The sequence below is a fragment of the Methanoregula sp. genome, assembly GCA_026625165.1.
Taxonomy (GTDB): domain Archaea; phylum Halobacteriota; class Methanomicrobia; order Methanomicrobiales; family Methanospirillaceae; genus MVRE01.
On sequence record CP112999.1, the window covers coordinates 113,669 to 171,162 of the forward strand.

At 50.6% G+C, this 57,494-nt stretch carries 57 protein-coding genes and 1 tRNA gene (1 of these 58 cut by a window edge); 32 read left to right on the forward strand and 26 right to left on the reverse strand.

Annotation, left to right across the window (positions count from 1 at the left end; all coding sequences use genetic code 11):
- Positions 1 to 70: 70 nt before the first annotated feature.
- The 4 genes from OS112_00630 to OS112_00645 form a co-directional block, all read right to left on the reverse strand.
- A complete protein-coding gene (locus OS112_00630; protein ID WAC05163.1) occupies positions 71 to 457 on the reverse strand; it encodes a hypothetical protein in 387 nt (128 codons plus the stop codon).
- Positions 458 to 648: 191 nt separating this feature from the next.
- Entirely contained in the window at positions 649 to 2,769 is a 2,121-nt protein-coding gene (locus OS112_00635; protein WAC05164.1) for a beta-propeller domain-containing protein, read from the reverse strand.
- 195 nt (positions 2,770 to 2,964) lie between these two features.
- Complete coding sequence (locus OS112_00640; GenBank protein ID WAC05165.1) at positions 2,965 to 3,540, reverse strand: DUF308 domain-containing protein; 576 nt, start codon at positions 3,538 to 3,540, stop codon at positions 2,965 to 2,967.
- Between the two features lie 394 nt (positions 3,541 to 3,934).
- A complete protein-coding gene (locus OS112_00645) occupies positions 3,935 to 5,035 on the reverse strand; it encodes a hypothetical protein (GenBank protein ID WAC05166.1) in 1,101 nt (366 codons plus the stop codon).
- A 116-nt stretch (positions 5,036 to 5,151) separates the two neighbouring features.
- On the opposite strand from OS112_00645, the gene OS112_00650 reads away from it, so the two are divergent.
- Positions 5,152 to 5,736, forward strand: a complete 585-nt coding sequence (locus OS112_00650; protein WAC05167.1) for a hypothetical protein — start codon at positions 5,152 to 5,154, stop codon at positions 5,734 to 5,736.
- A 35-nt stretch (positions 5,737 to 5,771) separates the two neighbouring features.
- On the opposite strand, the gene OS112_00655 is transcribed toward OS112_00650, so the two are convergent.
- Positions 5,772 to 6,419: a TMEM175 family protein gene (locus OS112_00655; GenBank protein WAC05168.1), complete on the reverse strand. Its 648-nt coding sequence runs from the start codon at positions 6,417 to 6,419 to the stop codon at positions 5,772 to 5,774.
- 142 nt (positions 6,420 to 6,561) lie between these two features.
- On the opposite strand from OS112_00655, the gene OS112_00660 reads away from it, so the two are divergent.
- Positions 6,562 to 7,227 (forward strand): flavodoxin family protein, encoded by a 666-nt coding sequence (locus OS112_00660; protein ID WAC05169.1) that lies wholly within the window; start codon positions 6,562 to 6,564, stop codon positions 7,225 to 7,227.
- A gap of 8 nt (positions 7,228 to 7,235) precedes the next feature.
- On the opposite strand, the gene ilvA is transcribed toward OS112_00660, so the two are convergent.
- The 4 genes from ilvA to cofD form a co-directional block, all read right to left on the reverse strand.
- Positions 7,236 to 8,486: a threonine ammonia-lyase gene (gene ilvA / locus OS112_00665; protein ID WAC05170.1), complete on the reverse strand. Its 1,251-nt coding sequence runs from the start codon at positions 8,484 to 8,486 to the stop codon at positions 7,236 to 7,238.
- Between the two features lie 132 nt (positions 8,487 to 8,618).
- Complete coding sequence (locus OS112_00670) at positions 8,619 to 9,806, reverse strand: HEAT repeat domain-containing protein (GenBank protein ID WAC05171.1); 1,188 nt, start codon at positions 9,804 to 9,806, stop codon at positions 8,619 to 8,621.
- A gap of 226 nt (positions 9,807 to 10,032) precedes the next feature.
- The gene (locus tag OS112_00675; GenBank protein ID WAC05172.1) at positions 10,033 to 10,974 is read right to left on the reverse strand and encodes a PEGA domain-containing protein; all 942 of its coding nucleotides are present in this window, start codon (positions 10,972 to 10,974) and stop codon (positions 10,033 to 10,035) included.
- 67 nt (positions 10,975 to 11,041) lie between these two features.
- On the reverse strand, positions 11,042 to 11,941 hold the full coding sequence (cofD, locus tag OS112_00680) for a 2-phospho-L-lactate transferase (protein ID WAC05173.1): 900 nt from the start codon (positions 11,939 to 11,941) through the stop codon (positions 11,042 to 11,044).
- 48 nt (positions 11,942 to 11,989) lie between these two features.
- Here cofD and OS112_00685 point away from each other — a divergent pair, with 48 nt between their 5' ends.
- The 6 genes from OS112_00685 (at position 11,990) to OS112_00710 (ending at position 17,355) form a co-directional block, all read left to right on the forward strand.
- On the forward strand, positions 11,990 to 13,189 hold the full coding sequence (locus OS112_00685) for an HD domain-containing protein (protein WAC05174.1): 1,200 nt from the start codon (positions 11,990 to 11,992) through the stop codon (positions 13,187 to 13,189).
- Positions 13,190 to 13,393: 204 nt separating this feature from the next.
- Positions 13,394 to 13,864: a hypothetical protein gene (locus tag OS112_00690; GenBank protein WAC05175.1), complete on the forward strand. Its 471-nt coding sequence runs from the start codon at positions 13,394 to 13,396 to the stop codon at positions 13,862 to 13,864.
- A 15-nt stretch (positions 13,865 to 13,879) separates the two neighbouring features.
- The gene (locus OS112_00695; protein WAC05176.1) at positions 13,880 to 14,323 is read left to right on the forward strand and encodes a hypothetical protein; all 444 of its coding nucleotides are present in this window, start codon (positions 13,880 to 13,882) and stop codon (positions 14,321 to 14,323) included.
- A gap of 79 nt (positions 14,324 to 14,402) precedes the next feature.
- Positions 14,403 to 14,951: a UbiX family flavin prenyltransferase gene (locus OS112_00700; protein ID WAC05177.1), complete on the forward strand. Its 549-nt coding sequence runs from the start codon at positions 14,403 to 14,405 to the stop codon at positions 14,949 to 14,951.
- Complete coding sequence (locus OS112_00705) at positions 14,951 to 16,186, forward strand: UbiD family decarboxylase (GenBank protein ID WAC05178.1); 1,236 nt, start codon at positions 14,951 to 14,953, stop codon at positions 16,184 to 16,186. The genes OS112_00700 and OS112_00705 overlap by 1 nt, the downstream gene beginning before the upstream one ends.
- A gap of 5 nt (positions 16,187 to 16,191) precedes the next feature.
- Positions 16,192 to 17,355, forward strand: coding sequence for an aconitase X catalytic domain-containing protein (locus OS112_00710; GenBank protein WAC05179.1), 1,164 nt, complete (start codon positions 16,192 to 16,194; stop codon positions 17,353 to 17,355).
- 69 nt (positions 17,356 to 17,424) lie between these two features.
- On the opposite strand, the gene OS112_00715 is transcribed toward OS112_00710, so the two are convergent.
- From OS112_00715 to OS112_00730, 4 genes are all read right to left on the reverse strand, one after another.
- Positions 17,425 to 17,754 carry a hypothetical protein gene (locus OS112_00715; GenBank protein ID WAC05180.1) on the reverse strand — a complete coding sequence of 110 codons (330 nt, stop codon included), beginning with the start codon at positions 17,752 to 17,754 and terminating at the stop codon, positions 17,425 to 17,427.
- A gap of 191 nt (positions 17,755 to 17,945) precedes the next feature.
- Positions 17,946 to 18,275 (reverse strand): hypothetical protein, encoded by a 330-nt coding sequence (locus tag OS112_00720; GenBank protein ID WAC05181.1) that lies wholly within the window; start codon positions 18,273 to 18,275, stop codon positions 17,946 to 17,948.
- A 170-nt stretch (positions 18,276 to 18,445) separates the two neighbouring features.
- A complete protein-coding gene (locus OS112_00725; GenBank protein ID WAC05182.1) occupies positions 18,446 to 21,460 on the reverse strand; it encodes a PKD domain-containing protein in 3,015 nt (1,004 codons plus the stop codon).
- 120 nt (positions 21,461 to 21,580) lie between these two features.
- Positions 21,581 to 23,113, reverse strand: a complete 1,533-nt coding sequence (locus tag OS112_00730; GenBank protein ID WAC05183.1) for a hypothetical protein — start codon at positions 23,111 to 23,113, stop codon at positions 21,581 to 21,583.
- 839 nt (positions 23,114 to 23,952) lie between these two features.
- Between OS112_00730 and OS112_00735 the strand changes: the two genes are divergently transcribed.
- From OS112_00735 to OS112_00765, 7 genes are read left to right on the forward strand one after another with little or no spacing between them, the layout of a single operon-like run.
- Positions 23,953 to 24,564, forward strand: coding sequence for a hypothetical protein (locus OS112_00735; protein WAC05184.1), 612 nt, complete (start codon positions 23,953 to 23,955; stop codon positions 24,562 to 24,564).
- Between the two features lie 6 nt (positions 24,565 to 24,570).
- Positions 24,571 to 25,101, forward strand: coding sequence for a DUF2764 family protein (locus OS112_00740; protein ID WAC05185.1), 531 nt, complete (start codon positions 24,571 to 24,573; stop codon positions 25,099 to 25,101).
- Between the two features lie 10 nt (positions 25,102 to 25,111).
- Positions 25,112 to 26,848, forward strand: coding sequence for a V-type ATP synthase subunit A (locus OS112_00745; protein ID WAC05186.1), 1,737 nt, complete (start codon positions 25,112 to 25,114; stop codon positions 26,846 to 26,848).
- A gap of 1 nt (position 26,849) precedes the next feature.
- Positions 26,850 to 28,142: a V-type ATP synthase subunit B gene (locus OS112_00750; GenBank protein WAC05187.1), complete on the forward strand. Its 1,293-nt coding sequence runs from the start codon at positions 26,850 to 26,852 to the stop codon at positions 28,140 to 28,142.
- A 1-nt stretch (position 28,143) separates the two neighbouring features.
- Positions 28,144 to 28,755: a V-type ATP synthase subunit D gene (locus tag OS112_00755; GenBank protein WAC05188.1), complete on the forward strand. Its 612-nt coding sequence runs from the start codon at positions 28,144 to 28,146 to the stop codon at positions 28,753 to 28,755.
- On the forward strand, positions 28,752 to 30,557 hold the full coding sequence (locus OS112_00760) for a hypothetical protein (GenBank protein ID WAC05189.1): 1,806 nt from the start codon (positions 28,752 to 28,754) through the stop codon (positions 30,555 to 30,557). Before OS112_00755 ends, OS112_00760 begins: the two co-directional genes overlap by 4 nt.
- The gene (locus OS112_00765; protein ID WAC05190.1) at positions 30,554 to 30,997 is read left to right on the forward strand and encodes a hypothetical protein; all 444 of its coding nucleotides are present in this window, start codon (positions 30,554 to 30,556) and stop codon (positions 30,995 to 30,997) included. The genes OS112_00760 and OS112_00765 overlap by 4 nt, the downstream gene beginning before the upstream one ends.
- Before the next feature lie 176 nt (positions 30,998 to 31,173).
- Here the strand turns inward: OS112_00765 and OS112_00770 are convergent, their stop codons facing one another.
- Both OS112_00770 and OS112_00775 read right to left on the reverse strand, forming a co-directional pair.
- On the reverse strand, positions 31,174 to 32,040 hold the full coding sequence (locus OS112_00770; GenBank protein WAC05191.1) for a universal stress protein: 867 nt from the start codon (positions 32,038 to 32,040) through the stop codon (positions 31,174 to 31,176).
- Between the two features lie 64 nt (positions 32,041 to 32,104).
- Positions 32,105 to 32,317, reverse strand: a complete 213-nt coding sequence (locus tag OS112_00775; GenBank protein WAC05192.1) for a hypothetical protein — start codon at positions 32,315 to 32,317, stop codon at positions 32,105 to 32,107.
- A 168-nt stretch (positions 32,318 to 32,485) separates the two neighbouring features.
- Here OS112_00775 and OS112_00780 point away from each other — a divergent pair, with 168 nt between their 5' ends.
- The 15 genes from OS112_00780 (at position 32,486) to eif1A (ending at position 47,880) form a co-directional block, all read left to right on the forward strand.
- Positions 32,486 to 32,647 (forward strand): hypothetical protein, encoded by a 162-nt coding sequence (locus OS112_00780; protein ID WAC05193.1) that lies wholly within the window; start codon positions 32,486 to 32,488, stop codon positions 32,645 to 32,647.
- A 12-nt stretch (positions 32,648 to 32,659) separates the two neighbouring features.
- Complete coding sequence (locus OS112_00785; GenBank protein WAC05194.1) at positions 32,660 to 32,980, forward strand: hypothetical protein; 321 nt, start codon at positions 32,660 to 32,662, stop codon at positions 32,978 to 32,980.
- Between the two features lie 6 nt (positions 32,981 to 32,986).
- Positions 32,987 to 34,909, forward strand: a complete 1,923-nt coding sequence (locus OS112_00790; protein ID WAC05195.1) for a V-type ATP synthase subunit I — start codon at positions 32,987 to 32,989, stop codon at positions 34,907 to 34,909.
- Positions 34,910 to 35,026: 117 nt separating this feature from the next.
- A complete protein-coding gene (locus tag OS112_00795) occupies positions 35,027 to 35,245 on the forward strand; it encodes an ATPase (GenBank protein ID WAC05196.1) in 219 nt (72 codons plus the stop codon).
- 151 nt (positions 35,246 to 35,396) lie between these two features.
- Entirely contained in the window at positions 35,397 to 35,993 is a 597-nt protein-coding gene (locus OS112_00800) for a V-type ATP synthase subunit E (GenBank protein ID WAC05197.1), read from the forward strand.
- Complete coding sequence (ahaC, locus tag OS112_00805) at positions 35,974 to 37,032, forward strand: ATP synthase A1 subunit C (protein ID WAC05198.1); 1,059 nt, start codon at positions 35,974 to 35,976, stop codon at positions 37,030 to 37,032. The genes OS112_00800 and ahaC overlap by 20 nt, the downstream gene beginning before the upstream one ends.
- Positions 37,025 to 37,345 carry a V-type ATP synthase subunit F gene (locus OS112_00810; protein ID WAC05199.1) on the forward strand — a complete coding sequence of 107 codons (321 nt, stop codon included), beginning with the start codon at positions 37,025 to 37,027 and terminating at the stop codon, positions 37,343 to 37,345. The genes ahaC and OS112_00810 overlap by 8 nt, the downstream gene beginning before the upstream one ends.
- 5 nt (positions 37,346 to 37,350) lie before the next feature.
- Positions 37,351 to 39,093: a V-type ATP synthase subunit A gene (locus OS112_00815; GenBank protein ID WAC05200.1), complete on the forward strand. Its 1,743-nt coding sequence runs from the start codon at positions 37,351 to 37,353 to the stop codon at positions 39,091 to 39,093.
- A complete protein-coding gene (locus OS112_00820) occupies positions 39,090 to 40,487 on the forward strand; it encodes a V-type ATP synthase subunit B (protein WAC05201.1) in 1,398 nt (465 codons plus the stop codon). The genes OS112_00815 and OS112_00820 overlap by 4 nt, the downstream gene beginning before the upstream one ends.
- Positions 40,488 to 40,490: 3 nt before the next feature.
- The gene (locus OS112_00825; GenBank protein WAC05202.1) at positions 40,491 to 41,153 is read left to right on the forward strand and encodes a V-type ATP synthase subunit D; all 663 of its coding nucleotides are present in this window, start codon (positions 40,491 to 40,493) and stop codon (positions 41,151 to 41,153) included.
- Between the two features lie 170 nt (positions 41,154 to 41,323).
- Positions 41,324 to 42,313: a HEAT repeat domain-containing protein gene (locus tag OS112_00830; GenBank protein WAC05203.1), complete on the forward strand. Its 990-nt coding sequence runs from the start codon at positions 41,324 to 41,326 to the stop codon at positions 42,311 to 42,313.
- Positions 42,310 to 42,843 carry a HEAT repeat domain-containing protein gene (locus tag OS112_00835; GenBank protein ID WAC05204.1) on the forward strand — a complete coding sequence of 178 codons (534 nt, stop codon included), beginning with the start codon at positions 42,310 to 42,312 and terminating at the stop codon, positions 42,841 to 42,843. Before OS112_00830 ends, OS112_00835 begins: the two co-directional genes overlap by 4 nt.
- Before the next feature lie 78 nt (positions 42,844 to 42,921).
- Positions 42,922 to 46,818, forward strand: a complete 3,897-nt coding sequence (gene polC / locus OS112_00840; GenBank protein ID WAC05205.1) for a DNA polymerase II large subunit — start codon at positions 42,922 to 42,924, stop codon at positions 46,816 to 46,818.
- Between the two features lie 480 nt (positions 46,819 to 47,298).
- Positions 47,299 to 47,381 (forward strand) — tRNA-Leu (locus OS112_00845).
- Positions 47,382 to 47,571: 190 nt separating this feature from the next.
- The gene (gene eif1A, locus OS112_00850) at positions 47,572 to 47,880 is read left to right on the forward strand and encodes a translation initiation factor eIF-1A (protein ID WAC06181.1); all 309 of its coding nucleotides are present in this window, start codon (positions 47,572 to 47,574) and stop codon (positions 47,878 to 47,880) included.
- Positions 47,881 to 47,918: 38 nt separating this feature from the next.
- On the opposite strand, the gene OS112_00855 is transcribed toward eif1A, so the two are convergent.
- The 8 genes from OS112_00855 to OS112_00890 form a co-directional block, all read right to left on the reverse strand.
- Positions 47,919 to 48,707: a hypothetical protein gene (locus OS112_00855; protein ID WAC05206.1), complete on the reverse strand. Its 789-nt coding sequence runs from the start codon at positions 48,705 to 48,707 to the stop codon at positions 47,919 to 47,921.
- Complete coding sequence (locus tag OS112_00860; GenBank protein WAC05207.1) at positions 48,707 to 49,159, reverse strand: hypothetical protein; 453 nt, start codon at positions 49,157 to 49,159, stop codon at positions 48,707 to 48,709. The genes OS112_00855 and OS112_00860 overlap by 1 nt, the downstream gene beginning before the upstream one ends.
- A complete protein-coding gene (locus tag OS112_00865; GenBank protein ID WAC05208.1) occupies positions 49,140 to 49,511 on the reverse strand; it encodes a hypothetical protein in 372 nt (123 codons plus the stop codon). The genes OS112_00860 and OS112_00865 overlap by 20 nt, the downstream gene beginning before the upstream one ends.
- The gene (locus OS112_00870) at positions 49,499 to 50,008 is read right to left on the reverse strand and encodes a hypothetical protein (protein WAC05209.1); all 510 of its coding nucleotides are present in this window, start codon (positions 50,006 to 50,008) and stop codon (positions 49,499 to 49,501) included. Before OS112_00870 ends, OS112_00865 begins: the two co-directional genes overlap by 13 nt.
- Positions 50,002 to 51,030, reverse strand: coding sequence for a hypothetical protein (locus OS112_00875; protein WAC05210.1), 1,029 nt, complete (start codon positions 51,028 to 51,030; stop codon positions 50,002 to 50,004). The genes OS112_00870 and OS112_00875 overlap by 7 nt, the downstream gene beginning before the upstream one ends.
- A gap of 1 nt (position 51,031) precedes the next feature.
- On the reverse strand, positions 51,032 to 51,631 hold the full coding sequence (locus OS112_00880) for a hypothetical protein (GenBank protein ID WAC05211.1): 600 nt from the start codon (positions 51,629 to 51,631) through the stop codon (positions 51,032 to 51,034).
- A 256-nt stretch (positions 51,632 to 51,887) separates the two neighbouring features.
- On the reverse strand, positions 51,888 to 52,760 hold the full coding sequence (gene hisG, locus OS112_00885; protein ID WAC05212.1) for an ATP phosphoribosyltransferase: 873 nt from the start codon (positions 52,758 to 52,760) through the stop codon (positions 51,888 to 51,890).
- Positions 52,761 to 52,806: 46 nt separating this feature from the next.
- Positions 52,807 to 54,066 carry a DUF1015 family protein gene (locus OS112_00890; GenBank protein ID WAC05213.1) on the reverse strand — a complete coding sequence of 420 codons (1,260 nt, stop codon included), beginning with the start codon at positions 54,064 to 54,066 and terminating at the stop codon, positions 52,807 to 52,809.
- Between the two features lie 176 nt (positions 54,067 to 54,242).
- On the opposite strand from OS112_00890, the gene rimI reads away from it, so the two are divergent.
- Positions 54,243 to 54,728 (forward strand): ribosomal protein S18-alanine N-acetyltransferase, encoded by a 486-nt coding sequence (gene rimI / locus OS112_00895; protein ID WAC05214.1) that lies wholly within the window; start codon positions 54,243 to 54,245, stop codon positions 54,726 to 54,728.
- Here the strand turns inward: rimI and hmgA are convergent.
- Positions 54,725 to 55,999: a hydroxymethylglutaryl-CoA reductase (NADPH) gene (hmgA, locus tag OS112_00900; GenBank protein ID WAC05215.1), complete on the reverse strand. Its 1,275-nt coding sequence runs from the start codon at positions 55,997 to 55,999 to the stop codon at positions 54,725 to 54,727. The two genes, rimI and hmgA, sit on opposite strands and share 4 nt — an antisense overlap.
- Between hmgA and OS112_00905 the strand changes: the two genes are divergently transcribed.
- Positions 55,998 to 56,957, forward strand: a complete 960-nt coding sequence (locus tag OS112_00905) for a class I SAM-dependent methyltransferase family protein (protein WAC05216.1) — start codon at positions 55,998 to 56,000, stop codon at positions 56,955 to 56,957. The genes hmgA and OS112_00905 overlap by 2 nt on opposite strands.
- Before the next feature lie 6 nt (positions 56,958 to 56,963).
- On the opposite strand, the gene OS112_00910 is transcribed toward OS112_00905, so the two are convergent.
- Positions 56,964 to 57,356 (reverse strand): Zn-ribbon domain-containing OB-fold protein, encoded by a 393-nt coding sequence (locus OS112_00910; GenBank protein WAC05217.1) that lies wholly within the window; start codon positions 57,354 to 57,356, stop codon positions 56,964 to 56,966.
- Position 57,357: 1 nt separating this feature from the next.
- A protein-coding gene (locus OS112_00915) for a thiolase domain-containing protein (protein ID WAC05218.1) crosses the window boundary here: on the reverse strand, positions 57,358 to 57,494 show its end. It continues 1,030 nt past the right edge of the window; 137 of the gene's 1,167 nt are visible here — the last part of the coding sequence; its start codon lies beyond the right edge, outside the window; it ends in the stop codon at positions 57,358 to 57,360.

The window sequence follows — 57,494 nt, forward strand, 5'->3', positions numbered from 1 at the left end:
TGGCGATGAGAATTTTCAGACACCTGACATCGCCGGTTCTCAGTTTATTCTTAATGGTGATGCCTATACTTCAAACAATATTTTCGTCCAGGATCTTTCTCCGGCGTATCGTAAAGAGTATTATTGATAAACTGATGAAGAAAAGGAAAAAAGTAAACCGGCAAATAATTGCCTGGGATACCGGTACCCCTTGAGGAGAGAAGAAAAAACCGCCAATCAGAAAAAGCAGGGTTACGACACAGACCGTAGGAATTGCATAGTACCTGCTTGACCAGTAAGACAGGATAAGGGGAATGAAATACAGAAGCCAGACCGGTTCTCCCAGAGGAGTTATGGTATCCATCAGATAGACTGCAAGGAGGACCAGTGCGACCACAATCACAATACCAAGATCCGAGGCAAGGGAACTGAGTACCTGGGTCACCTGGGATTGGTTACGATGTTTTGCAGGTGACATATAATACTCCGTCCGTAGCGGGAACTGGCATTTTCTGGGTATAATAACGTATTTTGGGGGTGTTGAAAATCCTTGTGATCTTCCTTTTTGCAACTCCGGCCCGGTTGTGACGATGCGACCCCGTGCAGGATATCAAATTTCGTCAAGTGTTAAAGAACAAAGGGTTCCTGAAAAGAAAAAAGGGAGATTTTTCAGATCATCGGCATGGGCACGTCCCGGTAATCCGGCCCGCCCGGCAGCTCGATGGTCTTGATCGTGGTGTTGATGTCTGCAAGATCGGTGGCTACAATCTTTGCGGATGAGATGGTGTACAGGTTGCTCCCGATATAGAGCGAGCGTTTCACCTCGTTTGCCGAGCTGCCGTACCAGTAATACCCGGAGCTGCCCGACCCGTGTTCGACAGTGCCGCGGAGCACAAATCCCGAAGCAGGGTCGACCCCGAAGACGTACGCCCCGTACCAGATGCGCTGCTGGTTGTCGTAATAACCGGGTTTCTGGACGACCGGTGTCATCGTTACCTGGCGGATCGGGAGGACGAGCAGGTTCTTTTCTTTGTCAAACAGGAACGCCTTGTGGTCGTACAGTGCTGCCGAATCGGTCCCCGATTCACCGATCTCGACTTTGCCGACCTGTTTCGGGTGCTCGACATCGCTCACGTCAAAGAGGGCGAGCTTGACCCCGCGGGTGGAGACGCCGCCCCAGTCATTGGTCGCGGTCTCCTTGCCGACCCCGATGATGTGGGTACTGTCGTACGGGTGCAGGTAATCGGAGTAGCCCGGGATCTTGAGCTTGCCGAGGATCTTCGGGTGAGCCGGTGATGACAGGTCGATCACAAAGAACGGGTCGATCCGCTTGAACGTCACCATGTAGAGCCGGTCGCCGATGAACCTGGTTGAATAGATCTTCTCCTGCTCGGCGATGTGGGTGAGCGAGCCAATCGTCTTCATGCTGCCGTCAAGGACAAAGACGTTGTTGTACTCGTACTGTCCCCGGGTTGTCACAACATTCGAGGTTGTTGCGACCCGGAGGTTGCCGTTATACTCGTCCATCGCAAACTGGTTCTTTAAGTAACCGGACACCTCGCCATTGGCCACGTACGCGATGTTCCCATTGCCGATCGCGATCTTGTGGATCACGGTTGTAGTCTGGTCATACTCCCGTTTCCGGATCGCCTCCTGCTCACCACTCTTCATCGCGGCAATGACCTCCTGCTTTTCGGCCTCGCCCAGTCTGTTGAACTCCTCGTACAGGATTGGGGCGGAGTCTGAAAAGCCGGATGAGACGCTGACCTTTTGGTCTGCAACCGCGATCTGCGGCCCGTCCGTATATGTCCGGTATACCGGGTGCCATTTCTGGTAGCTGACGTACATCGCGCCCTGTGAAACGTACAATATGTTGCCCGACCCGATCAAAAACGTCTTTGCATCTTTTTCTGCACCGGAGGTCGCGTCGATCGCGGTCACCGTCGAGAAGACGTAATTGTACTCCGGGTTGTTAAAGTAATAGACATCCGGCTCGATGACGACCTTGCCACTCTCGCGGACCGAAGGCACAATAATATCATCATACGAATACACGCTCTCGCGGGTGAGCATGTACACGATCCCCTTAATCATGCGGGCGTCCACATAATCGCCGTCGATTGTGTACTCTTTGATGACAGCCGGGTTCTTCCGGTCCGAGATATCGTAGACAGTTGTATACGTGACCGGGCTCGCACGGTAGTACGGCGGCATCATCGCGACTTTTTCCATGCCCACGGTACTCCCGCTCACGGTCCGGGAGGGTATATCGGAATTGCCTGTCGAGAAGAGCACGAGCCGGTCGCCGGTGATAAAGATCTCTTTTACTGTATCTGCAATCTCTGTCTTGGAGATTACTTTCGCGCCCTGCGCAGGGTATGCGTCAACGATGGCAAGGGTGTTTCCCGATATGATGTAGATGTACCTGCCGTCGTTTTTTATAAAGTCCGGCTCATCCACTCCGGCGACCTGCACATTTGTTGTCGAGTAATCGGTTGTCCCGTACGTCCCGCTGAAATCAGCAGAGCTCTTCGCCGCATCCTGTGTTGCCATCATGGGTGCTGCCACCGTCCCCTCGGCAAAACGGACCGACCCGTCCGTTACCCCGTACCCGTACTCCTGCACTTTCTGGGTGTTCTCTTTTATGTACTGTTTAATCTCGTCAGTGGAGCCAAACTTCTTTATCTCCCCTGCCGGTGCCATCGTTGTCGTGCCCATGCAGCCGCAGGCAAGGAGTGCGGACAGGAGCACGAGCGTGAGCCCCAGCCAGAGGATCGTGTGTCGCGCCATAATGTATCACGCAGGCTATTGTAGAGAAAAGGTCATTAATCTGGCGTTGACTGCGAATATATTCGAAGTAATGGAGTACATTGGCGCCGATAAGACATCGCCCGGTTCAATTGCCAGGCGCTTTTTAAAAAAACAGGCTGGTAAAAAAGTTGAAAACGATGAGGTTTTCGCCCGGACTGCCGGGCAAATGGCATGTCAGGGTGCCGGAACTGTCTCCTGTGCCTTGTGTGCGGTAAATGAGACGACAATGGCTGAAAGCCCCCCTATAACTGCAAACCCGCCTGCCACAAAGGGCAGAAGGGCAACGGTGATGAACGGGTTGATGAGCAGGATTATGCCAAAGATCAGGCTGAGGATGCCCAGCACACCGTTTCCGGCATCTTTTCTCGCAAATGCCTGGAAGAGGTGGGCCGCTCCGATGAAACACGCCCAGAACCCGATAAAGATGACAAAGAACGAGAGGACAAAGAGCGTCGAGAAATACGGGTACATGAGGATGAGGATACCGGCAATGATGTTGATGATGGCAAGAAAGATCTTCCAGCCCCATTCGTTCCTGTCCACAAAGACACTGCCAATCGCAAAGAACCCTCCGACAAGCCAGTACGCTCCCATGAACGTGACAAGGATGACGGTCGTAATCACAGGTGTCGTAAGGAACAAAATTCCGATGACAAGCGAAAGGATTCCCCACAGCAGCACCAGCCACCAGGGGAATATGCAGGCTTCACCCAGCACCATCGCTTCAGGACTCTTTGTTTCTTCTGTCATGGTGTTACCAGATCATGGATTGGATTTGTGCTAATTATAATTTTGGCTCTGTAGAAATGCTTAGAAATCCCGGCTCTTAACGCTCCGGGGGTGTTTGCCGTTCACGCAGGGAAGGGCAAACTGGAGAAGATATCCATCAGGATATCTTCGATTTGGCCCCCGCCGCTGCCGCATCCCCCACAATGCGATATCACTGGAACAAGTTAGGGCAATATGGATAATAGAAACGAGGTTTTCTAATGATTCATAATTTTCTATTATTCTAAAATCTGCAGAAATGTGTTTGGAATACAAATATCATAACCGGTCCAGACTGCCCGCCGCAAATCTCCTTTTAAAAATAAAAAAGAAACTCCATCATCAGGATGTTCCCCATGCTCAGGCACATCCCCCCTCACTGCTTTTCCGTCGCTTTTGTCAGCTTCTCCACATTGCTTTTTGTAAAGAACCCGTCAAAATCCCCGTACCGCTGGATGTACTCGGTGACAAGCATCGTGTGCGGGGATGGCACGGAAAAGATCTGCCGGAGCCCATCATCCGGGGAACCGACAAGGTCGAGCAGGAATCCAAGCCCGTCAGCCTTTAATGCATCTACGGTTTTTACGATCATTTCAGTGCGAAACGCGATATGGTGCACACGGGTGCCGTAGTTGAGGATGAACTTCTCCGTGGGCCCCGCAGCAGCATTCCCGGTATCCGGTTCGATCCCGGAAGTAAAGACCATCGCAAAGTCATCAGGCTCTCTCCGGGCCACACTCGTTATGGAGTTGAGCGACTTTACGTACACCGCAAAATCGTAGTGGTAATTTGTCAGCAACAGGAATTCGAGTATTGCAGCGTTGCGCTCCAGCGCCCTGACCCGTGTCGCCGCATGGTCGAGTTTCCCGATGCCATTTAAGTATTTCATTGGAGGTTTTACCGGCAACATGGTATCGGTCACGCCCTGTACCGGCCGGAACGAGTGCCGGTCATTGTGCCACTCGACAAACCCCAGCGAGTTGCCTGTGAAGCGCGAGGGGGCCGTCTGGATGAACAGCCCGTCACTGAGCCGGGCCGGTTCCTGCGTCAGGAACCGTATGCCCCGTTCCCGCTGGATCTTTACGTAACTGGAAATATCTGTAGTTGTAAACACAAAGGTTTCAAGCCGTGTATTCCGGTGTTTTTTGGCGGCCGGTGCTGTATTGAACGGGGAGAACGGGTTTGCCCCCTGTGTGCGGTTATGGAGGATGACCGATGCTGACCCCCCCCGTGACAGCTTACAGGTGCGTGCAAACCGGTCTCTGTACATCTCCGTGCACTCATGCCCGGTATACCGGAGGATCTCTTCTGCTGCCCCAAGGAACGTGTGGTGTTCGGTACTGATAATTACAGAATCCAGGCCGCCGACAAGCCCTTCAAGCCCGGCATCCTTTCGCGAGTCGATGATGAGCGGCGCCTGCTCCAGGATCTCCATCTCCTGCCGGGCAGAGCCGTCGCCTTCCGATTGTGCCGTCAATTTCAGACCCTCACGTACAGCATAATGCTGCACTGCAGTAATAATGCTAATGCCAATACCGGCATCAGGGATAAACCATAATTATAAAACCGTATAATATGGGATAAGGTGCATGTATGAAACTCGAGCAAAAACCAACCTATACGTTCCTCATCCTGCTTATTGCGCTTATCCTCATCAACACGGTGCTCGCCCGTTTTGCCATCCTTGCCGTCCCGTTCGGGAATGTATCCGGAGTTTCCAACCTGTATTTCGCGGTTGCGGTCATGATCCTGTTTACCCTGTGGTTCGGGGGCTATGGAGCAGTTGCCGCGTACGCAGGTACATTCATCGGTGCCGGTGTTCTCTCGGGCATGCCACCTGCGGTCATCTGGTACTGGTCGCTTGCAGGGCTCTGGCAGGTGCTGATCCCGCTCGTCGCCCTGCGGATGCTCGATGTTGACATAAGCCTTGGCAGACGCCGCGATATAATGATCTTTGTTATCTTCGGCATCATTGTCAACAATGCTTTCGGGGCGCTCTGGGGCGCAGTTACGCTCTCGCTTGGCAACGAGATCGCGTGGACCCAGGTCTCACCTGTATTTTTTGCATGGTTTATCGGGAACGTCATCGTAACTACGCTGATTGTACCGCTCGCGCTCCGGTATGTGACTCCCAAAATCGAAAGATCAAAGGTCTTTGTGCGGAATTACTGGTACTGATAAGACAAAACTCCCGCCCCCCCTCTTTTTAAAAATTATTTTTCCGTTGACTGGCTGCCGGAGTGACCGATCATGCCGATGACAACAAATAACACCGGGATGAGCAGGTAGCATATCATCGAATTCGATGGTGAAAAAAACGAGACACAAATGCCAAGCATTGCGACAAACGGCATTACCATCCCCCGGCGTATTCCGTTAGCTGCATCAATGGTGCTGATCTCAGCAGACGTGATTTTTGGGTGGTGTACCAGATAGTACCACTGGCAGAGAAAAAGAGTCCCGATGATGAGCATGTTGAAGTGAAACAGGTCAACTGCGATCGGCACGTTCGAATAATCCCCGCTCAGATTTGTGGTAAACGGCATGAGCACGATAAATGCAAGTATGAGCAGGTTCAGCCGGACCAGCAACGGATCTATCGTGCGCACAAAATGGAACTGCCGGTGGTGCAGGAGCCAGAACGAGGCAAGGATAAAGAAGGCGATAAAAAACGAGAAGAATTCCGTATGCATCCCGATAACGCGGGCGGGGAGCTCTGTCGCTGCCTGTTCTTTTGTCAGGATTGGAACAGTAAGGCCGACGACAAGCAGCGTCATCGCAAATGCAAAGATGCCGTCAACCAGCGCTTCCACGCGGTTCTTCGATATCTGGTAATCCCTTTCAGGTTCCTGCCCGCTCATGAAAACCTGTCCATCCTGCAGATAATCGCCATACAGTCACTTATGAAAAATGGGAACAGGCAGCTTTTATGTGTTTGCAGCTGCTGCGCTATCGTGCATCTTTATCCATCCCCCCTGCACACAATCTCATGGTGGCACTGATATGAAGATCCTTGGAATCAACGGGAGCCCGAAAGGCGAAAAGAGCCAGACGCGCCGGCTTGTGATGGCTGTCCTTGAAGGGGCGCGTAAGATGGGTGCAGACGTGACATTTGTCGATATCTGCAGCCTTGAGATCAGGTATTGCACCGCGTGCGGTACCTGTTATACGAATGGCGAATGTATCCATGACGATGATTTCCCGGCACTCCTTGAGAAGATGCTCGATGCGGACGGCATCGTGCTGGGCTCACCCAACTACATCAACTCGGTCACTGCCCAGCTCAAGACGATGTTCGACCGGATGGCGGACTCGATCCACTGCCAGTATTTCACCGGGAAGTACGGGTGCGCTGTATCGACGGCAGGAGGGTCCATGGCAGAAGAGGTTGCAGATTACATGAACGCAGCGCTGCTCCACCTCGGTGCGACCACCGTCGGCAGGGTTGGAGTGAACCTGATGGGCAACCCGGAGGCGATAGTACCTGCGGAGAAGAAAGCAAAGGAGCTGGGGCAAAAACTTGCCGACGCGATCAAGACGGGCTGGAAAGACCCTGCACAAGCCCGGATGCAGGCTGAACAGAGGGAGTATTTCAAACGCCTTGTTGCCTTCAACAAGGACCTCTGGACGCACGAGTACGACCACTGGAAGACGATGGGCTGGCTGTAAGGACCCGGTCAGTCCTTTTTACTGGTGGGACCGGAGTTTTCCCCATCTCCCGATGAGAGCAATCTGATCCGGTAACCCGCCTGTTCCAGTGCACGGGAGAGTGAACCGATGTGCCCTTTTCCCCGTGTTTCTATCTCGATTGTAACCCTCACCTCGTGCACAGGAAGATCATATGCCCCCTGCTCATGGTGGATATGGAGGATATTCCCCTGCTCCTGTGCCACCGCTGCAAGGAACCGGGCAAGGGCACCCGGCTGGTCATCGAGCACCACCGAGCACCGCATAATCCTGCCGCGACGGATGAGCGCGTGATGGATGGTCCGCTCCAGGTGCGGGCTGTCGATGTTGCCCCCGCTGATGACAAGGACGACGGTGCTTTCGGCTTTGACCGGCACCGAACCGCTCAGCAGGGCAGCAAGCGGTATGGCGCCCGCACCCTCTGCGACCACTTTCTTGCGCTCAATGAGCCAGAGCATAGCATCTGCGATAGCGTCCTCACCGGCAATTACGATCTTCTCTACGAGGTTGCGGATGACCGGGAGAGTGAGCGTGCCGGTCTGCGCGACCCGGATCCCGTCAGCAAGTGACGGCCGGGTAGGAATACAGGTGGGATTGGCCGAGCGGAGCGCGTCATATGCCGACGGGCATCCCTCTGCCTGGACCCCGATGATACGGGCAGCCGGGCGCTGCGCCCTGACCGCGGTTGCGATCCCGGCGATTAACCCGCCTCCGCCGACCGGGACAATGATCATATCAGTTTCGGGGAGGTCGTCAAGGATCTCAATCCCGATCGTTCCCTGCCCGGCAATGACCTCCTCATCATCATAGGGGTGGATAAACAGCATGCCCTGCAGGGAGAGTTTTTTTGCGTGCCCGACACTCTCCTCAAGGGTCTGGCCATGGATGATGACCTTTGCGCCATACCCCCGTGTAGCCTCCTGTTTTGCAAGGGATGCCCATTCCGGCATGACGATGGTTGCCGCAATACCGGCACGGTGCGCCGCCACCGCCACCCCCTGCGCATGGTTACCCGCAGATGCCGCGACAACACCATGGGTTACTGAAGTTTTAAGGTTGCAGAGAATTTTGTTTGTCGCCCCTCGGACTTTAAACGATCCCGCCTTCTGGAGTGTCTCGAGCTTCAGGTACACGCGGGCGCCGGTCATCTCCGAGAATGTGGGTGAAAAAACCAACGGGGTCCTTATGATATGGTCTGCGATCCTTGCATGTGCATCCCTGATTGCTCCGGGCGTGATCATCAATGAGTTCCATGCCTGCAAAGGCAAAAACGTTGCGGCTCAGGCTGCAGGGTCTGGCGGGCAATCACCTGTTTGTTAACAGAAATTTTTTTAAAAAAAGATAATTCTTTGATATTTTACCGGATGTTGTTATTACGCAGCGCCCCTCTTTTTGATCATTTCGAGCGCTTCGAACGCTTCCCTGCGGACTGCCATATTCTCATCGGTAAGCAGGGCGGTTAAGTGATCGACTGCTTTTGTATCCCCGATTTCGCCGAGCAGGAGTGCCGCCCGCTTGCGGACATCACTCTGGTTGTCCTTGAGGACCATGATGAGCGGGGTTGTTGCGGGCTGGCCGATCATCCAGAGTGCTTCCATTGCGCCGGTCCTGACCATAAGGTCGCCCTCGCGGAAGACCTGCATGAGGGGGGCGATTGTCGGCACACCGATCGCTGCAAGAGATTTGACGACCTCGGTGCGGACAGCCCGGTCCGGGTCGTTGAGTGTCTCTATGATGACCGGGACTGCTTTTGTGTTCCCGATCTGCCCCAGCACCTCGGCCGCTCCTTTCCGTATGCCAGCGTTTGCATCTCCCATCGCCCGTATGAGGGGCTCCACCGATGGCTCCCCGATTGTGACGAGCGCAAGGGCAGCTCTCCGCTGGACATCCTCGTTCTGGTCGATAAGGGCCCGGATAAGCGGCTCTATTGACAGGTCGCCAAGAGCGCAGAGCGTTGCCATCGCTGCCATCCGGACTGGCTCTTTTGAATCGTTGAGGCTTTCAATCAGGGGGCCTACCGACTGTGCATTCCCGATCCTCCCGAGTGCGATTGCCGCATCCCTGCGGACACCGGCGTCCTGGTCTTTGAGTGCCTCAATAAGCGGGGATACTGCACGTCCATCACCCATATTGCCGAGAGCCTGTACTGCGCCGCGACGGATGAGGGGGTGTGGGTATTTGGTCGCCGCAACAAGGGGGCCGAATGAAGGTTCGCCAATGAGCAGAAGCGCACGGATTGTCTCCTGCCTGACATCATCAGCAGGTTCGGTCAATGCCTGGATAAGGGGATCGAGTGCCGGTGCACCGATTTTGCCAAGAGTGTCAGCAGAACCACGCCGGATAATCCAGTACTCGTCTTTTAACCCGCGGATAAGAGGTTCGATGAACGGTTCTCCCAGATCCCCGACAGATCGTACTGCATTCCAGCGGGTGTCGAGGTCGCCTTCCGTGAGTGCTTTGAGGAAGGTCTCGTAACGCTCCTTCTGGCTGCGCAGCCTCTCCTCTTCCTCTTCACGCTTCCCTGACCTGAAAAGATTCAGGAATTTTTTTATAATTGCCATAGAGATCCTCCGATATTCCTGTACCGATAGTTTGTATAAAATCATTCAAATAGGTATCGGGTACCTGTGCAGAATTTATTTCACCCATGGGATGATTTAATCGGACTTTTCACCAATCCGTCATGTTTCCTGCTTATTTTTCACAAAATGCGGTGAAACGATACCTTAAGCCGGGCAGATAGATTACACCGGTCAAGAGGTATGAAAAAAAGAACGCAAAAATGGATCAGGATGCAAAACTTGACCCAAGCGTAAACTGTACATTGCTTGTTGCTGTCCGGGGGATATCATTTACAGTCATTGTGTAGTACCCTGCGGGCATGGAAGAATCAAATGTGTAGGTATAACTCCAGGTCTTGTCAGCCGTTACTGAAGGGGAACTTATTTCCACGCCAGAGGAAAACCGATCAGGGCCCGCCAGTATCAATAACACCGTTTTTGCGCCGGTGGTGCACCTGCCGGAAAATGTTATCGTATCCCCTTTTGAAGCAAAAAACCTGTTCGCAGAAATGGTCACTTCCCCTCCCCCGGTAACCGAAAACTCAACCCGGCCTGAAGACACTTTTTCGGGATCATCAACCACCATGGTATACGAGCCCGACTGGACAGAATAACCCGGGTTCCACTTATAGCTCCACGAACCGACAGCGTTGGTTTTCGGCTGGTCAAGGAGGACCCCCTTTGCATAATACCCGGGTCCATACAGCGTTAAGAGAACATTGCTGCCGGCGGGGCCAGTACCTGAAAAGGAAATTGAGTCGCCGATAACCATTGCCTCTCTGTTTGCAGTGATAGTAACCCCGGCCTGTAACGGCGGCCGGGGCGTCTGTTGGGAAATATCAGAGGGGGTTTCAATGTTCTGCTGTGCAGCTGGCTTTAACAGGGCATTAAACTGGTAGATCCCTGAAGATACCGCAACATCAGTTGACCAGCTCTGGTATCCTTTTAACCGGAGTTCGATATTATACATTCCCGGGTTCAGGTCCGGAATCGTGCATGGGGTACTTCCACGGAACTGGTTGTCCAGGTACACTTCGGCACCCGAAGGTTTTGATGTGAGATTTAGGGTGCCTTTTCCTGAATTTTGGTCTGATGATATGCAGCCCGACAATACAACGCAAAAAAATATGACGATAAGGACAATCAGAAGATGATTTTTAAATCTCATGTTTCCCACGATAACCGTTATTGCGCAGGATTATATAGGTTTCCAAAACCGGTGGGGGGCAGGGAGATCATGCTCCGGCAAGCCGGAGAATTTCCCGTGCAAGGGCGATGCTTTTCTCCTCACCGGTCATCAGCGTGTCGAACCTTACAGAGCCCTCCACATATACCGGGTCCAGGGTATCCTGGATAAAAACGTCAGCCAGGTCTTTGTAGCAGGAGAACGTGCCCTGCGATGACGGTTCAAGACCACGTGCCTGCATCAGTGCCGCTGCCGGGCCGCTCACGGGAGCATTTCCGATAAACGGGCTGACCGCGATCACGTATTTGTCCCGTAGTCCCGGACAAATCCCCTCGCACTCTAATATTGGCAGGATGCTTGTGATCGGATTGCTCGGGCCGATGACAACAGTATCGCTTGCCTCAATGGCAGCGAGCACTTCTTCGGTGGCAACCGGCGGTTCTGTATAGCTTCGCACAACCTCGCGGATCTCAAGCGCACCTTTTGCACGGACCCAGTACTCCTGGAAATGGACCAGCCCGATATCCGTCCGTACCTGGGTTGTCACATCACTATCGGTCATAGGGAGCACGTTTTCCCGCACACCCAACCGGTCACAAAGCACCCTGGTGGCGTTTGTCAGCCGCATCCCGTTCCTGAGCATCTCCCCGCGTGCGATATGCACGGCACGGTCATTGTCCCCGATCCTGATGAATTCGTCAATACCGAGGTGCTGTATTTCATTATGCGTTGTAAATGAATCGTTCCGGATACCCCACCATGTGTCGGTATTCAGGATTCCGGCAAAGAGGTACATGACCGTGTCTAGATCCGGTGAGATGTGGTTGCCGGAGATCCAGATATCCTCGGCAGTATTCACGACAACCGAAATCTCGTGACGGTCGATCACCCGCTGCATGCCGCGGAGCAGCTTGGGTGTCCCCGTGCCGCCCGACAGAAACGTGATCATCACTCAATAGTTTTATCCCATGTATATGAAGATTCTTTTAGTGATTCCTTGAAGATCATAAAAGACCCGGTCCATGGGTATATCGAACTGGATGATTTTGCCCGCGAGCTCCTTGACTCACCGGCGCTGCAGCGTTTGCGGTACATCCGCCAGCTGGGTTTTTCCTACCTGGTATATCCCGGCGCAAACCATACCCGGTTTGAACATTCGCTGGGGACGATGTACCTTTCCGATATTGCCGCACAAAAGTTCGGGCTCCCGGATGCTGAACGGATGCTTGTTGCGGCTGCCGCCCTCCTTCATGATATCGGGCATGGCCCTTTCTCCCATGCCAGCGAACCCCTGCTGGAGGAATACCTGCACCGGACCCATGATGAAATCGGATTGTATGTTCAAGGTCAGACACGGGACATACTTTTACAGCACAATATCAATCCGGAGGAGCTCTGTGCACTCATAAAAGGGCAGCATCCACTTTCAGGCATCATTCGTGGCGACCTTGATGTCGACCGCATGGACTACCTTCTCCGTGATGCATATTACACCGGCGCCCCTTACGGCACGGTCGATGCCCAGAGGCTTATACGGAACATGGTGCGGACAGATGACGGGATTATCCTTGACGAGAATGGGATCAATGCTGCAGAATCGCTCCTGATCGCACGCACGATGATGCGCCCTGCAGTCTACTTCCATCATGTGAGCCGGATCGGGGAGAGCATGTTCCAGCTTGCAATGCTTGAGCACCTGGATGGGGCGGGCGATGAACCCGTGGAACAATTGCTGCACATGGACGACATGGGCTGTATGCATTCTTTGAGAAGTTCAAAAAATTCAATTTCCAAAATGCTGACCGGGCGAATCTGCCTCCGCCAGCTGTTCAAACGGGCATTGTATGTCGGGCAAGACCAGGTGAATATTATGGCATATCCACGGGCACCATCCCTAAAAAAGAACCGGGAACTTGCAGCGGCAATTGCTGAAGGTGCCGGTGTTCAACCACATACTGTTCTTCTCGATATCCCCTCATTTCCAGGAGATATGTCAATGGACGTGCGCGTGAAGAACCGGAGTGCTGTTGTGCATTTTGAGGAGATCACCCCCAGAATTCGGACTCTGAACGAAACCCGGAGAGAGCAGTGGCGATTAGGTGTGTATACCCTGCCGGAGCAGCTGGAACCGGTTGCCCAATCTGCAGCAGACATCCTCCATGTGAAAAAAGCCACCCGTCAGGACACATTGTTTTAAAAAAGCGGGGGTGAAAGGCGGGCCTTTGAGGCACGTCTTTTAAAAATCAGGCCGGACGGGTATAAGAACCGGTTCATTTTCATTGCCAGTCTGATGCAAAAACCAGGACTTTTTCATGCTACATTGTTACAGTTTCAGTCTCCCTGCCGGTACTTAACCAGTCTAAAAAGGTAATATAACCCTGAAAGCAAACAATCACTTTATATGAAGAGCCTAGTTCCTTTGATCGCAGGACTGATCATTCTCGGGGCGCTTGTGGCAGGATGCACAGGTACCCAGAATGTTGCCACTCCTTCACCAACCCCGGTTCCGACCACGTCTCCCACACCAACCCAGACGACATCGTTTACCCTGGGGGCATCATATTTGAGCCATCCCACGCCCTACTCCTTCACGAGTGAAAAAGATGTCTATACCGAACAATTCCGGGCGACAAACGAGCCTTGGGGTATCGAATTTACCGTCAACCCGACAAATGAAGACCCGCAGTACACCTGGTTCGAGATGAAGGTTACGCAAATGGACACCGGAAAGACGGATACTTTCGGGTATGGCCGTACCTATGATTTCGAAAAGCACCAGCTGCACCCGATGTATAACGCCGGACCATACAAGGTTGAGATGAAAGGCAACCGTGTCAGCGTCAGCGTCAATATCGCAAAGCGGAACCCGTAGGTAACGTGATTTGGGATGTTTGAAGACTGGATTGTAGTCGCGTGCGGAGTGATCGTCGTAATCTCTGCGTTTTGTATCACCCTCATCATAATCCAGAGACAGGAACGCCGCGTAATCGAGAGCAGGTATAAGATGCTGGTGTACAGCGAACTGCTCCACGCGGTCACCGAACTCAACCTTGCCGGGGACGACCAGTACAGGATCGATATTGCAAAAAAGAACCTTGCCTATTCGGTGAACCGCCTGAACCTGATCGCAAGTTCCGGGGTGTTAAAGAGCACCAACGACCTCCTTGACTTTTTAAATGAGCATCTGGGAAAGGAATTTGACGCCCTGCGGCTCCACAATATTTTAAACACGCTCGTGATTGAAGCAAGGCGCGACCTCAACCCGGACCATGCCCGGAAGGTAGAGGAAGCACAGGTACGGTTCAGGTTTTTTGCCCCCCCTAAAAAATAAATTTAAAAAAAATTCAGCGGCATAAACTCTTTTTGGTTCCGGCTCTGACAATGGTATGAGATCAAGAGCGGGAGCAACAATGAAAAAAGAGTTTGTCGTTGGAGTCACGGGTGCGAGCGGATCCTTGTATGCACGCCGGTTGCTGGAAGTGCTCTGCACTGATGCAAAGGTGCACATCATCATCTCGGATGTGGCAAAAAGAATTGCTGCCCACGAAGGTGTCGACCTCTCCGGTTTTTCAGCACATTATCATGACAACAACCAGATGTTTTCTGACATCGCAAGCGGGTCGTACCGGTATGACGGGATGGTGGTGATACCCTGCAGCCAGAAGACGCTTGCCGCAGTCGCGCAGGGGTATGCAGACAACCTCATCACCCGGACCGCAGACGTGTGCTTGAAAGAGCGCAGGAAGTGTATCCTCGTTACCCGTGAAACCCCGCTCTCGGGGATACACCTCAATAACATGCTTGCCGCACACAATGCCGGTGCTCTGATCATGCCCGCAAGCCCCGGGTTCTACCATCACCCCAGGACCATAAATGATATGGTGGATATGGTGGTGTCCCGCGTGCTCGACCACCTTGGGGTTGAACACAAGCTCACCGAACGCTGGGGTGGTTTGTGATGCGTGATTTTATTGAGAAAATGCGGGAGCAGGGCAATGTGATCGATGTCCACGAGCCCTGCACAACGGATATGCAGGCCGCAAAAATGGCGGGCACTACGGATAAGCTGCTCTTTTTCCACAATATTGACGGCGGACGCGCGGTCATGAACGTAACCGCGAACCGTCAAGCCCTGTCCCTCGCGCTGGGGATTGACGAGACCGCTATGGTCAGAGCGCTTGTCGATGCAAAGTTCGATGGCAGGATCGTCAATAATGGTACGCTGGCGATGGAAAAACCCGATCTCTCCCGAATTCCTGTGATGCATCATTTCCCCAAAGATGCCGGGAAATATGTCACGGCAGGCATCGTATTCTCCCGGTTCGGGGGCATTGAAAATGCATCCATCCACCGGATGCTCATACTGGATAACCAGCGCGTTGCCTCCCGCCTTGTTGAGGGAAGGCACACGCACGTGATGCTCCAAAAAGCGCTTGCACAAAACGGGCGTCTGCCCATTGCGGTGGTCATCGGCACGCACCCGGCCGTGACATTTGCCTGCTGCACCCGTGTGCCCGAGGGCATGGAACTGGCATATGCCGCGGAGCTCCTTGGCGGGAAGATCAAGGTGAAGCGATGCAGCAACGGGGTGCTTGTTCCCGATGCCGAGATTGTGCTCGAGGGTTTTATCGGTGCAGAACGGGCAGAAGAGGGGCCTTTTGTGGATATCACTGGGACATATGACCCGGTGCGCCACGAGCCGGTAATTGAGTTCACCGGCATGCACCTCAAACGCGATTTCATCTATCATGGGATTCTTCCGGGCGGCAACGAGCACAAGGTGCTGATGGGTTGCCCGTACGAACCAAAGATCTACCGTGCGGTATCCGGGGTGACAGAGGTCAAAAATGTTGTCCTGACCCGGGGGGGATGCGGTTACCTCCACGCAGTAATCCAGATCAGGAAGAGCACGCAGGGCGATGCGAAGAATGCGATCATGGCAGCGTTTGCCGCCCACACCTCGCTCAAGCATGTCATCGTTGTCGATGAAGATATCGACCCCTCCAATCCGGAAGATGTCGAATATGCAATAGCAACAAGGGTGAGCGGGGACCGGGACGTCATGGTGATCACCGGGGTGCGGGGTTCGTCGCTTGACCCGTGCCAGCTTGAGGACGGTACCAATGTCAAGGTCGGGGTCGATGCAACGATGGTCCTCGGGCGGGAAGAAGAGTTCCGGCGCGCTACGTGGTGAAGCCCGTGGACCTTGAACCCGGGGACGAAGAGATCCTTGCGGGCGAGCAGGGTGAAACAAAGCAGGAGATGCTGGAGATCCTTGTCGCGCTCGGCACGGTCTTTGGCGCAGATCGCCTCGTCCCTGTCACGAGCGTGCAGGTGAGCGGGGCATCGTACAAAACGATTGGAAAGTACGGGCTTGAATGGCTGGAGCATCTCGATGCACGGGCAGTTGTCCCTGCGATCTTAAACCCCATCGGAATGCCGAGGGGGCGCTGGCAGGAGATGGGGGTGGAACCGGATTTTGCAAAAAAACAGCAGGCGGTCATTGCAGCATATGAAAGGCTCGGGATCCGGCTTGAATGCACCTGCACTCCATATTACCTGCATGCACCGGAATATGGCGATCACCTCGCATGGTCTGAGTCATCTGCAGTCAGCTATGCAAACTCGGTGATTGGAGCCCGGACGAACCGGGAAGGCGGGCCCGGAGCACTTGCCGCTGCCCTTATCGGCAAAACACCGTGCTATGGGTTCCACCTCTCACAAAACCGGAAGCCTCAGGTGGTGATTGAAGTTCATGGGGTGGGCAGGGAAGCCTCTGTCGCACACTACGGTGCCCTCGGGTATCTCGCAGGAAAACTTGCCGGCAACCGCACCCCGCTTTTTTGCGGGATCCGTCCGGACCGCGACAGGCTCAAAGCACTTGGTGCTGCCATGGCGGCAACCGGTGCGGTGGCGCTTTACCATGTGAAAGGAGCGACTCCCGAAGCGAGGCTGGTGCATTTTGATACATCCGGCCTTGAGAAGATCGAGGTTGAAAGGCAGGAAATTGACAGGCTCTTCTCTGAAATCCATGTTGATGCAGTTGCGGTGGGCTGCCCGCACTGTTCGTCCGGCGAATTAAAAACAGCGGATCGGCTGCTCAGGGGAAAAAAGGTAAAAAAGCCATTCTATATCTTTGCAGCGCAGGATGTTATCAGCAGGAACCGCAGGACGGTGGATTCCATCGAGAAAAGCGGCGCCCGTGTCTATGCCGATACCTGCATGGTGGTCTCTCCCGTCATGGAACGGTACACCGCCATAATGGTCAACAGCGGCAAAGCGCTGTCGTATGTCCCTGGCATGTGCGGGGCGGTGGCACGGATCGGGACAATTGAGGAATGCGTTGAAGTTGCATCGTCCTGAAAATGGTTAATTAAACGGTCAATTCTCCGGATAATCAATAGCATAGAGTTGAAATAAACCGGATATTGATCACTTAAGATTCATGAGAATTTTTTTAATTTCCTCAATTGCGGCCGGTTCCGGGTTTTTCCCCGGGCGGACATCCTTTCCGTAATCAAGTATTTTCTGTACGGTATCCCTGGTCGTATGGGCAAAGGGGATATCATCCCAGATCTTCTGGTCAATGACATTCCAGGTGCATTGCAGTAAATGGCCGAGTATGGCAATGTCATCCTGCGTAAACGACCTCCATTCCGGCCCAACGCCATGCTGGATCTTCTTGATCGCCTGCTCAACCCGTTTTTCCCGGTGGAGATGGTACATCCTCCTCCCCACTTCGGTCTGTGTTACATCCGGCATCTCATCAGTCCCCAGTTTTTCCCCCACAAAATCGTGGTCAGTCTCTCATCAGCATCCTACATGAAAACCTTTTTGGCACGTGATACCTGCCTGATCAACGGCAACCAACAGGAAAACCGGATTAATCCGCCGTCACTGTTCCATAAACACAGGCGATCCCGGGACAAACCGGCAATCCAGCTGCCCGGCCATCAGATCGACCGGTTCAGGATCCTGCAGATCCTGCTGATCGCCTCCTCCTCCCTCATTTTCCGGCCGGTTACGTCATTTCCGATGCCGATGATCTCACCCAGGTCATCCATTGTCAGCCGCGTGAAGGAAGATTGTTCCCAGATTCGCCTCTCCACGGTTACCCAGGTCTCACCGAGGATATAGGTCAGCGTCTTGATGTCCTGCTGGGAGAATGCCGCCCAACCGGATCCGACATTCCGGCGTATCTTTTCCAGTGCCGCTTCGACGGCCCTCTCCTTATGGATCTGAAAAATTCTCCTGCCCCGCTCATCGCTGGTCACATCCGGCATATGTCCCCATCCTCACCATACTATTCCGACTCCAATTAAATAGTTTTCCCTTATTATAATGTTGATTCCGGATGCCGGTTCTGCATTCAGGGAATGATTAAGTACCATCTGCCGGCAACCGGATCGGTGCTGAATACGGCTGGTGCAGCGTGCAGGAAGAAGGTTCTGTTCTATAATTTATACCGGATTTTGTCAAGCCTCCCGCGCCTTCCTTTAAGGTATAGGATAGCAATAATCGCTATGATAATCAATATCAGATACAGGTTTTTAACCGCAATACCTGCAATAAATATCACCATATTATAGAAAATCCCTAACGGGCTTGACGGTGAGGGGGTCGGGATTGTTTCGGGAGGTACCTCCATGGTTACTGATGCTGTGACTGGGACTTTTGACGGTATTGCGCTGGAGAAAAGTGCGATGCAGCAGAAATGGGAAACTGAAGTTGAGACTGTACCGGATTTGGTGTCATAGGTTGTCGGAAGATCGATCCATGATCCTGATTTTGCATCGAATTGACTAATAGTGTATTGCTGGCTCCACTGGGCATTGGGGGGGGTAAAGGTGATCGTGACTGATGGTGAAAATGTAGCGCCGTCTGGCTGGAAGTTATAAGCAAGCCCTGCAAACGAGAGAGTATTCGGAGATGGCATCCCAAAAATATGATGAACAGAAAGCGTTTCGATGCTTACTGATGATAGGGGGTTGCCGCCAGAATCAAATGCGGTCACCCCCTGACCAATGGCGATTGTTGCGAACTGGTCAGCAGATTCCAGCACTGTTGTCTGGGTCACCACCCCCTGATCGTTGATATAGAGGTCGGCGCTCTTTGCAGTTGGTGCAGCGGGATTGGCCTCCGGCTGGTTCTGCGACGGCTGGTTCTGCTGGGAGCCAAGACCCTGCCCCGTACTCTTCCCGTCGCCCGTATCGGCTCCGGACTCAGAACCGGCAGACTGCTGGCTTGCTCCGGAATGGTCCGTGGCACCAAGATAGGCCATCTGAAAGACGTTGCCGGAGCCGGAGAGCTTGGCGAGGGCAAATTTGGACATATAAGAAATCTGGGAAGGTATCTCAACTTCGAAGAATTCTAAATTATTAACGCCATCATGACCAACAAATACAGGTTTGAGAACTGTTCCCCACAATTTGTCGCAGGTATCCCAGCCCATCATAATAACAAAGGTCTTATCCCGTCCATCAGGAAGTGACGTTGAACCCTGTACCCAATCTGAGGCCACACTCATATTTACAAAAGCATGAGATGGTGCAGTAATACCAGATCTGGTGGTATTCAGGGTGTATGCAACATTCTTGGAACTGAATCCCGATCCTTGGATAATGTTTTCAAAATTCGTGTTATCCGTAGGTATTGTCCCGTTCCAGATCTCTGAATACAACATTGCAGGTATAGTATACCTGTTGTGGTGCATTTCATAGTTGACCGGGAGATTTGAACCGATTTCTGCGGGAAATCCTGTTGGAGTAAGATCCTTTATTTGGAGAATCACATGGGTGATATTTCCTATATAATTCGGGGCTGTAAATGAGAATCCGTCTGAATCTGAAACCAGCGTCAGGTTCTGCCAGCCAAACACATCAGGGGGGCGTGTTATGAGAATCGTTGGATCTGGATTAACTGATGGAATGGCCCCGGAATTTATCGTTATTTGCTGGTTTGATCCAATTGTGGATGCCGTGAGCCCTGCAATATTAGTTGTGGCAAGGGAATGGGCTCCGGCCTTGACTATGATGTAATTTGGTTCTGTTGTGACACCCGGCCCATAGATATTCGTGGCGGTCAGTGAGACAGAATACCTCCCCGGTGTGTTGTAAATATATGTGTGATTCTGATTGGTGGAGGTTCCAAGATCTCCGAAATCCCATGCCCAGCCTGTTGGTGCTCCGGTTGCTGATCCGTTAAAGACCACCGTGAGAGGGGCTATTCCTTCCCGCGGACTTCCAATTATACTCGGAATTGGCGCTGCACCAACGGATATGCGATGGACCAAAGCACCGGTCGTTGTATTACGGCAGTGCGGTGAACCTGCAGTCAGTTCAACATCATACGTACCTCCTGTGGAGAATGTGTGAGCCGGGCTCTGTGCTGTTGAGGTTGTTCCATCGCCGAATTTCCAGAGCCAGTGGGTTGGTGAATTTGTTGAAGCATCGGTAAACTGAACTGCCAGAGGAGGTGCCCCCGAAGTAATATTTTCAGTGTAGAGGGCTGCCGGGCAGGAGACAACAGTTCCATACGTATACATGTAAATCTGGGTTGGTGCTCCCCGGTCGTCCTGCCAGATGATATGGTTGTCTGAGTTCAATCCGGGTTTCCAGTCCGGAGGAATAGAGTTACGAACAAGTGAACTCGTGGTTGTTATTATTAATTCAGGAGGAAGGGACGAATCGAAAAATGCAAGATCATAATTCGGGTCCCCGACAATCTGATCATCCATCCAGATCAAATAAGTACTGCATACAGCTGGAGAGATCTTGTTGGAACCTGCTACAGTAACCTGTTGTGCAGGGCCACCGACCGATAGGTCATACTTGAAAATATCGAAAGATCCCCCACCCGAATCACCTGACCATGCAATCAGATCGCTATTGATAACCGGAGGAAATTGCGTTAATCCCCCACCATTAAATATTTCAGTGGTTGGCCATGGAGGGGGAGATCCGGTATCAATCATATAAATATCCCCCTCAGCATTCATTCGCTTATCAAGCCAGACAACCCTGTCGCTACCGATGGATGGCCATGTCTGGTCAGAATCACCTGTACCCGGCGTCAGGATATGCCAGTTGCCCCCGGTCAGGTCGAACATGTCGACATCTGAGTGGCCGGCGGTAACATTCTCCCAGACAATCTTGTTACCGGAGACTGCCGGATGTATTTTCTGTGAAACACCAGTGAGTGGAAGGCGGTTTGTGGTACCGTCATAGGAATCAAGATCCGTGTAATAAATGTCATAAGTCCCCACACCATCCCATTCGTACCAGACAACGCGATCACCACTGATGCCGGGCTCTTTGGCAAACGAAAGTGTTTTTCGCAGCGTTATTTCGACACCGGTCTGGTAATTATAGGCAATAATTGACTGGTTTGAATTATCTTCCCAGACGATCCATTGATCGCCGATTGCCGGGTTAATATTTGAATGGATCTGGAGATCCGTAGAGATCATCGTTTCAGTACCGACTGCCAGGACATGCCCGTTAACCAGCAGGGAAAATACTAAGGTTGTAACTATGAATTTAAAAAGAGAAAAATTAGTATTTCTTTGAGGATCCATAACCTGATCCCTTCATGTAAACCTCACCCATCCGATTCCTTGGAATGTGGACTCGAACCATTCCTGTTTAAGACCGAACAGACCATCGGTTCTGATAGAATTATCCTGTAGTTTCCCAAGATATTGAGTAATATTTGCTTTGGGGGTCCAGATACCATTTGCGAGTTTGTCCCATCCCAGTGCAGTAATATCTCCGGCATAATTCTTTCCCCATGGGTTGCGGAGGACTATGTATTTACCAGCACCGTTTGTTAGGGTTCCGAGGACAGAATAGGTATGTCTGGATGCGATGGTAGTGTCAGAATAACTGGCATCACCAGGAATCGGGTCATCAGGAATCTGATTTCCGGGATCGTAGGTCCATGCAACTGTCGGGTACTTGGTCTTTGAAGAATTGCCATTTATTACAGCATTGTATTTTATTAGGATATCATAACTGTGCATGTATTGAACCGGGTTTGTATTTGGTATTTTCAGAATAGGATTGTCATTGTTTCTTATATCGCGGATGAGAAATGCTGAGGGAAAATTCGTAATATTGTTTGTGCTGAAATCATATTTTTTCCCGGTCAGATTGAAAAGGGAATTGAGGGGGCTCCCATCGGATAAAGTACCAATATCCAGATCTCCGGATTGCCGCCCTTCAATAGGGGATCCATCAGGTGCATACATCAGATCTGAAACGAGTGGTTTTGGGAGGAGTTGGTTAGTTACCAGAAAGTTATGGAATTTCGCGTATGCCTTTTCATATACTGAAGGATAGCTCTCATTTTGCTCCGTAGGCGAAGCATATACCGGCAGATTGTTCACATCAAGGATAATTCTTGAGTCAACACTGCTGTCATAAGACTGTTTGACTCCATTCAAATCTTTATAATAAAATCTGATTGTAAAAGGTTCATTGGTCAGATCCAAGGGGCATTTTGCTGCACCAATTGCTGTATAGTTCATCCATGTGTTTGAATAAAGAGCAGCAATAAAATAGCAATCAATACTGGCTCCCTGCACACAATCATTAATCATCTGTCTTTCATCAGCTGGCGCCGGGCGGTAAACAAACGAAGGATTGGACGGTGCTTTTTGAATTTTTTTAGGACTTCCCCTGTTTTTTGCCGCGGCTCCAACCTGAGCATTTGTAGCAAACATGGGTAAGAAAAAGAGGATTGGATTTAATGCCATAAATGAGCCTGATGAAAAAGAACTTTTTTTCATGATTTCCATCAGTTTATTTGCTACCAATTTGGGAGAATATATTAGTGCATTGTTTTTGGAATTAAATATTAGATTATACGGCATTCCAAAAGCCTGGATCAATTCCCGATCCGCCTTAATGAGATTGACCTCATATCCAAGGATCATCCGGGCGACAACGAAAGGATTTGCAGCACCAATATGACAATGGGATTTTTCATTATCTTTATCCCAATTTGGATTTTCTGTCCAACCTCCGTCACCAAACACTTTCTTTACAAAACCTCTGTCAGCCACCATTGGTTTTTTCATCGAGCCTGAAACAGTATCCCTCATTTTGAAGTTGTCCGACATCGATCATTACCTCCCTTCCTGCCGATCCGCATAATAACAATACAGTTGTTTGAAAGATAGATCGGATCAATGTATACTTTCATTCAGGGTTGATAAATTTTTTCTATAATTATAATCAGCAATTTAAGATCAGCATTTTAAGGGATAATTCAAGGATTTTGGAATATTCCTTAAAAGGTATTGGGAACGTAAATAACCAAAAATATTGAAAATAAAATAGAATCTTTCGAAAAGATTTGAAATATGATCTCACTTCACTACTCAAATAAGCTTCTTAACCTTGTCCGGCACTGCCCCGTCTATCCCTATGGAAGGTCGACGCCCTTGGCCAGCCGGAGACGATTTGCCATGTCCTCTTTTGACCTCGATACAAACTGGATGCGCTCTCCCATTTCTTCAGTCTAATGGACCTCCAAGGATCCAACCGCGTTTGATGTGAATAATTGCATTGACTGTATTCTCGAAAAAGAATTCCTTCATCCAGAGAATCCTTGTAAGATATCGACTGGGTTTTTTATAGGGCTCAGAAAAATCTGTGGGAACCAACACTTATTTGAACATCACAGGCCTCCGTTGTTGGTTACACCCACCCTCTTCAAAATTGAAGTATCCATGTACTATCGACGGGAAACAATATTTTCCTGCTGATGCTCTATATCAATCGCTGTTCATACGGTATTTCACAAGGAGTCCATTTTTGTAAAATCACCAGTTTTTAATAGCATCACGCAATACTCCTACTATTCATGATTTGGGATGGAAATGTCCCAAAACGGGATCGACCTGAGAAAATTGTTTTGCACTTCCCTGGTATACTATAAAAATTAAGGAGTTTTTATATGGCTGAGGATATAAGAGACCTGATCGAAAAAATCAATCGGGAAGGGATTAGGGCTGCGGAAAAAAAGGCTCAGGAGATAGAGGCTGCGGCAAAAAAAGAAGCCGATGACATTCTTGCTCATGCAAGGCTTGAGGCAGACAGAATTATTGCTGCCGCTCAGGACAGAATAGGCCGTGAAGACGAAAAAGAGAAGGTCCGGCTTGCCCAAGCAGGAAGGGACATGCTTCTTTCCTTAAGAAAAGAAATTACCTCGATGCTTGAGAGCATTATGGTTTGGGAAATCCGGCAGGCTTTAACCCCAGAGGCAATATTCAACCTTATATCCGGAGCAGCAAAGCAATATGGCGCCGGGGAAATTAGGGATATTACGGTTTTTCTGAATAAAGAGGACCTGGATGCCTTAGAAAAACATTTCCTGCACAAACTGAAAGAAGAAACGAAGAAAAATATTATTTTGAGGTCTTCGGAAGAAATTTCAGGTGGTTTTACCATAAGTTTTGATGATGGAAAATCCTGCTATGATTTTTCCGATAAAGCCCTGGCAGAATATATCGGTACATATCTCAAACCGAAATTAAACAAGACTCTTCAGGAGGCAATCAAGGGATGAAATAAGATGGCAGATCTTTATACATATTTAATCGCAAGCCTGCCGATGCTGCATTTCGGAATGAAGCCGCCATTCTCTTTTGAGCGGTTCCTTGAAATATGTCGCCCTCTAATCCCAACAGAAGATTTTCAACTGTTACGTGCCCTCCCGCAACCCGAACAATATTTTACAAAAGGCAGAAGACCCAGGATTATCCGGAAATGGATCGGGTTCGATGTTGCCTTAAGAAATGAACTGGTTAAGATACGTGCTACCAGAAAACACGTTGAGCCTGCGACATACCTGCGCCCTGAAGGCTCCAGCAGTTCTTCCCTTGCCCCTGCAATTGTGGCAGCGACCATCAATACTTCTGTTCTTGAGCGCGAGAAGGCACTGGATGAAACACGCTGGAAAGCTTTGGACGAGCTGGCAACAGGCCATTATTTTGATCTGGATTTTCTGATAACCTATGCCTATAAGTTATCGATACTGGAACGATGGGAGAAAATACACAATGCAGACAGAACAATCCTGCTTAAACAAGCTTTACAGCATTAACGGAGAATAAATGACAGCACCAAGAAAAGGCCGTATTACCAAAATCAACGGTAACATGGTCACTGTCAGGTTCGATTCTCCGGTCATGCAGAATGAGGTTGCCTATATCCTGCACGCAGGAGAGCGGCTTAAATCAGAAATCATCCGTGTGCACGGCAACCTTGCGGAGATGCAGGTCTATGAGGCAACCAGCGGTTTAAAAATCGGCGAAGAGGTTGAGTTTACCGGAGAGCTTCTTTCGGTTGAATTGGGACCGGGGATGCTCGGCCAGATATTTGACGGCCTGCAGAATCCTTTGCCTGAGGTTGCCAGACAATGCGGCTTTTTCTTAAAACGTGGTGTATATATCGAGGCGCTTTCTGATACCCGGGTCTGGGATTTTACTCCTCTGGTAAAACCCGGGGACAGAGTACGGGCCGGGGATAAAATCGGATTTGTGGTCGAAAAAATTTTCAGGCACTACTGCATGGTCCCCTTTTCTTTATCGGGAAATTTTGAAATTGTTTTTATTGAAAATGCCGGCAGTTTCACTATCCGCCAGCCGGTTGCTCAGATAAAAGAGCCTAACGGAAAAATCCATCCTGTATATTTAAGCCAGCATTGGCCTGTGAAAATCCCAATCAAGGCATATGCCGAGAAACTCAAGCCCGGCGAACCTCTGGTTACCAGGATGCGGCTTATAGATTCGCTTTTTCCTGTGGCCCGTGGAGGGACGTATTGCATTCCCGGTCCTTTTGGGGCAGGGAAAACAGTTTTGCAGCAACTGACCAGCCGGCATGCCGAAGTTGATGTGGTAGTTATTGCCGCCTGCGGCGAGCGTGCCGGAGAAGTAGTTGAAACAATAAAGACATTCCCTGCCCTGATTGACCCCAGAACCAACCGGCCATTAAGCGACCGCACCGTGATTATCTGTAATACCAGCTCCATGCCTGTAGCAGCAAGGGAATCCAGCGTCTACACGGCAGTAACCATTGCCGAATATTACCGTCAGATGGGTCTTAACGTACTTTTACTTGCAGACTCCACATCCCGCTGGGCCCAGGCCATGCGCGAGATGTCAGGAAGGCTCGAAGAGATCCCCGGAGAAGAGGCATTTCCCGCATATCTGGAGTCGCGCATCGCCTCTTTCTACGAAAGGGCAGGTGTGGTGCGTTTATATGACGGCTCTACCGGTTCGGTTACAATTGGCGGGGCAGTCAGCCCTGCAGGCGGAAACTTTGAAGAGCCGGTAACCCAGGCAACATTGAAAGTAGTAGGTGCATTCCACGGGCTTTCCCGCAGCCGTTCCGATGCCCGCAGATACCCGGCAATCGATCCGTTAATCAGCTGGAGCAAGTACAGGAGTTTTATTGATGAGAAACAGGAGGAGCGGGGGCACGGGATCCTGCGCAAGGGTAACGATGTGGCACAGATGATGAAAGTTGTCGGAGAAGAAGGGACTTCGCTTTCCGATTACACAGACTACCTGAAAGGGGAATTTTTTGATTCTGTCTATCTGCAGCAGAATGCCTTTGACGCAGTTGATGAAGCTACTCCAAGAGAACGGCAGATATATGTCTTTGATTTTATATACCGCATTATGGAATCGGAATTTTTCGTTGAAGATAAAGGTACGGCTTTACATTTTTTTCAGCAGCTCAGACAACTTTTTAAGGGATGGAATTCCGCTCCCTGGCAGAGTGAAGAATATGAGAAAACTGAGAAAGAAATCAGGGCGTTTTTGCTCAAGCGGTTAAAGAAAGGTTAGCATGCAGAAATTATATACCAACATAATTCAGATTGCCGGGGACGTCATTACTGTCGAGGCAGAAAACGTAGGCAATACAGAGATGGCCCAGGTGACGACAGGGCGGAGAACTTCCCTGGCCCAGGTCATCCGCCTTGACGGAAAAAAAGTATTTTTACAGGTTTTTGCAGGAAGCCGCGGCATTTCAACGGGCGATAAAGTCAGATTTTTGGGACACCCGATGCGAATCGCCACCGGTACAACTCTTTTAGGCCGGATTTTTAACGGGAGCGGTATGCCGCTGGATAACGGGCCGGCACTTTCTGATAATCTCATCGATATCGGCGGCCCCCCGGTCAACCCGGTAAAAAGAATTATACCGGACAAGATGATTCGTACCGGAATACCCATGATAGATGTGTTCAACTCCCTGGTTGTGTCCCAGAAGCTCCCGGTTTTTTCCATTGCCGGCGAGCCATATAATGAATTACTGGCAAGCATAGCAACACAGGCGGAAGTCGATATCATCATTTTAGGCGGCATGGGTTTAAAATACGACGATTACCTTTTCTTTAAAGACACCCTTGAAGAACACGGCGCTCTTTCCCATTCGATTGTGTTTATGCATACCGCAGCCGATCCGGTCGTGGAGTGCCTGCTTGTTCCGGATATCAGTCTGGCGGTTGCAGAAAATTTCGCCCTTGAGGGAAAACGGGTACTGGTATTATTGACGGATATGAGTAATTTCTGCGATGCGTTAAAAGAGATTGCCATTACCATGCAGCAGATCCCCTCCAACCGGGGATACCCGGGCGACCTGTACAGCCAGCTGGCAGCGCGTTATGAAAAAGCAGTTGATTTTGATACCGCAGGCTCAATTACTATTCTTGCAGCAACCACGATGCCAGGAGATGATGTAACTCACCCGATTCCGGACAATACCGGCTATATTACGGAGGGTCAATTCTACCTTAAGAACGCCGTGATTGAGCCATTCGGGTCCTTAAGCCGTCTGAAGCAGCAGGTCAACGGCAAAACCCGTGATGACCACCGGACGATTATGGATACCATGATCCAGCTTTTTGCCGATTACCGCGAAACGCAGGAAAAGCAGGCCATGGGGTTTCAGATGAGTGCCTGGGACATCAAGCTTCTTAAATACGGAAAACTCTTTGAAGACAAAATGATGTCGCTAAAGGTGAATATCCCGTTAGAGAAAGCGCTGGACCTGGGCTGGGAGATTCTGCACGATTGTTTCTCGCCCGACGAAACCGGGATTAAGAGATCCATGATAGACAAGCACTGGCCGAAATAGTATGAAAATAAAACTTACTCAGGGAGAGCTTAAAAGACAAAGAGATGCCTTGCATCAGTACGAGAGGTATCTGCCCACCCTGCAGCTAAAAAAGCAGCTGTTGCAGCTTGAGATTGTACACCAGCAGAATGTTCTGGCAAAGAGAAAGAATTCGCTGTCCGTAAAGGAGAAATCAGCGGAAAACTGGTCCGGGCTTTTAATTGAGGCACCCGAAATCAGGCAATGGCTTATCATTAAAAAAACCATTGCCGTAAACAAGAACGTTGCCGGGGTTGATGTGCCGGTTTTTGAACGTGCAGATTTTGAGCAGGCAGAGTATGACCTGTTCTTAACACCTCTTTGGGTGGATGCCGTGCTGGAAACAATAAAGGATATGATCTCTTTACTGGAAGAGATAAGGGTCATTGAACAGGGAATATCTGTTCTTCAGCATGAATTGCGTATTACCACGCAGCGCGTCAACCTGTTCGAAAAGGTAAAAATCCCCGGGGCAAAAGAAGCAATCCGTACAATTAAAATCTATATCGGGGACCAGATGACCAATGCCGTGGGCCGCAGTAAAATTGCCAAAAATAAAATTGAAAAAGCTAATCTGGAGGAGGTGGCGGTATGATTGTTCCGATGAAAAAAGCCACTGTCCTTATCGAAACAAAAGACTCAGAAGCAACAATAAAACATCTGAGTAAATTAGGGGTTTTGCACGTTGAGCACCAGATTCAGCCACAGGACAGAGATATTTCTGCGCTCCAGGAAAAAGCGACCCTGATTGATTCTTCGTTTGAAGTCTTAAACCCGGTGATTGAGATAGAGAAAAACATACAACCGCAGAAGAAAATCAGCGGGGACTGGGTGACGGTTGCCAGCCACATCATCGGACTGGGCAGGCGAAAGGAACAACTGGAGATATCTTTTAGAAACATCACCGGTCAGATCAATGAGTGGGCGCGATGGGGTGATTTTGATCTCCACCAGATTCAGTACCTTAACCAAAACGGCATTTACCTTAAACTTTTCAAGGTACCGGTAAAAGAGATCAAGAGTTTTCCAAAAGACGTGATGGTGAAAACGATATTTACGGAAGGCGAGAGTGCTCATTGCGTCGCGATATCCCAAAGGTCGTTCGAATGCACTTTTTTAGAAATTCTTCCGCCAAAGCAAAGCCTGTCTCTGCTTAAAGAGCGGCTGGCCGAGGATATTAAGGCTGCAGAAATGATTGAAGGGGAGATTATTGAATGCGCCTGTTTTTATGATGACCTCTCGGGAGTCAGGACAAAACTAAAAAAAGAAATTGAATTGCAGCAGGTAGTAAACGGCATGGGGAAAGAAGGGGCAATCAGCTATGTAACCGGTTACATCCCATTTGACGCAGAAGGGCATCTCATTGCAAAAGCTAAAAGTAGGAAATGGGGGATTGTCATCACCGAACCTTCCGAATGGGATAATGTACCGACGCTCCTGCGAAATCCCAGATGGGTCAGTATGATTAAGCCTGTGCTTGGTTTTCTGGGGCTCACACCCGGATATCACGAACTTGATGTGAGTATGCCGTTTCTGATCTTTTTTGCAATCTTCTTTGGCATTCTTATCGGTGATGCCGGTTATGGGATGGCCTATTCTTTAATCACGCTCCTGATCACGATCTGGTTATGGAAAAAGATGAAGCTGAATACTGAGATAAAAACCATTATTTCGTTATTTTTTCTTTTAAGTTCCTCTGCAATACTGTGGGGTGTTCTGACTGGTACCTTCTTTGGTCAGACATGGTTGCTGAACTTAGGGTTTAAACCTCTGGTTCCCCAGTTAAACAATCCCACCTTCATACAAACGTTCTGCTTCTTTATCGGCGCGCTGCATTTATCTATTGCCCATTCATGGCGGGCATACCTGAAAATTCCGTCGCTGAAAGCGCTAGCTGATGTGGGGTATATCTGCATCCTCTGGACCGCATTTTTCCTGGCCAATACGTTAGTCCTGGGAGAAGCATTTCCACCGTGGGGGATATGGCTGGTCGTTACAGGGGTTGTCCTTGTGATTTTATTTACAAACCCCCAACCAAATATTCTGAGAGCCATCGGAGAAGGGCTTGGGACGATAGTGTTGAGCTTTATGAACAACATTACAGATGTGATCTCGTATGTACGGCTTTTTGCGGTTGGGCTGGCAACTCTCGCCATAGCAGAGACTGCGAACACCCTGGCATCCGGGACATCCGGATTCGGAAATGGTGTCGTAGCTCTTGTGGCAGGTGTCGTAATTCTTATCATTGGTCATGGCCTAAACCTCATGTTAGGACTGATGTCAGTACTCGTGCACGGTGTCAGGCTGAATGTGCTTGAATTTTCGGGACATGCGAATGTGGCTTGGAGCGGGGTGGAATTCAAGCCATTAAAGAATGAACAGGAGGACATCGTATGATACAATTCAGTGATCTGGGAATGGGTCTGGTACTCGGCCTGTCTGCCTGCGGTTCTGCTGCCGGAGCAGGTATTGCCGGAATGGCTGCGATTGGAGCATGGAAGAAGAAGTACAGCCAGAATAAGCCGGCGGCATTTATGCTCGTTGCTTTTGTCGGTGCGCCGCTTACCCAGACGATCTATGGAATGATCGTCATGAACGGGATGTATGAACTTGCTGCTCAGGGCCAGTACCTTGTGGGTATCGGTGCCTTCTGCGGTATGGGTATCGGCCTGTCTGCCTACTTTCAGGGTAAATGTGCTGCCTGCGCCTGCGACGCCATGGAAGAAACCGGCAAGGGATTTGGCAATTACATGATCATACTGGGCATAACCGAGACCGTGGCCCTGCTGGTGATGGCGTTTACCTTGGGCATTTTGAGTAAGCTTGCCGGAGGATAAGTTCCTTTTTTTGACGTAGGGGAGAAGATCACCATGCGCTCCTCCCTCCTGAAGACCTTTATCTTTGTTTTTCTCATCGGAGGACTGATGATATTTGCTATCGTACTGCTTCCGGGACAAATCCGATGACTGCCGTACCGGCATCATCCGGAAAGTCAAGCCTCCATCGTTCCCATTTATTCCGGCGTACGGATGATGATTACCGGCCGTTTTGCGTTCGTAGCCACCGTATGCGCTGTGCTGCCGAGCATCAGTTCACGGAACCAGCCTCTTCCATGGGAGCCCATCCAGATGACTGAAACGTCCTCCTCATCGGCAATTCTTATGATCTCGAGGGGGGGATCCCCCCACTTTACAATTGCCCTGACTTTTATGCCCTTTGCAGCAACACTGCTGCGGATTGCTTCCACCTGTTCCTTTGACTTCAGGACCGCATTCTCGATCTCCCTTTTAGTCTCGCCCTGAGATACCACATGGAGGAGAATGACCTCCCCCACCCCCCTTGTCGTGCTGAGAAGGGATATCGCACGGTCAGAGTATTGAGAGAAATCAATCGGACAGAGGATCCGGGAGAGTATCATCGGGCAGAACATTTCATAGGTCTTCCCCTTTATCTTCTCGATAATTTTATGGCGCATAATCAGCACATTGGTCCTGCTTTGGCGGAGAACTCCCATTGATACGCTGCCAAGAAGGATCCCATCCACAAGGCTGTTCCCCCGTGCACCTACAACAATCAGGGAAACGCCTCTTTCCTCGGCTGTTTCGATAATTGCTCCGGCGGTGTCAGATGAGATCTTTACCGACGTTGTCACCCTAAGATTTTTGCTGAGGTTTTCAAGATAGTATTTCTCTTCCTCGAGGAAATTTTCGCCGGTCCGGTAGAATATATCCCCTATCTTTCCACCCCCCCTCGGAGATCTGGCCTCTTCGACAACGTGGAGCAGGATGACATCACGGGCTCCCGGAAAACCGGCGATGCAGTCAAGCGTCTTCTTTGCATATTCTGAAAAATCCGTGGGGAAGAGCACTTTTTCAAACATAAATTACATCCTGATAGACACTACCTGACCCTGCCACATATAGCGTACTGCGGGGTCTTCTTTTTTAAACATTTCCTACTGCCTCCAATATTTTAATGGTATCTTTGGATATTTTACCTGGTTTACCCTTAAGCCAGCCCGGAAACGTTATGCAATACCGGTATGCTTCAGGACACAGGGTCATTATGGGGTGGAATGTATCGTTATTCCCTATCTGATAAATGGAGCAGGAAACATTTCGCTCCAATGAAATTTTTTTGTTTGATTTCCCGATCATTTTAACTCTCCCACCGTCCTGTATCACGCGCCCATGTTTCCGGGGTTGAACCCAAACAGGTTCGGATTGCCACCTTGATCCGGCAGATTTGGTTAAGGAGAAACATTTATCGTTACGGACAGTAGAGGTGAGAGCGATTATAATTGAAATCTGCCTATGCCGACCAATATGACCGAGATCATCGAGAAGTTGAAAAAAGGAGCGATAGGCCGTTGCCGGGAGCGAATCATTGAAGCACGGGCGAACCCGAAAGAGACTATCACCATAACAAAAAATTCGCACCAGAACCACGGTCTGACCTCACACTTAAAAAAAATGCGGGGGTTATAAGGGGGATTGTAGATGGTGCCGGAAAAATCCGTTTTGCAGCAGGTTCGTGAAAAGGAGCTGATGTTCAGCATCAAAATATATGAGGCACGCGGGAAAGCCGAAGAAGTAATCCAGAATGCAAGAAAAGAAGCCTCTGAAATGGTTGAGAATTCAGAGAGGGAGGGGAAAAAGGCAGCCCGGGAATTATACGAAAGAGAGATGGAAATCATACGACAGGAGGTTGAGCAGCTCAGAAGTCAGGGCATACAGGAGGCAAAGGCAACAAAAGCAGAGGCGGAACGTAATTTAGAACCAGCGATCCGGAATATCGTGACAACTGTCTCAATGGGATAGGGCACCATGCTGCAGAAGATGAGAAAAGTCCAGATCATAGGGCCGAAAAAAGAACTGCAGAGCGTTGTTGATATCCTGTACCATACCGGAACTGTTCATCTTGAGGACCTCTCAAAGACCATCCTTCCGGGTGATACCATCTTACGGAAGATGGATATCGAAAAAGGCGGGGATATCGCAAACATTCTGGTAAAGATCGGGGGCATTTTCCTCGCTCTGCCCAAAATACGTGATGATGCCGGGAAGCAGGCAAAGATCTTAGAAGAACTCCGGATCAAAAGCCACAACGACCTGATTGCGAGGGCAAACCAGGTGATTGAGGAACTGGAATCGACCACAAAGGATCTTGCCTCGACCAAGAATGACCTGGAATTCACCCTTAATGCGCTGGACAGGTATGAAAAAATCATTAAAAAGATCCAGCCATTGGAGAACCAGTTGCCGATTCTGGAAGGGTTTGAAGTTACAGTCATCCTCATTCAGCGCGAGTTCAAGGATGTCCTTGAGATCATAAGGAATACGCTTGTCGAAATTACCAGAAATCAGTTCGAACTGATCTCTGCGGATGTGGACGAGGCAACCATTGCGACGGTTGTCGTGTTCAACAAGAAATACTCCGAACAGGTGCACTCGTTCATCTTCTCCCAGAATGTGAACGAGGTCAGGCTGCCATCGGAATATCTGGGAAAACCGTTCCATGAAGTCCTTCACCTGATTACGGAAAAAAGAACAAAGTTGGGTGAGGAGATCGGGGTCATTGATAACAAACTCGTGAAACTCTCGGCAGAATGGTACCAGGAGCTTGCAGTCCTCAAAAAGGTGCTTGATGACAGGAATGAAGAAGCAGGAGTCTTTGGCAAATTCGGCCAGACAGAGTATACTTTTTTTATCCTTGGCTGGATCCCCAAAAAATATCTGGGCAGTACAAAAGAGGTCCTGAAAAATACATTCGGAAACCGGGTCATCGTCAACGAGCTTGACGTGAGTCCGGATAATATGGACGAGGCACCGACGTTCTATGATAACCCGGCGTTCGTGAAACCTTTTGAATTCCTCATGCAGATGGTCAGCCCGCCCAAGTACCGCGAGGTCGACCCGAGCCCGTTGTTTGCGATTTTCTTCCCGTTCTTCTTCGGTCTCATGGTCGGCGATATTGCGTACGGGATCATTATCCTTGTGTTTGCCCTGATCATGAAAAAGAAGTATAAAATGGAAATCTGGCTCCAGCACCTGATGAACATCCTGATCATATCCTCGATCCCGACTATCTTTTTTGGGATCCTCTTTGGCGAATTCTTTGGGAATTTCGGTGAAGAGATGGGCTGGATCCATCCGGTCAACTTTCTTGGCATAACCTGGAACAGGATCGAGGCGTTGGTGCCTTTGCTCATCCTTGCGATTGCCATAGGGGTGTTCCATGTATTCCTTGGTCTCGCCATTGGAATTATCAATTCCCTTGCCAAGAAGAGCAGGAAACATGCGATTGAAAAGGCGGGGATGATCGCCGCGATCACCGGGCTCCTCCTCATCATCGGAGCCTCGGCAAAGATGTTTCCCGAGATCCTCCTTCAGCCAGGAGTTGTGCTGATCATTATCGCGCTACCGTTAATCATCTATGGCGGCGGATTCTTCGGAGTATTTGAGATCATGAGCACTGTCGGCAACATTCTTTCCTATGCCCGTATCATGGCAATCGGGATGGCATCGGTCATTCTCGCTCTGGTCGCCAATAAACTCGGGGGAATGATGGATGTTGCACTGGTCGGGTTTTTAATCGCCGCCCTTCTGCATATAGTTAATATCGGCCTTGCGATGTTCAGCCCGTTTTTACATTCCTTCAGGCTGCATGTAGTAGAATTCAATTCCAAATTTTACGAGGGAGGGGGAAAGATGTACAAACCGTTTAAAAGGGAAGAAAAAGGAGGATGAGGTGATGTAATGTGTGTTGAGTACGTCGCAGGGTATCGTAAAGGTTCTGTATGACGGTTGAAAATTGACAGCAGCAGTAGTTGTGTTATTTGATTAAAAAAAGGGGTGTTGTTAACAATGGTGGACTGGGGAATTCCTATTGGAGCCGGAATTGCATTCGGACTTGGGGCATTGGGAACAGGTATTGCACAATCAAAGATCGGGTCTGCGGGAGCAGGAACAATTGCAGAAAGACCTGAGACGTTCGGTCTCATGGTAATTCTCGTTGCAATTCCCGAAACTCTTGTGATTCTTGGTTTCGTGGTCGCGGCAATGATCATGATCATGCTTGTATGAATATATGCCCGTACCATAACCGCCAAATGTACGAGGGTATATTGAACCATGCCATATCGGGTGTCTTACGTAACCGGTAACTTTTGGGGGATTATGAGGATTGGATATAAAAATACCTGCTGGAGAGCAATGAACCGGGGTTGGTAATCAGATGTCTATTGAGCAGTTGATCGAATCCGTCGAGGTGAGTGCTGAAGAAAAGATCAGCGAGCTGTTAAAAAAGGCAGAAGACGATGCTGCAGAGATTAAGAAAGATGCACAGGCAAAGGATGAAATTATCAAAAAGAGGCATCTGGCAGCGACCAAAAAATCAATCGAGATGGAGAGAAACAAATTGCTCGCAAAGGTAAAAGAGGAGACCCGGATGGAGTTGACCCGGGTCAAGGATGAAGTCTTCAGAAAAGCCTTTTTGGAAGCCCAAAAAATTCTTTCGTCGGCAAGAGAGCAACCGGATTACGAAAATAATTTCAAAAAATTGCTGTCAGAGGCGGTTCTGGAGATTGAAGGCGGAGAAATCAGCCTGCACATCGACAAACGGGATGAGACCCTCTGTAAAAAGCTGTTGCCGCAACTCAAACTGAACTGCGATATCGTTACCGATGTTACCTGTGCCGGGGGGTTGAATGCGGGCACAAAAGATGGCAGATTCGTCGTGTTCAATACGATAGAGTCGAGGTTTGAAACGGCAAAGGAGATCTTAAAACCGGAAATTATTGAAATACTGTACGGTGGTAAGGGTGGAGTATGACTACGTAAACGCACGGATCAAGGGCATGAAAAGTCGCCTGCTTGACCCGCACGTCTTTGAGACCCTGATCCTTAAGCCCGATGTTGAATCCGTCATTGCCGAGCTGGAAAACACGCCCTATAAAGAGGAGATAGAAAAAGCCAGTGTCCAGTATTCCGGGATTGCATGTATTGAGGTGGCGTTGCGGAAGGATTTCACGAATGCGTTCCGGAAGATCTTAAAATACATGAAAGGGGGGGATGCCGAAGATTATTTACGCATCCTACTGGGCCGGTGGGATGTCCAGAACATCAAGACCATCCTGCGGGGAAAGAACATCCACGTGACACCGGCAGAGATCATCGAGTGCCTGGTCCCGGCAGGAGAACTGGATGACGTTACATTGATCGAGCTGATCAAGCAGCAGGACCCCAAGTCAGTGATCGACCTCCTTGCCACGTGGGGGATCGATTATGCAAAGCCTCTGACACGGAATTTCAGGGAATATTCTGAAAAAAGGGATCTTGCAGTCCTTGAGTATGCGATTGACCGGTTTTATTTTGAACATGCACTGAAAACGCTCAAAGAAGATGGATATGACGATCATGTCGTCCGTGACATGGTCATGACGGAGATTGATGTGACCAATATCAAGAGCGTGCTCCGGATGATACGGGATCACATCGAGATTGAAGAGGCGCAGAGGTATTTGATCAAGGGCGGGATCACACTGAATCCCGAGAAGCTGCTCTCCATGGTCAGGTCAGGAACGCTCGAAGGTGCGATCAAGTTCCTGGAGACAACGCCATACAGCTTCCTCTCCAAAGTACCCGATGAGGTTTTCAAAGCACAAAAAATATCGGTATTCGAAAAAGAACTCGAGAAATACCTTGTAAAGCAGGGGATGGGCCGGATCCTTGGCGACCCCTTAAGTATCGCAATCGCTGTGGGTTATATCTGGGCAAAATACAACGAAATCACCAACATCAGGATCATCGCGCGGTGCAAGACGGCAGATGTTCCTGAAAGAGAAGTGAGGGAGGAACTGATCTATGTATAAATTTGTGGTTGTCACCGATCCTGATTCGGCGCCGGGGTTCCGGCTTGCCGGTGTGGATGTTCTTGAGGCATCGGGTCTTGACGAGGCAAAGAAGATCATATCCCCCCTTATCTATAAGGACGATACGGGGATCATCGCGATCAGTGAAGACCTGATGGCCGGACTGGACGAAAAACTGATAGAAAAGATCAACAGGACATACCGTCCGATCATCATTCCAATCCCTTCGAGGATTAAGGGTATCGACAGGACGAGTTACATCGAACGTCTGCTGCAGAGGGCGATCGGGTATAACATCGTGATAAGGAGGTAGGGGTCATGATAACAGGGGTTATTTCACGGATTTCCGGTCCGGTGGTTCTTTCGGACCAGATGAAAGGATCGAAGATGTATGACGTCGTGAAAGTGGGGAACGAGGAACTGAACGGGGAGATCATACGCCTTGATGGCAGCCAGGCGGTCGTTCAGGTCTATGAGGACACGTCGGGCCTGAAGATCGGTGAGAAAGTCCTGAACACGGAAACGCCCCTCTCGGTTGACCTCGGCCCGGGTCTCCTCTCCTCGATTTATGACGGCATCCAGAGACCGTTGCCGGTGCTGGAAAAAAAGAGCGGCAGTTTCATTTCCCGTGGTATCGCCGTCCCGGGGATTGACAGGGAAAAGAAGTGGGAGTTTGTCGCAACTGCAGGGAAGGGGGATGCGGTATCCGGTGGCGACATTATTGGGACCGTGAAGGAGTACCATATCGAACACAGGATCATGGTTCCCCACCACATTTCAGGAACCATACGGGAGATCCATAGCGGCGTGTTCACGGTTGAAGAACCCGTCTGCACGCTCGAGGGCGGTGTCCCGATAACGATGCTGCAGAAGTGGCCCGTCAGGAAAGGGAGGCCCTACCAAAAAAAGATGGACCCGCGCCTGCTCCTAATCACCGGGCAGAGAATTTTTGATACCATGTTCCCGGTGGCAAAAGGAGGAACCGCCATGATCCCCGGTGGTTTTGGAACAGGAAAGACGGTGGCAGAACAGACCCTTGCAAAATGGTCCGACACCCAGGTTGTAGTGTACATCGGCTGCGGGGAACGGGGAAATGAGATGACCGATGTGCTGACCGAATTTCCCGAGCTTGTGGATCCAAGAACAAAGATGCCCCTTATCCAGCGGACAATCCTGATCGCAAACACATCGAACATGCCCGTGGCAGCGAGGGAAGCCTCGATCTACACCGGGATCACGATGGCGGAGTACTACCGGGACATGGGATATGACGTTGCCCTGATGGCAGACTCCACATCAAGGTGGGGCGAGGCATTGAGGGAAGTCTCGGGCAGGCTGGAAGAGATGCCAGGCGAAGAAGGATACCCTGCGTACCTTGCGACACGGCTGGCCGCATTCTATGAGCGGGCCGGACGGGTGGTCTGTCTCGGTTCCGGCGGGGAACGCCTTGGCTCCATCACGATTATCGGTGCGGTATCGCCACCGGGCGGGGATTTCTCGGAACCCATTACCCAGAACACACTCAGGATTGCAGGAACCTTCTGGGCGCTTGATACCAGTCTTGCATACCGGCGGCATTTCCCGTCCGTGAACTGGATCAAGAGTTACTCGCTCTATCTGGAAAGCTTTCAGGACTGGTTTGTCCAGAGCGGATTTGTCGACTGGAAGGAGTTGCGGGACAGGACGATGTACCTTTTACAGAAAGAGGTTGAACTGCAGGAGATCGTGCAGCTTGTCGGTCCGGATGCACTGCCGGAGAGTGAGAAAGTGATACTGGAGATCACGAGGATGATACGGGAGGATTTCCTCCAGCAGAGCGCCTACCATGAGGTCGATTCCTTCTGCCCGCTCGAAAAGCAGTACTGGATGCTCAAGGTCATCCTTGCGTTCTATGACCGGGCGAGCGAAGCGATGAATCAGGGAATTGCGCTGAACAAGATCCTGAAGCTGCCGCTCAAGGTAGAGATCGGAAGGATGAAGGAACAGGTTGACATGAACCGGATCCAGGGCCTGATTTCCGAGATTGATAAATATATCGGTGCACTTGAGGTGGAGAGATGAAACCGGTCAGCCTCATGACAAAGGAATGCAGGACGGTCAGCTATGTATCAGGGCCGTTGATATTTGTCCAGTACGTAAAGGGGGTCTCATTCGGGGAGATCGCCCGGATTACCCTCCCTTCCGGGGAGGAGAGGACAGGGCAGGTCCTTGACGTGTCAAGGGATCTTGCTGTCGTTCAGGTCTTTGAGGGTACCAGCGGGATCGACAACAAGGAGACCCGGGTCCGGTTCACCGGAAAACCTCCTACGGTAGACGTTTCGATCGATATGCTCGGGAGGACCTTAAACGGTGTCGGAAAACCCCGTGACGGAGGCCCCGACATTATCCAGGAAGCAAGCCTGGATATCAACGGAATGCCGATCAACCCGTACGCGAGGGACAAACCCGCCGACTTCATCCAGACGGGCATGTCCACCATTGACGCGTTAAATACCCTTGTAAGGGGCCAGAAACTCCCGATATTCTCCGGCGCAGGTCTGCCCGCAAACAAACTTGCCGCCCAAATCGCCCGGCAGGCAAAGGTGCTTGGCGAAGGTGAGAACTTTGCGGTGGTCTTTGTCGCCATGGGGATTACATATAAAGAAGCATCGTTCTTCAGGAATGATTTCGAGCGGACCGGGGCCCTTGAACGCGTGGTATTTTTTATGAACCTTGCCGATGACCCGACCATTGAAAGGATTGCAACCCCGAGGTGCGCCCTCACGGTCGCAGAATACCTCGCGTTTACACATAACCTCCATGTCCTCGTGATCCTGACCGACATGATCAATTACTGCGAGGCGTTGCGGGAGATCTCCACAGCACGGGAGGAGGTCCCGGGAAGAAGGGGGTATCCGGGCTATATGTATACGGATCTCGCATCCATCTATGAGCGTGCCGGGAGGATTAAGGGAAAGACGGGATCGATCACCCAGATCCCTATCCTGACCATGCCGGACGATGATATCACCCACCCGGTACCGGATCTCACCGGTTACATCACCGAGGGACAGATCGTGCTTTCCCGGGACCTGTACCGGAGGGGTGCGGACCCGCCGATAGACGTCCTGCCCTGCCTCTCGCGGCTGATGAACCTTGGCATCGGGCCTGGAAAAACCCGCGAGGATCACCGGAACGTTGCCGACCAGCTCTACGCTTCCTATGCGTACGGCAGAGACCTGCGGCGGCTCGTGGCGATTGTCGGTGAAGAAGCACTGACAGAGCTGGACAAGAAATACCTGAAATTTGCAGACGAGTTCGAGAAGAAGTTCATCACGCAGGCAGACGAGAACCGGAGCCTTGAAAGGACACTGGAGATCGGCTGGGATCTCATGTCGATGCTTCCGGAAGAAGAACTGAAACGGATAAAACTGGACTTTATCAGGAAGTATCACCCGGCATACCGCAAGGGATGAGCCATGGAGCAGGTAAACCCGACAAGGATGGAACTCATCAAGAAAAACGCCCAGATCAAGCTCGCCGAGCAGGGCAGGAACCTTCTGCGGGAGAAGATGGATGCGCTCGTGCAGGAGTTCTTCCTCATCATGGAGTCGGTCTCCAAGTCGCGGGAGGAACTGGAGATCGTTGCCAGCTCAGCACAGCGCTCGCTTTTAACCGCTCTTGCCGTTGACGATTCTGTCACCCTAAAGTCTGCTTCCTTTGCCACACGGAAAGGCCTGTTCATCGATATCACGGGAAAAAATATCATGGGTGTCCCGGTCCCGGTACTTCAGAAAAAGAGGGTGGCAAAGAGCGTGCTGGAGAGGGGTTACAGTATTCTGGGAGTAAGCGGGAGGATCGATGAGGTGGCGGAGAAGTTCGAGATCGAACTGGACCTGATCATCGGGCTTGCTGAGACAGAGACCTCGCTTCGAAGGCTTGGGGGCGAGATCCAGATGACGCGGAGGAGGGTGAATGCGCTGGAGCAGGTGCTTATCCCGGATTTAAGAAAACAGGCAAAATATATCGAAAATACCATTGACGAACGGGAACGGGAAGACCTGTTCCGGTTAAAAAAAGTGAAAAAGATTATCGAACGCAGGAAAAAGGCAGCCCAGAGAGCTCCTGCCGACCGGCAATAAAAAGTCCCTGTTATCATAAAAAATCAACAATGAGATGAACGGATGGGGGTGGATGCCATACGTGTGACGGCCGAATGATGAAGACCCGCGCACTCTGAAGCAGCCGGTCGCAGCGATTAAGTGATCCGATAACCATCTTTTTATCCCGTTTATTGCAATAATAACAAACGATGACCCCGGTGCTTGTTCATGCGTTCAATGGCATAAGCCAGGCAGCCCCCGTTTTTCTTTTGCTTCCCGGCATTTCTTTTCTCGATCATTTCAGGAACCTGTGTTCTACCGGCAACCGTATTGCAGGATTGGAAGCGGCACTTGACGTCCGGGGTCTTATCCGCCTGTTAACCCACTATGACCCTGATATCCGGTATAAAGCGGCGGAAGCGTTGGGAGAGATCGGGGATCCGGGTGCGGTGGAACCTCTTGCGAGGCTTTTGAACGGGGAAGAACTGAGCGGGATACGGTGGAAGGCAGCTGAAGCGCTCGGAAAGATTGGAAAACCTTCGGTGGAACCGCTCATTGCAGCGCTCCGGCATCCGGATGACGATGTACGGTGGAAGGCAGCCATCACTCTGGGAGAAATTGGCGATCCGCGGGCAATTGATCCACTCATAAGGCTGCTGTCAGATGAAGACCGGTTCGTCAAAGGCCGCGCTGCCCTGGCACTTGGTATGATTGGAAAGCCTGCCCTCGAACCGCTGATCTCTGCTTTGTGCAAGGGTGACGGTAATATGCGCTGGGGGGCAGCAATCGCGCTGGGAAAGGTACAGGATCCGGCGTCGGTTAAACCGCTAATCAGGGCACTTGCGGACAAATATGACAATGTGAGGGCAGAAGCAGCAGCCTCACTGGCCGCAATCGGGACTCCTGCAATTGCCCCCCTGATCCATTTCTTGAAATATTCAGAAAAGCCTGTTCGCCTTGAAGTGATGAATGCGCTGGGAGAGCTTCATGCAAGTGATGCTATTGAACCGCTGGTACAGATGCTGGAAAAAGCAGACGAGCAGGAAAGGTATGCCATCGCATCCATACTCGACGCAATACTTACCCCCTCATGCGAACAACTGGCAAAACGGTTGTGGAACGGCGATGATCAGGCAGAAAATACCCCCCACAAAGGACCGGACCAAGACGGGATAAACGGGGGGGAAAAGTTGGGATGACGGCAACCGGCGAACCGCTTAACCAGTTGATTGCAGCGCTGCATGATCCCTCGATAGATGTCAGGCACAGTTCCATTTTGCAACTGGCAGCGTATGGTGAATCTGCTGTCATGCCCCTGATCAGGGCGCTCAGAGATGCACAGGGCTCTGATGAGCGGTGGTATGTTGCGACCACACTGGCACGGATCGGGCAACCTGCAGTACACCCGCTTATTGCAGCAATGAAAAAAAATTCCGACCCGGAATTTCGAAAATATGTTGCAGCGGCGCTGGGTACCATCGGGGCCCCTGCCGTTGAACCACTTATCGATGCGCTCGCAGATGATGACCGGGAACTGCGCGGGTTTATCTCTCTTGCTCTCTGCAGGATTGGAAAACCTGCAATCGGACCTCTCACCCGCTGCCTTGAAGAGGGTAGCGGGATCATTAAAACCTGTGCTGGTCTGACCCTCTGGCAGATGGGAGAAGAGGGTATTGGAATTATGGTCAGCCAGGCAGCCCGTGAAGGGAATACCAAAAAGGGCACATGAAACTGTTGAAAACACCAGATTTTTTGTTGCTGCAATCAGAAACGAACAGATAAATCTCACCATGCCTACCATTCCGGTATGTTGCAGCTCTCTTCCCGGATGCAGGAGTACGAAAAAACCCTGCAGGCGGCACTTGATGCTGCAATGATTATTGCGTGTCAGGCGCGGTCCCGCGGGATGGATCCCTCGACAGAAGTTGAGATCCCGGTTGCAAACGACCTTGCCGATCGCGTTGAGGCTCTTCTTGGCATCCGGGGTGTTGCCGTCCGTATCCGTGAGCTGGAACAGCAGATGTCAAGAGAGGAGGTTGCGCTCAGGATCGGCGATGATTTTGTGCAGCGGAGATTCGGGGAGACAAGCCGCGAACAGATCCTCGACCATTCCATCCGCACCGCCATGGCACTGTTGACTGAAGGCGTAGTTGCAGCGCCAACCGAAGGGATCGCAAAGATAGGCATCGGGGTGAATGATGACGGCACCGAGTACCTGAAGATCTATTATGCAGGGCCGATCAGGAGTGCCGGGGGAACGGCGCAGGCTCTCTCGGTACTTGTGGGGGATTATGTTCGCCATGCACTGGGCATCAACCGGTATATGCCCCGGCAGGAAGAGATCGAGCGCTATATCGAGGAGATACGTCAGTACAACAACATAATGAACCTACAGTACCTGCCCAGTGAACAGGAGATCCGGCTTATCGTTAAAAACTGCCCGGTCTGTATTGATGGCGAAGCAACAGAGCAGGAGGAGGTTTCAGGACACCGGAACCTTGAACGGGTGGAAACAAACACTGTCCGTGGAGGGATGGCGCTTGTGCTTGCGGAAGGTATCGCGGGAAAAGCACGCAAGCTTAAAAGTAAAGTCGAACAGATGCAAATGGAGGGGTGGGACTGGCTTGACAAGATTGTAAAAGACAATACAGACGAAGGCACGGTCAACATCAAACCTCTCGACAAGTATCTCCGCGATCTCATTGGCGGCCGGCCGGTCTTTTCCTATCCCATGCGCAAAGGAGGGTTCCGGCTCCGTTACGGGAGGTCACGGAACACAGGATTTGCCGCTGCAGGACTTAACCCTGCCACCCTGCATATCCTTGGCGATTTTCTGGCTGTCGGCACCCAGATGAAGACCGAACGCCCCGGCAAGGCATGCGGCGTAGTGCCCGTAGATACGATAGAGGGTCCAACCGTGATATTGAAAAGCGGGGAAGTGCTACGTATCGACGATACAGCAACCGCCCTCCGGCTTGCCGATCAGGTTGACAGGATCCTCGATGTCGGGGAGATCCTGATCTCGTTTGGGGATTTTTTAGAGAACAACCACCCCCTTATGCCATCGGTATATTGCGAAGAGTGGTGGATGCTTGAGGGAGGAAAACGGCACCCGAAGGATGAAGAAGAGGCGATTGCATTCGCCCAAAACGGGGCTCCTCTCCACCCTGATTATACATGGATCTGGGATGACCTTACCTGCGATCAGATCCGCTCGCTGTCCGATGCTGTCTCTGCAGCAGGAATACTCCGGGACGGATACCTGGCACTACCCAATAAGCCCGGAATAAAATCCCTTCTCGAAGAGATCCTCCTCCCTCATACAATACAAGGTGGACAATTGGTGGTGAAGGAGTACCGGGCTTTCATCGCCTGCCTCGGGCTTGGTGATGACCTTAAGAAAAAAACTGCGGGTGGGGATTTGACACAGGCAAACTCACTCGCGCTCGTCTCAGATCTGAGCGGGTTTACGTTGCGGTCGCGGGCAGGAACCCGGATTGGCGGGCGCATGGGCCGGCCGGGGAAATCAAAACCCCGAAAGATGAATCCCCCCCCGCACGTGCTCTTCCCACTTGGCGAATCCGGCGGCTCCCGGCGTTCATTCCAGGAAGCTTCGAACCATGCCCCTCAAACAGACACAAGCTTTGTGGGCATTGATTTCCAGAAAGAGGGGGGAATAATCGAGATTGATGTAGGCAGGCGCCGTTGTACCGGATGCGGGGAGATTACCTTCCTGAACCGGTGTCCTGCATGTAGTGTGCACACCCGGCCTGTATTCACCTGCCAGAAATGCGGCCGCGAGACTGATATGGACCGGTGCCCGGGATGCAATGTCCCGACTTCATGTACCCAGAGAATCAGTATCAATGTCAAGGGGGAGTATGCAAAAACAATGGAGCGCCTTGGACTGAAACCCGACAGTATTGCACTCGTAAAAGGGGTCAAAGGGGTGATATCGCGTGAAAAGACGGTCGAGGCAATGGAAAAGGGGGTGCTTCGGGCAAAGCAGGATATTTTTGTTTTCAAGGATGGTACGACCCGGTTTGACATGATCGACCTCCCGGTCACTCATATCCGTCCGGATGAAGTCGGGGTTAGTGTTGAAAAGTTCCGGGAACTCGGGTATCTCCCGGATATCAACGGGTACGACCTCCAGAACGGGGCACAGGTTCTCGAACTTCACCCGCAGGACATCCTTGTCTCTGAATCATGCGCTGATTATATGATCAGAGTTGCCGGGTTCATTGACGATCTGCTGACAAGCTGTTATCAGCTCCCGCCGTTTTATAATGTAAAAACCAGAAAAGATCTCATCGGACACCTTGTTATCGGTCTTGCCCCGCACACAAGCGCAGGCGTTCTTGCACGGATCATCGGGGTTACCCGGGCGAATGTCGGCTATGCTCATCCTTTCTTCCATGCGGCAAAGCGACGGAACTGTTTCTTTGGAGACACGGAGATCGAAATATTTGATCAGTCCCTCTGGAAAAAAACAACCATCCGTAAATTTGTTCTTGAAAATTTTGATGTCAGCAAACCCGGGATCGATCGGCTTGGTACCTATTATTCAGATCCGGCGCAGGCATGGTACACCCGCACAGTGGATACAGGGGGGTCGATGCATATCCGCCGCATCACCTCCGTCTCGATCCACCGCGCTCCGGCTGCACTTATAAGGTTTATAACCTCGAGAGGCAGGGAGCTTGTTGTCACTCCCGACCATGCAATGCTGGTGTGGGATATAAATTACCTCCGCAAGGTCCGCGCGGTCGAGATCCGGGCGGGCGATCCCGTTCCGGTGTACGAGGGCTCAAACCTGATCACCGATAAGATCAGGACCATGGAAACCGTTCCTTCCCCGGAAGAGCGGGTTTACTGTATCACGGTTGCCGATGATCATACTCTTGTGGCAAACGGGATCTTCACCGGACAGTGTGACGGTGATGAGGACTGTATAATGCTCCTCCTTGACGGTCTTATCAACTTCTCCCGGTCATTCCTGCCGGAAACCCGGGGCGGAACCATGGACGCCCCGCTTGTACTCACAAGCAGGATCGATCCGGCTGAAATTGATAAGGAAAGCCTCAATGTTGATGTATGCTCACGATACCCGCTCGATCTCTATAACGCGGCACTCAGGTATGCAAAACCAAAGGAAATTGAATCCCTCATAGACCGGGTTGAACACCGGATTGGAACCCCCCGCCAGCTGGAAGGCTTCTCTTTTACCCACGACACATCTGACATCTCATCGGGGCCGCTTGAGTCAACGTATACAAAGCTCAAGACGATGATGGAAAAACTGGAGGCTGAGCTTGCCCTCGCAGAACGGATCCGGGCTGTCGATGCTGACGATGTAGCAGAACGCGTTCTTACCACGCACTTCATACCAGATCTTATGGGCAACCTTTCTGCGTTTTCCAAGCAGAAGTTCCGGTGCACCAAATGTAATACGACGTTCCGCAGGATGCCGCTCTCCGGCAAATGCATACGGTTCCGGGGCAAGGGAATATGTAACGGCAACATCGTGCCCACTGTCCATGAAGGATCGGTAAAAAAGTATCTGGAGATGTCAAAGGTTCTCTGCTTGAAATACCATGTTTCCGAATATACCCGCCAGCGGGTTGACGTGCTTGACCTTGCGATCACCTCCACGTTCGGTCTGGAAAAACAACACCAGCTCGGGCTTGCAGATTTCATGTGACTAAAACCTGCTTTCGTAAAAATTATGATAAAAATTTTGGGTATAGTCCTTATTAAACCACTAAAATAAAATTTGAGTTCAGATGTAAAAATTAGCTGAAAAATTAGAAATTAAATAGTTAGAAAAAAAGTGAGATAATTTAAGACGTGGTTTATCCTGGCTCAAACAGGATTTTATCCATCTATCGCAATATAGGGGGTCGCCACAACGGCGGGGGCGAGCCGACGGCGAAGCCCCCGGGAGTGTCTGAATGAATTACTTTTCCAATTGTTACAGGAAAAATTGGTGGTTAGAATGGTTCTATACCCAAATTTTTTAATCTGCTATCTCCCTAATCCCATACCTGTTTTACAAGTACCCCAAAGCAAGAATAGCAAGATACGGCTGGCTGCAGGAGACTCAAGGATCAGTCCGGAATTTTCGGATTATGGGTTAAAAAAACTCAAAGCCTTTTACGATCCTGCACCAAATCTATTCTGAGCGAGGGTATCTAAGTGGCCAACAGAGGCGGACTCAAGATCCGTTCCCGAAGGGGTTCGCGGGTTCAACTCCCTCCCCTCGCATCGTTTTTGGTGATTTCGATCATCAATTTCTATCCTGATTTTCATTCTTTTTTGGAAATCACAGGAATTTTAATTAACCGGCTGACGGATAACCGGTTTTTACATCCCGAAAAAATTATATTTTATCGCACGAACAAGAATATTCACTCAAGAGACGTTAATGATGTAATTATTAAGGGGAGATGGTGTACTGTCCGAATTTAATGAAGAGAAGAATGAAACCGGGGAAATTGTTCGGGTCAGGTTGCCCCGAAAGGGAAACCGCGAGATGTTCGGTTGTGCCGAACTGATGATGGGCGCAAATCACATACGCGTGCGGGGTTTTGACGGGATCACCCGTTTAGGGCGGATCAAAGGGAAGATAAAGAAAAAGGTCTGGATCCGCGAAGGTGACATCCTGATTGTCATCCCGTGGAACTTCCAGGACGAAAAATGTGATATTATTTACCGGTATACCGGGCCTCAGGTCGAATGGCTCCGCAGAAATCATTATCTGTAAGCTTTTTTTAAAGAAATAAAAATGAGAAAATCTTTCAATTACAGGCCTTTGACCATAATGTCATATTTTTTAATGATAAGTGTGTCAGATGTGGGTAATTGATATGTATTGGGAGCAGTCTCAACCCAATTAAGGGAAATTGTAATATAATTTCGCCATGCATCAGAAAAATCGTTGGCAGGATCAGGTGTATAGGTGACAATAATGGGGTTGGAAGGAGCTGAAACTTCGGTATAGTTCGTCATATCCTGTTGCAGTTGCATCTGAACAGTCCCTACACCCGTTCTTGACAGAATATCCGTTGAATTAATTCCAATCAGGTATATAACCGTGGTCGTTTTTGAGGTGATTGGATCGGTATCACTAAACCAACGCGGTTCTGCAAGCATAACCGAACCCGGCTGATATATTGGCCGTGTTATTACAGCGCCGTTTTCAATTGCGATTACCTGCTGGGCACTTACAGATTCATACTGGAGTTGTCCCGGGTTAAATACAGCAATAGGACCATTGAGATCCGAAATAATAAAGGAAGGTGTAGGATTTGCCGTTGTATTATATACAGTGAGCATTCCCCCGCCGATCTTAAGCGACGTTTCTTTGTAGGGGACACTCTTGTAAGTGAGACTTTTTATATCGTTTTGTATTACGATCATATTTTTTTCCATGATCCGCGTATCAGCATTTACCTGCTGCTCCAGGAGAAGAGGATAACCATAGAGTGTAACCAGCCCAATACCGACAATGATGAGAGTGAAAATTAACATAAAGCCGATTGATTCAGATATACCCTGCTCATCTCTCTCCCGAATCTTATGCATAACCATCAGAAACCTCCGGAATCATAACTGATTTTGTTTATCCCCCTGCCTGTGGTGTTTCCCATCACACCGCGAGTCGCCCCGATACCGGCAAGCGATACTTTGCTCGAAATAAATCCCCTCGAGACCGTTACGTCCTGGTTGGTGGGTGTTGCACCCTGCCCTATCTCAACAAAATAGTCCTTGCCTGCCACATCATCTGGGATATCAAATATCGTGGAAATTGTCCCATTATACGGCGAAGTGACATACACATCGACAATACGCGTGCTGATTCCGTTGCCGATATCAGTAAATGCTGAAGAACTTACCTGATCAGCCGGACCCTCCATGATATTGGTATTTACCATCAGCATCATCACGGCCATAAGAAACACGAGGACGCCGCTGATCATAACATATTCGATAAGGTTTGCAACCCCCGCGTCATTTGTTCGTTCAGTTATTTGTTGTTTCATTGTATGCGGTCACTCCATTGTTATAATGGATATCTATGATTTTTGTATAGGTCAATCCAGGGGGTGCATCGGTTACCCTGAATGAAACGACTGCATTCTTCCTGGCCATTGCAATTGAGGAAATATCCTTCCGGACATTATCGAGATCAGCAGGAACGGAAATTCCGGAAGACTGGAGCACCACGCTTCGCACATTCATGATATCATTTTTTGGAAATTCCAGGACTCCTTCTGCAGTTGTCTGGCCCACGACCGTTGACTGGTTGATCACAATTCCTAAAAAGAACAGGGAGAAGCTTACCATGAATCCCATGAGCACGATCCATTGAGCATCATCATTCAGTCGCGCCATACAAGCACCTCCATGAGAACCGCCTGGACCCGGTTATCAATCGGGAGCGGCCCCCCCCCACCATTCATCTTCACCCATTCCGTCACTCTTACCGCATGTTCCCCTCCGGTGGGTTTGCGTGATTCGGTAAAGTGATACAGATTAACTGAATTTGTCAGGGTGTCCCGGTAATAGACGTCAGCGCTGAACTGAAGATGATCATTAGTCCCTCCACCCGTTGTATTGCAGAATGAAAGAAAAGTCTCCTTAAACCTGTCCCTTTCGTTATTTTTTATCATAGTCTGGAGTGCGCTTTCAGAAGATGCTGCAGACGTGTTCGGAGTGTTCATCATATGCAATCCATCACTTCCCAGCTGCTCCAGCTGCATATCACTGATATGGGTGTCTCCCGGAGTATATACGGATGTGGTGCCGACAACGATAAATGCGGTCAGGAGCATGATAAGTCCGGCAGCAACCCCTTCAATGGTATAGAGCTGCCCATCATGGTTTACCATACTGCCACCTCCAGAACCCCCTCAATTAATTTTGGCTGGGTCACCCTGTTCGGGCTGTAATCATACTGGTAAGGCAAGGTGAAGCTGTTGTTGAAGAAGTTATCCTGCTGGTTTAAGGTAAATGTGTAATTTATATACAAATTTGTATTGTCGGTTGCCATGCCATAGAAGAATCCTGCCGGGAATATGACTGATACGTTTTCAACTATGGTAGCGGGTAGCGTTGTGGTGGCACTTCCCCCATCAATATACGGGTCGTCAAATGTTCGTACCTGGACAAGTGGTTGCGCAGGGTTCTGCCGGTAAATTTTGATGTTTGTCAGGTTAATTGAATTGGTGTCGGCCCAGAACACCGGGGCTTTGCTCAGATTGGTAACGTTTATCATAATCTGGTCCTGGAGGGGATTAATCTGGTACGCCGGGTTTCTTTCATCCCAGATCATGTGAGTGCAGTTGATCTGAAGCGAAAAAATATGAGTGGTAACATTTGCTGATGGTCCGGAATTTCTGTAATTGGGCGCCTGGATCGTCGCATTGCTGGGATATTTCAGCTTCACGAGGCGCCGGATATACCCATACCCGTCAGGTTTTATATCCCCGACAGAGTTGTTCATCAATCCATCGAATGTTGTGAGGGATATATTAAACCGGTACGGGCGATCACCAAAGATCACCCGGTGCTGATAGTCATCAGGATAGGAAAATGATGTACTGCAGAAAAACCGTTCCACTTTGCTGAATTTTAGGATATTCGGAGTTTCTTTTGAGATCGTGAGCCCGAACCGTTCGATCTCATCTTTCTGGAGATCGTCCTTGATCTCCCACGGTGGATTTGCAGGCATTCCGGAATCTTCGATAAGGATGACGCCGGTCCGGTATGCCACTGCATCATAATCTATTGACCGTGACTGCAGGCCGATGAGGAGCCCCGGGATCATGGTCGCCACCCAGATTATTGCGATCATGAAGAGGGTCATTCCCGCAAGAAAATCAATAGAGAGGTTTCCCCCGTCATCAGGCATATTACGGAATCAACGCCCCTGTTTTTGCATCAAATAAAAAGATTTGCCGGTTCTCCAGACGGTTCACCGTAACAGTGTATACCCCATTACCGAGTTCCAGGAGTTGGACCTGATCCTTTTGCACGGGGGTTGACCCAAAGAGAATTCCTGAATTTTTTCTGACAAGATCCGTTGGCGAAAAAAATGTGCCGTTTCTGATCTCCTGCTCCGGAAATCCTCCCTGCCAGGGGACCGATTGCCATCCCGAAACATCATAGTACATGAGGGCGCTCTGGTTATCGTACCGGATCCCAAACACCCATTTGGTTGCCTTTCCATCGGTATCGATATTAGTTCCCCGGATGTAATGGGTCGTAACATTGGACGAAACCCCCTTGGTCTCGACAAGGTATGATGGGATCTGGTCAATAACGTCTTCAAAAGCGAACGGCTGGGGCTGACCAGCGTCTGGCAGGTAAATGAGCCCGACGTCTGATATTTTGATATTTTGTGCATTCACCTGGGGAGTAATGTCTGAGCTTGTTCCCGCCAGGTAGATGACAGAGGCAAACCAGACAATGACGAGTGCCAGAAGGAAGAGGACGATATCATTCCTGCGCATTTTTTCCCCTAAAGGTGAATGGGTGGGGAATGAGATATAAATATTGGTACGTCTTCGGGAACCGGATTATTTTATTTTCGGGATAAGAAGAACCTGTCATAATGTGGTAAACCTTGATTTTGCCATGTTTTTAAAAATAAACATGGACAAATTTGATGCCGGTGTATGCTATCTATCGGTAATCTCCCGAACCGGCCGATCTGAAAAATTTTAAATCTCTTAATGTAACGCTGAAAAAAAAATAAGCAATGTGTGTTTATGGTACAATTTTTGTTATCGGTATCTCGAGGATATCTTCCGCACCGCATTCCTTGAGCTTGGGGATAAGATGATTGACCGCGCTCTTTGGGACTACCGTCTGGACACTGTAAAAATCAATCCCGTGCAGACGGCTCACGGTCGGGGTTTTCATTGCAGGAAGTGCAGCAACGATCCTATCCATCGATTTTGAAGGGACGTTCATGGTAAGCAATACTTTGTGGCGTGCTTCGATAACCCCGGACAACAGTGTTATGATCTCTTCTATCTCTTTGCGTTTCTGCGTATCTGCCCAGCTTGTTTTATTTGCGATGATGACCGTATAGGACTCCATGATCTGCCCGATAATCTTAAGGCCGTTTTTACGCAGGGTGGCACCGGTTTCGGTGAGGTCGACAACCACATCCATGAGGTCGGGGACCTTTGCTTCTGATGCACCAAATGAATGGAAGAGCTGAACCGGGATATTCAGGGATAAAAAAAAATTTTTCGTAAGTTCCGGGTATTCTGTAGTTACCCTGCTGCCCGGGCGGATCTGGGAAACGGTCTCAATCGGTTCATCGTGATGGACTGCAACGACAATCCGGACGTTTCCCTCCCCGGTCTTGCTGTATGAGAGTTTTGCTACTTCCACGACATCGGATCCGGTCTCCTTGACCCAGTCCAGACCGGAGATGCCAATATCAAAATACCCTTTGTCTACATATGTCGGGATTTCCTGCGGGCGCAGGATCTTTACCTTACCAATCCGGGTATCATCGATGCGCGGGTTGTAATCCCGGTCAGTCCGCTTGACTTCGAGATCTGCCTCCCTGAAGAGCTGCAGGGTCTGCGCTTCGAGGCTCCCCTTTGGTAGTGCGATGGTAATCATACAAATAAACATCGGACGCTGGACAAAAAAGGATGATGGCTGACTTTCACTCAAAGGTGTGCACTACAAGACCACTCATGAGTTTAGGCTCAAACCATGTGGATTTCGGTGGCATAATCCCGTGAGCATCAGCTATGGCGAGTACTGTATCGACTTTTACCGGCTGCATCACAAACGCAGTCATATACTCCCCGCAGTCTACCATCTGTTCGATGTCCCGTATAGGGCGTGCACCTCCGAGATACTGGAGACGGGAATCTCCGCGGGGATCGGTGATGCCCAACATATCTTTGAGCACATACTTCTGGAGCACCACGACATCAAGGGATTCAAGAGCAGGTGCCGTTGGGGAAATATTCCGCACACATTCGTACCACTGCCCTTTCAGGTATATGTGCATGACATGGAATTTGTCCGTATCTTTTGTCCTGGGTTGAATATTGTATCCCAGATCGTCCACATTTTCATACGGTTGTATGTCGAAAAATTCTGCAAGGCCTGCAAGGAATGATTGCGGGGTGAAGGATCCAAGATCGGTGAGCAGCCTGCTATACCCGTGAATCCTTACCCTGTCATGGGCAAAGAGCACCCCCATGAAACGGTTGATCTCCGCATCTTTGTCTGCATTCGGGTTCCGGTCTGCGACATTGACAGCGGATTTTGCACGGTGGTGGCCATCAGCGATATAGAGGTCAGGCACACGTGCAAAGAGCATTTCGAGATTGTTGAGTGATGAAGGGTCTGAAATCCGGTACATCTGGTGGATTGCGCCATTGTATGTGCGCAACTCAGCTTCCGGGACTCTTCCATCAGATACAAGAGAGTCAATAAACGAGAAGACCCCCCCGGTATCACGGTACAGGAGAACGACAGGACCGTTGTGAGTCCGGGTCACCTCAATATGACGCGTCCGGTCTTCCTCCTTGTCATATCTGGTCTGCTCATGCCGCCGGATATGATTGGTGCGGTAATCGTCAACATCAAGGCAGCAGCAAAGCCCAAGGAATGTTTCGTTCGCATTTCTCACCCGGTAGAGATACATCCCGGGGGCCGTATCCTTCTGCATACTGCCGTCTTTGAGATACCCAAGGAAATTGTCCCGTGCACGCTTGTACACCCTGTCGTCATAAGGCGGGATACCCGGAAGCTCGGCATCAGAACGGCTGACCCGCAGAAAACTCTGCGGGTCCTTTTCAATAATCGCCCGCGCCTCATCCACCGTTACGACATCGTACGGCACCGCTGCAATAGCGGGGGCAGCACTCCGTTCGGGACGCACCCCGGCAAAACGATAAATCCTGACCATGAAAAACGACCAAGCCCCGTAGGATATGTATGTGTTCTGATATTTGGGTGCGGACACTTATTATTCTCATCTCTAATGGGGGGCAGGATGGCCTGCGGGCATCCCGATTGGCGCAAACCATATCTGTTCGTCCATACCATGAAAAGCTGCCATTTTAGTGCACAGGAAATTACCGCATGATCCGCTCCAGTGATATTGCAACCCACCAACCGGCGCAGATACGCAGGGCGACTCCCGTCGACATACCTTCGATTGTTGCGGTTGAAAATGAGCTCTTCATCGACCCGTGGGAACAGGCAATTTTTTTGGAAGCGCTGACATATTACCCAAGCACCTATTTTGTGGCGGTATGTGATGGGCGCGTAGTGGGTTTTGTGGTTGGCGGCCTTGAGGATACCGGGGAAAATATTTACGGGCACCTCTGCAACCTCGGTGTGACAGCCTCATACCAGCACCGCGGTATTGGCCGGCTGCTGGTCAGCCGCCTTGAGCACCAGTACGCGCTGGAGCTGGCAGGCGGCGTCCAGCTCGAAGTGCGGGCGTCAAACACCCGTGCACAGCGGTTTTACCGCAACCTCGGGTACCGTAAAGTGCTACGGCTCGCGTATTATTACTCCAACGGGGAGGATGCTGTAGTAATGATGAAGTGGTTCCGGTTTTAGCCGCGCCCGAGCTGCTGGTGAGCCCGTGCAAGGTGCTGTGCTGCAAGTGCGCCCAGCAGTGACAGTTCACCTGCAAGAACCCCTGAGGCAATTATTTCCGCAAGTTTCTTTGCATTGGTGCCCGGTGGTGTTCCACCACCGGCAACACCGAGAAGGTTAAGGCACTCCTGCTGTGTGGTGATACCGGTGCCCCCCCCAACTGTCCCGACTGGGAGCGAGGGCAGGGTAACTGAAACATAGACGCCGGTCGGTATCGGGTCCACGGTCGTCAGGCAGGTGCTGCCATCGATGGAGTGTGCTGCATCCTGCCCGCAGGCGATGAACATTGCGGCAACAACGTTTGCGGCATGGGCGTTGAACCCCATCGCACCCGCGCGGGCAGATCCGACCAGGTTTTTCCGGTAGTTTACTTCAAAGAGAGTGGCTGCATCCGTCTTAAAGACCTGCGAGATCAGGTCTTGAGAGAGCGCGACACCGGCCACAACGCTCCTGCCCCGGCCCATAATCCCGTTAATTGCCGCGGGTTTTTTATCAGTGCACATGTTGCCGGACAGCGCGACAAGTCGGGCGCCGGTACCCTGCATAATCAGATCCGCAATTTTTGCACTTGCGATCGTCACCATGTTCATACCCATCGCATCCTTGGTATCAAAATTGAACCGGAAAAAAACGCTTGTACCTGCGACAAACGGCACAATATCGATGAGTTTTCCATGAGATGTAGTGCTCTCTGCGGCAGTGCGGAGCTCCGTTGTGTGCCCAAGTACCCAGTCCACCACCTGTTTTGCATGTGAAATGCTCCGGGCGGAAAAGACCGGTGCCCGGGTCATACCATCATGGAGGATGCGCACGTCCGCTCCTCCCGCTTTTGTGATCGCCGTACACCCCCGGTTGACGGATGCGACAAGAGCTCCTTCGGTTGTTGCCAGAGGAAGATAGTGATTTCCATGGGCGTATTCCCCGTTTACCAGAAGCGGTCCCGCGATTCCGACCGGTACCTGTACCGTGCCGATCATATTCTCGCAATTCCTTTTTACGACACGGTCGACATCGATGGAAAATATGCCCAGATTGTCCAGTTTTGTCCCGGTCTCAAGTTCGATAAATTCCCGTCTGATACGGATAGCATCTACAGCAGGGATCTCTTTCTCAAGCTCGTAGAGTTTTACTGACCCCTCTTTAAGCCGAGTCAGGATCGCAGTTTCACTGTCATTGTTCAATGCAGCATCGCCATCTTTTTTGGTCGGACGGCGCCCGGCATCATCAGCCATGAATAATGGTAGCACGTATAGCTACATGATGGTTGGTGATCAGGGGAAGGCCGGACAATGGTGCCTGCGGGTACCTGCCAAAAAAGGCGAAGAGCTGCGGCAGGCGCTCATACAGGAAGACGCGCTCGACAGGATGTTCAGACCCCGGCGGGATGGAGGTGATCTCCTAATCCCTCTTATTAAATGGCGTGAGGGCGCGGAGCGATGCGCGTTTGACCAGAATCCGGAACGTCCGGAATTATTGCGGCATGAAATGTTAGGGGGGATAGCGGTGATGCAGGAGCGCGATGTGGACGGAGCACACACAATCCTTGCCTCCCGCCCGTCCCTGCACACGGTCCTGTATGCGACCAGCGAAGTAGGAGGGGAGTACCGCACCCGCAGTTTTGAAGTGCTAGCAGGCACCCCCACAACACGGACAGAATACATTGAGTTCGGGCACCGGTTCACCATCGATCTCTCCGCCGCTTACTTTTCTGCACGTCTCGCAACCGAACGCCGGCGCATCGTCTCCCTTTTAACCCACGGGGAATCTGTGCTCGACATGTTCGCCGGTGTTGGGCCATTTGCGATCGCCCTCGCCGACCAGGCAGAACTTGTAGTTGCCGCGGATATCAACCCACAGGCAGTTGCCCTGATGCTTGAAAATATCGTGCAGAACCACACACGCGCTGTACTTCCGGTCCTTGCTGATGTCCGGTGCCTGCCGGAAATCATCCCTTGGCAGTTCGACCGGATCATCATGAACCTCCCTATCAGCGGTGCTGAGTTCCTGCCCATTGCCTTCAGGATGATCCGTGACGGGGGAATAATCCACTTCTATGCGCTTGTGTCACGTGAAAACGAGCACACGGAACTCATTTCGGCTTTGGGCGGAACAGTTATGAGTGAACGGGTTGTCCGTTCGTATTCACCAGGTCAGTGGCACGCGGCGTATGATATCAAAAGAAAAGAGTGAATGGGGTTATTCCACAGGGACAAACTTTGTGCCATAATGGATAACGCCGCTCTCTCCGTCGGTCATGATCCGGCGGAACGCCCTTTTCACCCGCATCCCGATCTTTACTTCATCGGGCCGGCACACCACCTGTGCAGTCATCCGCGGCCCTTCATCGAGCTGTACAATTGCGAGTACATAAGGCGTGAGCTGCTCGAACTGCTCGCTTGCGGTATGTATGATGGTGTACGTGACAACGGTGCCGGTACCGGCAAATTTGTAATCAGCGATTTTTCCGGTCCTGCGGCATTCCGGGCAGAACGACCGTGGCGGGAAGAAATGACGCCCGCAGGTCTCACATCTCGTGCCAAGCATGTTGTACCGCTGGGGGATCTTTCTCCAGAAACGTGCAACCGACATCTCATACCCTCCCGAGAATGTGTACTGCAACGGTTGCGCCCGTTCCACCGACATTGTGTGTCATCCCAATCTTTGCGCCGTCGATCTGTCGTTTGCCGGCGTCGCCCTTCAGCTGCTGGACAACTTCGAATACCTGCT

What these genes read in the sequence shown, in the direction of transcription:
- OS112_00630 (WAC05163.1), bottom strand. Translation starts at nt 457, where the DNA reads ATGTCACCTGCAAAACATCGTAACCAATCCCAGGTGACCCAGGTACTC.
- OS112_00635 (WAC05164.1), bottom strand. Translation starts at nt 2,769, where the DNA reads ATGGCGCGACACACGATCCTCTGGCTGGGGCTCACGCTCGTGCTCCTG.
- OS112_00640 (WAC05165.1), bottom strand. Translation starts at nt 3,540, where the DNA reads ATGACAGAAGAAACAAAGAGTCCTGAAGCGATGGTGCTGGGTGAAGCC.
- OS112_00650 (WAC05167.1), top strand. Translation starts at nt 5,152, where the DNA reads ATGAAACTCGAGCAAAAACCAACCTATACGTTCCTCATCCTGCTTATT.
- OS112_00655 (WAC05168.1), bottom strand. Translation starts at nt 6,419, where the DNA reads ATGAGCGGGCAGGAACCTGAAAGGGATTACCAGATATCGAAGAACCGC.
- OS112_00660 (WAC05169.1), top strand. Translation starts at nt 6,562, where the DNA reads ATGAAGATCCTTGGAATCAACGGGAGCCCGAAAGGCGAAAAGAGCCAG.
- ilvA (WAC05170.1), bottom strand. Translation starts at nt 8,486, where the DNA reads ATGATCACGCCCGGAGCAATCAGGGATGCACATGCAAGGATCGCAGAC.
- OS112_00670 (WAC05171.1), bottom strand. Translation starts at nt 9,806, where the DNA reads ATGGCAATTATAAAAAAATTCCTGAATCTTTTCAGGTCAGGGAAGCGT.
- OS112_00675 (WAC05172.1), bottom strand. Translation starts at nt 10,974, where the DNA reads ATGAGATTTAAAAATCATCTTCTGATTGTCCTTATCGTCATATTTTTT.
- cofD (WAC05173.1), bottom strand. Translation starts at nt 11,941, where the DNA reads ATGATCACGTTTCTGTCGGGCGGCACGGGGACACCCAAGCTGCTCCGC.
- OS112_00690 (WAC05175.1), top strand. Translation starts at nt 13,394, where the DNA reads ATGAAGAGCCTAGTTCCTTTGATCGCAGGACTGATCATTCTCGGGGCG.
- OS112_00695 (WAC05176.1), top strand. Translation starts at nt 13,880, where the DNA reads ATGTTTGAAGACTGGATTGTAGTCGCGTGCGGAGTGATCGTCGTAATC.
- OS112_00700 (WAC05177.1), top strand. Translation starts at nt 14,403, where the DNA reads ATGAAAAAAGAGTTTGTCGTTGGAGTCACGGGTGCGAGCGGATCCTTG.
- OS112_00705 (WAC05178.1), top strand. Translation starts at nt 14,951, where the DNA reads ATGCGTGATTTTATTGAGAAAATGCGGGAGCAGGGCAATGTGATCGAT.
- OS112_00715 (WAC05180.1), bottom strand. Translation starts at nt 17,754, where the DNA reads ATGCCGGATGTAACACAGACCGAAGTGGGGAGGAGGATGTACCATCTC.
- OS112_00720 (WAC05181.1), bottom strand. Translation starts at nt 18,275, where the DNA reads ATGCCGGATGTGACCAGCGATGAGCGGGGCAGGAGAATTTTTCAGATC.
- OS112_00725 (WAC05182.1), bottom strand. Translation starts at nt 21,460, where the DNA reads ATGATCTCTACGGATCTCCAGATCCATTCAAATATTAACCCGGCAATC.
- OS112_00730 (WAC05183.1), bottom strand. Translation starts at nt 23,113, where the DNA reads ATGTCGGACAACTTCAAAATGAGGGATACTGTTTCAGGCTCGATGAAA.
- OS112_00735 (WAC05184.1), top strand. Translation starts at nt 23,953, where the DNA reads ATGGCTGAGGATATAAGAGACCTGATCGAAAAAATCAATCGGGAAGGG.
- OS112_00740 (WAC05185.1), top strand. Translation starts at nt 24,571, where the DNA reads ATGGCAGATCTTTATACATATTTAATCGCAAGCCTGCCGATGCTGCAT.
- OS112_00745 (WAC05186.1), top strand. Translation starts at nt 25,112, where the DNA reads ATGACAGCACCAAGAAAAGGCCGTATTACCAAAATCAACGGTAACATG.
- OS112_00750 (WAC05187.1), top strand. Translation starts at nt 26,850, where the DNA reads ATGCAGAAATTATATACCAACATAATTCAGATTGCCGGGGACGTCATT.
- OS112_00755 (WAC05188.1), top strand. Translation starts at nt 28,144, where the DNA reads ATGAAAATAAAACTTACTCAGGGAGAGCTTAAAAGACAAAGAGATGCC.
- OS112_00760 (WAC05189.1), top strand. Translation starts at nt 28,752, where the DNA reads ATGATTGTTCCGATGAAAAAAGCCACTGTCCTTATCGAAACAAAAGAC.
- OS112_00765 (WAC05190.1), top strand. Translation starts at nt 30,554, where the DNA reads ATGATACAATTCAGTGATCTGGGAATGGGTCTGGTACTCGGCCTGTCT.
- OS112_00770 (WAC05191.1), bottom strand. Translation starts at nt 32,040, where the DNA reads ATGTTTGAAAAAGTGCTCTTCCCCACGGATTTTTCAGAATATGCAAAG.
- OS112_00775 (WAC05192.1), bottom strand. Translation starts at nt 32,317, where the DNA reads ATGATCGGGAAATCAAACAAAAAAATTTCATTGGAGCGAAATGTTTCC.
- OS112_00780 (WAC05193.1), top strand. Translation starts at nt 32,486, where the DNA reads ATGACCGAGATCATCGAGAAGTTGAAAAAAGGAGCGATAGGCCGTTGC.
- OS112_00785 (WAC05194.1), top strand. Translation starts at nt 32,660, where the DNA reads ATGGTGCCGGAAAAATCCGTTTTGCAGCAGGTTCGTGAAAAGGAGCTG.
- OS112_00790 (WAC05195.1), top strand. Translation starts at nt 32,987, where the DNA reads ATGCTGCAGAAGATGAGAAAAGTCCAGATCATAGGGCCGAAAAAAGAA.
- OS112_00795 (WAC05196.1), top strand. Translation starts at nt 35,027, where the DNA reads ATGGTGGACTGGGGAATTCCTATTGGAGCCGGAATTGCATTCGGACTT.
- OS112_00800 (WAC05197.1), top strand. Translation starts at nt 35,397, where the DNA reads ATGTCTATTGAGCAGTTGATCGAATCCGTCGAGGTGAGTGCTGAAGAA.
- OS112_00810 (WAC05199.1), top strand. Translation starts at nt 37,025, where the DNA reads ATGTATAAATTTGTGGTTGTCACCGATCCTGATTCGGCGCCGGGGTTC.
- OS112_00815 (WAC05200.1), top strand. Translation starts at nt 37,351, where the DNA reads ATGATAACAGGGGTTATTTCACGGATTTCCGGTCCGGTGGTTCTTTCG.
- OS112_00820 (WAC05201.1), top strand. Translation starts at nt 39,090, where the DNA reads ATGAAACCGGTCAGCCTCATGACAAAGGAATGCAGGACGGTCAGCTAT.
- OS112_00825 (WAC05202.1), top strand. Translation starts at nt 40,491, where the DNA reads ATGGAGCAGGTAAACCCGACAAGGATGGAACTCATCAAGAAAAACGCC.
- OS112_00830 (WAC05203.1), top strand. Translation starts at nt 41,324, where the DNA reads ATGACCCCGGTGCTTGTTCATGCGTTCAATGGCATAAGCCAGGCAGCC.
- OS112_00835 (WAC05204.1), top strand. Translation starts at nt 42,310, where the DNA reads ATGACGGCAACCGGCGAACCGCTTAACCAGTTGATTGCAGCGCTGCAT.
- polC (WAC05205.1), top strand. Translation starts at nt 42,922, where the DNA reads ATGTTGCAGCTCTCTTCCCGGATGCAGGAGTACGAAAAAACCCTGCAG.
- OS112_00855 (WAC05206.1), bottom strand. Translation starts at nt 48,707, where the DNA reads ATGGTTATGCATAAGATTCGGGAGAGAGATGAGCAGGGTATATCTGAA.
- OS112_00860 (WAC05207.1), bottom strand. Translation starts at nt 49,159, where the DNA reads ATGAAACAACAAATAACTGAACGAACAAATGACGCGGGGGTTGCAAAC.
- OS112_00865 (WAC05208.1), bottom strand. Translation starts at nt 49,511, where the DNA reads ATGGCGCGACTGAATGATGATGCTCAATGGATCGTGCTCATGGGATTC.
- OS112_00870 (WAC05209.1), bottom strand. Translation starts at nt 50,008, where the DNA reads ATGGTAAACCATGATGGGCAGCTCTATACCATTGAAGGGGTTGCTGCC.
- OS112_00875 (WAC05210.1), bottom strand. Translation starts at nt 51,030, where the DNA reads ATGCCTGATGACGGGGGAAACCTCTCTATTGATTTTCTTGCGGGAATG.
- OS112_00880 (WAC05211.1), bottom strand. Translation starts at nt 51,631, where the DNA reads ATGCGCAGGAATGATATCGTCCTCTTCCTTCTGGCACTCGTCATTGTC.
- hisG (WAC05212.1), bottom strand. Translation starts at nt 52,760, where the DNA reads ATGATTACCATCGCACTACCAAAGGGGAGCCTCGAAGCGCAGACCCTG.
- OS112_00890 (WAC05213.1), bottom strand. Translation starts at nt 54,066, where the DNA reads ATGGTCAGGATTTATCGTTTTGCCGGGGTGCGTCCCGAACGGAGTGCT.
- rimI (WAC05214.1), top strand. Translation starts at nt 54,243, where the DNA reads ATGATCCGCTCCAGTGATATTGCAACCCACCAACCGGCGCAGATACGC.
- OS112_00905 (WAC05216.1), top strand. Translation starts at nt 55,998, where the DNA reads ATGAATAATGGTAGCACGTATAGCTACATGATGGTTGGTGATCAGGGG.
- hmgA (WAC05215.1), bottom strand. Translation starts at nt 55,999, where the DNA reads ATGGCTGATGATGCCGGGCGCCGTCCGACCAAAAAAGATGGCGATGCT.
- OS112_00910 (WAC05217.1), bottom strand. Translation starts at nt 57,356, where the DNA reads ATGTCGGTTGCACGTTTCTGGAGAAAGATCCCCCAGCGGTACAACATG.